The sequence below is a fragment of the Actibacterium sp. genome (assembly GCF_055134745.1).
In genome coordinates, this window is sequence record NZ_JBSRVX010000058.1 from 1 (window position 1) to 41311 (window position 41311).

40 protein-coding genes, 1 tRNA gene and 2 pseudogenes are annotated in these 41311 nt (G+C 63.6%); 19 read left to right on the plus strand and 24 right to left on the minus strand.

The window, feature by feature from the left end:
- Positions 1-33 precede the first annotated feature (33 nt).
- Positions 34-1296: a glycosyltransferase family 4 protein gene (locus ACTCHC_RS12715; protein ID WP_463022874.1), complete on the minus strand. Its 1263-nt coding sequence runs from the start codon at positions 1294-1296 to the stop codon at positions 34-36.
- A gap of 26 nt (positions 1297-1322) precedes the next feature.
- Positions 1323-2780, minus strand: a complete 1458-nt coding sequence (locus tag ACTCHC_RS12720; protein ID WP_463022875.1) for a lipopolysaccharide biosynthesis protein — start codon at positions 2778-2780, stop codon at positions 1323-1325.
- Between the two features lie 193 nt (positions 2781-2973).
- Here ACTCHC_RS12720 and ACTCHC_RS12725 point away from each other — a divergent pair, with 193 nt between their 5' ends.
- From ACTCHC_RS12725 to ACTCHC_RS12770, 10 genes are all read left to right on the plus strand, one after another.
- Positions 2974-4098 carry a glycosyltransferase family 4 protein gene (locus ACTCHC_RS12725; RefSeq protein ID WP_463022876.1) on the plus strand — a complete coding sequence of 375 codons (1125 nt, stop codon included), beginning with the start codon at positions 2974-2976 and terminating at the stop codon, positions 4096-4098.
- Positions 4095-5576 carry a PepSY-associated TM helix domain-containing protein gene (locus ACTCHC_RS12730; protein WP_463022877.1) on the plus strand — a complete coding sequence of 494 codons (1482 nt, stop codon included), beginning with the start codon at positions 4095-4097 and terminating at the stop codon, positions 5574-5576. The genes ACTCHC_RS12725 and ACTCHC_RS12730 overlap by 4 nt, the downstream gene beginning before the upstream one ends.
- A 277-nt stretch (positions 5577-5853) precedes the next feature.
- Positions 5854-6564 (plus strand): methyltransferase domain-containing protein, encoded by a 711-nt coding sequence (locus ACTCHC_RS12735; RefSeq protein ID WP_463022878.1) that lies wholly within the window; start codon positions 5854-5856, stop codon positions 6562-6564.
- 265 nt (positions 6565-6829) lie between these two features.
- Positions 6830-7831, plus strand: a complete 1002-nt coding sequence (locus ACTCHC_RS12740; RefSeq protein ID WP_463022879.1) for a UDP-glucuronic acid decarboxylase family protein — start codon at positions 6830-6832, stop codon at positions 7829-7831.
- The gene (locus ACTCHC_RS12745) at positions 7831-9330 is read left to right on the plus strand and encodes a hypothetical protein (protein WP_463022880.1); all 1500 of its coding nucleotides are present in this window, start codon (positions 7831-7833) and stop codon (positions 9328-9330) included. The genes ACTCHC_RS12740 and ACTCHC_RS12745 overlap by 1 nt, the downstream gene beginning before the upstream one ends.
- On the plus strand, positions 9327-10343 hold the full coding sequence (locus ACTCHC_RS12750; RefSeq protein WP_463022881.1) for a glycosyltransferase family 2 protein: 1017 nt from the start codon (positions 9327-9329) through the stop codon (positions 10341-10343). Before ACTCHC_RS12745 ends, ACTCHC_RS12750 begins: the two co-directional genes overlap by 4 nt.
- 59 nt (positions 10344-10402) lie before the next feature.
- Positions 10403-11314, plus strand: coding sequence for a glycosyltransferase family 2 protein (locus ACTCHC_RS12755; RefSeq protein ID WP_463022882.1), 912 nt, complete (start codon positions 10403-10405; stop codon positions 11312-11314).
- Between the two features lies 1 nt (position 11315).
- Positions 11316-12302 carry a lysylphosphatidylglycerol synthase transmembrane domain-containing protein gene (locus tag ACTCHC_RS12760; protein ID WP_463022883.1) on the plus strand — a complete coding sequence of 329 codons (987 nt, stop codon included), beginning with the start codon at positions 11316-11318 and terminating at the stop codon, positions 12300-12302.
- A gap of 12 nt (positions 12303-12314) precedes the next feature.
- Positions 12315-13760, plus strand: coding sequence for a protoporphyrinogen/coproporphyrinogen oxidase (locus ACTCHC_RS12765; protein WP_463022884.1), 1446 nt, complete (start codon positions 12315-12317; stop codon positions 13758-13760).
- Position 13761: 1 nt separating this feature from the next.
- The gene (locus ACTCHC_RS12770; protein WP_463022885.1) at positions 13762-14529 is read left to right on the plus strand and encodes a polysaccharide deacetylase family protein; all 768 of its coding nucleotides are present in this window, start codon (positions 13762-13764) and stop codon (positions 14527-14529) included.
- Positions 14530-14586: 57 nt separating this feature from the next.
- Here ACTCHC_RS12770 and ACTCHC_RS12775 read toward each other — a convergent pair whose 3' ends face one another.
- The 5 genes from ACTCHC_RS12775 to ACTCHC_RS12795 are packed head-to-tail and all read right to left on the minus strand — an operon-like array spanning position 14587 to position 19354.
- Complete coding sequence (locus tag ACTCHC_RS12775; RefSeq protein WP_463022886.1) at positions 14587-15006, minus strand: PaaI family thioesterase; 420 nt, start codon at positions 15004-15006, stop codon at positions 14587-14589.
- A gap of 12 nt (positions 15007-15018) precedes the next feature.
- Positions 15019-15912, minus strand: coding sequence for a glycosyltransferase family A protein (locus ACTCHC_RS12780; protein ID WP_463022887.1), 894 nt, complete (start codon positions 15910-15912; stop codon positions 15019-15021).
- A 20-nt stretch (positions 15913-15932) separates the two neighbouring features.
- A complete protein-coding gene (locus ACTCHC_RS12785; RefSeq protein WP_463022888.1) occupies positions 15933-17411 on the minus strand; it encodes a carboxypeptidase M32 in 1479 nt (492 codons plus the stop codon).
- The gene (ctaA, locus tag ACTCHC_RS12790; RefSeq protein WP_463022889.1) at positions 17408-18550 is read right to left on the minus strand and encodes a heme A synthase; all 1143 of its coding nucleotides are present in this window, start codon (positions 18548-18550) and stop codon (positions 17408-17410) included. The genes ACTCHC_RS12785 and ctaA overlap by 4 nt, the downstream gene beginning before the upstream one ends.
- Before the next feature lie 57 nt (positions 18551-18607).
- Positions 18608-19354 (minus strand): RNA methyltransferase, encoded by a 747-nt coding sequence (locus tag ACTCHC_RS12795; protein WP_463022890.1) that lies wholly within the window; start codon positions 19352-19354, stop codon positions 18608-18610.
- Between the two features lie 196 nt (positions 19355-19550).
- On the opposite strand from ACTCHC_RS12795, the gene ACTCHC_RS12800 reads away from it, so the two are divergent.
- Entirely contained in the window at positions 19551-20171 is a 621-nt protein-coding gene (locus ACTCHC_RS12800; protein WP_463022891.1) for a thiamine phosphate synthase, read from the plus strand.
- A gap of 24 nt (positions 20172-20195) precedes the next feature.
- On the opposite strand, the gene olsA is transcribed toward ACTCHC_RS12800, so the two are convergent.
- The 3 genes from olsA to ACTCHC_RS12815 form a co-directional block, all read right to left on the minus strand.
- Entirely contained in the window at positions 20196-21020 is an 825-nt protein-coding gene (olsA, locus tag ACTCHC_RS12805) for a lyso-ornithine lipid O-acyltransferase (protein ID WP_463022892.1), read from the minus strand.
- A complete protein-coding gene (gene olsB, locus ACTCHC_RS12810) occupies positions 21017-21799 on the minus strand; it encodes an L-ornithine N(alpha)-acyltransferase (protein WP_463022893.1) in 783 nt (260 codons plus the stop codon). The genes olsA and olsB overlap by 4 nt, the downstream gene beginning before the upstream one ends.
- Before the next feature lie 138 nt (positions 21800-21937).
- Complete coding sequence (locus ACTCHC_RS12815) at positions 21938-22120, minus strand: DUF3553 domain-containing protein (protein WP_463022894.1); 183 nt, start codon at positions 22118-22120, stop codon at positions 21938-21940.
- 27 nt (positions 22121-22147) lie between these two features.
- Here ACTCHC_RS12815 and ACTCHC_RS12820 point away from each other — a divergent pair, with 27 nt between their 5' ends.
- Positions 22148-22747 (plus strand): histidine phosphotransferase family protein, encoded by a 600-nt coding sequence (locus ACTCHC_RS12820; protein ID WP_463022895.1) that lies wholly within the window; start codon positions 22148-22150, stop codon positions 22745-22747.
- Positions 22748-22806: 59 nt separating this feature from the next.
- Here ACTCHC_RS12820 and ACTCHC_RS12825 read toward each other — a convergent pair whose 3' ends face one another.
- From ACTCHC_RS12825 to ACTCHC_RS12860, 8 genes and pseudogenes are all read right to left on the minus strand, one after another.
- Positions 22807-23226 (minus strand): DUF934 domain-containing protein, encoded by a 420-nt coding sequence (locus tag ACTCHC_RS12825; protein WP_463022913.1) that lies wholly within the window; start codon positions 23224-23226, stop codon positions 22807-22809.
- 30 nt (positions 23227-23256) lie between these two features.
- Positions 23257-24000, minus strand: a pseudogene (locus tag ACTCHC_RS12830) (phosphoadenylyl-sulfate reductase); the annotation flags it as partial.
- Positions 23990-25660 carry a nitrite/sulfite reductase gene (locus ACTCHC_RS12835; protein WP_463022896.1) on the minus strand — a complete coding sequence of 557 codons (1671 nt, stop codon included), beginning with the start codon at positions 25658-25660 and terminating at the stop codon, positions 23990-23992. The gene ACTCHC_RS12835 and the pseudogene ACTCHC_RS12830, both read right to left, overlap by 11 nt.
- Positions 25653-25961, minus strand: coding sequence for a DUF2849 domain-containing protein (locus ACTCHC_RS12840; RefSeq protein ID WP_463022897.1), 309 nt, complete (start codon positions 25959-25961; stop codon positions 25653-25655). Before ACTCHC_RS12840 ends, ACTCHC_RS12835 begins: the two co-directional genes overlap by 8 nt.
- Positions 25958-27346: a siroheme synthase CysG gene (gene cysG, locus ACTCHC_RS12845; protein WP_463022898.1), complete on the minus strand. Its 1389-nt coding sequence runs from the start codon at positions 27344-27346 to the stop codon at positions 25958-25960. Before cysG ends, ACTCHC_RS12840 begins: the two co-directional genes overlap by 4 nt.
- A 198-nt stretch (positions 27347-27544) precedes the next feature.
- Positions 27545-28624: a hypothetical protein gene (locus ACTCHC_RS12850; protein ID WP_463022899.1), complete on the minus strand. Its 1080-nt coding sequence runs from the start codon at positions 28622-28624 to the stop codon at positions 27545-27547.
- A gap of 74 nt (positions 28625-28698) precedes the next feature.
- Positions 28699-29421 carry an RlmE family RNA methyltransferase gene (locus tag ACTCHC_RS12855; protein WP_463022900.1) on the minus strand — a complete coding sequence of 241 codons (723 nt, stop codon included), beginning with the start codon at positions 29419-29421 and terminating at the stop codon, positions 28699-28701.
- Positions 29422-29501: 80 nt separating this feature from the next.
- Positions 29502-30614 carry a Ppx/GppA phosphatase family protein gene (locus tag ACTCHC_RS12860; protein ID WP_463022901.1) on the minus strand — a complete coding sequence of 371 codons (1113 nt, stop codon included), beginning with the start codon at positions 30612-30614 and terminating at the stop codon, positions 29502-29504.
- A gap of 167 nt (positions 30615-30781) precedes the next feature.
- Between ACTCHC_RS12860 and ACTCHC_RS12865 the strand changes: the two genes are divergently transcribed.
- The 5 genes from ACTCHC_RS12865 (at position 30782) to ACTCHC_RS12885 (ending at position 34616) form a co-directional block, all read left to right on the plus strand.
- Complete coding sequence (locus ACTCHC_RS12865; RefSeq protein WP_463022902.1) at positions 30782-31078, plus strand: virulence factor; 297 nt, start codon at positions 30782-30784, stop codon at positions 31076-31078.
- Positions 31079-31144: 66 nt separating this feature from the next.
- The gene (locus ACTCHC_RS12870) at positions 31145-32122 is read left to right on the plus strand and encodes a methyltetrahydrofolate cobalamin methyltransferase (protein WP_463022903.1); all 978 of its coding nucleotides are present in this window, start codon (positions 31145-31147) and stop codon (positions 32120-32122) included.
- A gap of 59 nt (positions 32123-32181) precedes the next feature.
- Positions 32182-32388, plus strand: a complete 207-nt coding sequence (locus ACTCHC_RS12875; protein WP_463022904.1) for an N-(5'-phosphoribosyl)anthranilate isomerase — start codon at positions 32182-32184, stop codon at positions 32386-32388.
- A 79-nt stretch (positions 32389-32467) separates the two neighbouring features.
- Complete coding sequence (locus ACTCHC_RS12880; RefSeq protein ID WP_463022905.1) at positions 32468-34498, plus strand: ASKHA domain-containing protein; 2031 nt, start codon at positions 32468-32470, stop codon at positions 34496-34498.
- Positions 34499-34542: 44 nt separating this feature from the next.
- Positions 34543-34616 (plus strand) — tRNA-Gly (locus ACTCHC_RS12885).
- A gap of 106 nt (positions 34617-34722) precedes the next feature.
- Here the strand turns inward: ACTCHC_RS12885 and pgi are convergent.
- The 4 genes from pgi to ACTCHC_RS12905 form a co-directional block, all read right to left on the minus strand.
- On the minus strand, positions 34723-36351 hold the full coding sequence (gene pgi / locus ACTCHC_RS12890; protein WP_463022906.1) for a glucose-6-phosphate isomerase: 1629 nt from the start codon (positions 36349-36351) through the stop codon (positions 34723-34725).
- 1 nt (position 36352) lies between these two features.
- Complete coding sequence (gene pgl / locus ACTCHC_RS12895; RefSeq protein WP_463022907.1) at positions 36353-37027, minus strand: 6-phosphogluconolactonase; 675 nt, start codon at positions 37025-37027, stop codon at positions 36353-36355.
- On the minus strand, positions 37024-38478 hold the full coding sequence (gene zwf / locus ACTCHC_RS12900) for a glucose-6-phosphate dehydrogenase (protein WP_463022908.1): 1455 nt from the start codon (positions 38476-38478) through the stop codon (positions 37024-37026). The genes pgl and zwf overlap by 4 nt, the downstream gene beginning before the upstream one ends.
- A gap of 76 nt (positions 38479-38554) precedes the next feature.
- Positions 38555-39139 carry an HNH endonuclease gene (locus ACTCHC_RS12905; protein ID WP_463022909.1) on the minus strand — a complete coding sequence of 195 codons (585 nt, stop codon included), beginning with the start codon at positions 39137-39139 and terminating at the stop codon, positions 38555-38557.
- Between the two features lie 223 nt (positions 39140-39362).
- Here ACTCHC_RS12905 and ACTCHC_RS12910 point away from each other — a divergent pair, with 223 nt between their 5' ends.
- On the plus strand, positions 39363-39791 hold the full coding sequence (locus ACTCHC_RS12910; protein WP_463022910.1) for a VOC family protein: 429 nt from the start codon (positions 39363-39365) through the stop codon (positions 39789-39791).
- Here the strand turns inward: ACTCHC_RS12910 and ACTCHC_RS12915 are convergent.
- On the minus strand, positions 39788-40456 hold the full coding sequence (locus ACTCHC_RS12915; RefSeq protein ID WP_463022911.1) for an alpha/beta hydrolase: 669 nt from the start codon (positions 40454-40456) through the stop codon (positions 39788-39790). The genes ACTCHC_RS12910 and ACTCHC_RS12915 overlap by 4 nt on opposite strands.
- On the minus strand, positions 40453-41082 hold the full coding sequence (locus ACTCHC_RS12920) for a DNA-3-methyladenine glycosylase family protein (RefSeq protein WP_463022912.1): 630 nt from the start codon (positions 41080-41082) through the stop codon (positions 40453-40455). Before ACTCHC_RS12920 ends, ACTCHC_RS12915 begins: the two co-directional genes overlap by 4 nt.
- 72 nt (positions 41083-41154) lie before the next feature.
- Here ACTCHC_RS12920 and ACTCHC_RS12925 point away from each other — a divergent pair.
- Positions 41155-41311: pseudogene (locus ACTCHC_RS12925) on the plus strand (MFS transporter); the annotation flags it as partial.

Below are 41311 nucleotides of genomic sequence, written 5' to 3' on the forward strand. Positions count from 1 at the left end.
CCTCGGGGGGTGCGGGGGGCAGACAGCCCCCCGTCAGCGCGCACCCCGTTCGAACAGGCCCGCATCAAGGCGGCGCGCCAGGGCGGCATCGCCCTTGCGATGCGCCGCGTGGGCAAGTGCGGCACCAAAGGCCTGCAAGACGCGATCTTCGTGCCAGATATTTTCGAACGCGGCGCGCGCGGCCCTGGCCTGCACGGCGCGGGCGGCGGGGTCCGATTGCAACCGGCGCATGGCGGCGATCAGGTCATCCTCGGTGTCGAACAGCACACCGCCATTGGCGGTCTCTACGATCTCGGGGAAGGGCCCCAGACGGCGCGCGATCACCGGCGTGCCCAGCCGGAAGCTTTCGATCAAGATGATGCCGAAGGTTTCATAGCAGACCGACGGCACGATCAGCCCCAGCGCGCCGCGGTAATAGGCGTTCAGCTCATCCGGCGTCTTGCGCCCCAGGAACCGGATACGGGGATTATGCGCCGCCATCTGGCGCAATTCATTCGCGTAATCGCCATCGCCCAGGATCAGCAGGTCGGCATCGGGATATCGGTCCATCGCCGGGAACACGTCCTGCAACCCCTTGATCTTTTCCAGACGCCCCACGAACAGGAAATAGGGCCGATCATGGCGCGCGACCGATTGATCGCCCGCAGGCAGGTCGGGCAGGAAATAGGGCAGCACCTGCATCGGCTGGCGCAGGCCGAACTCGGCATGTTTGGCGCGGCTGAATTCGGATTTGGCGATCAGCAGGTCGATCTTGTCCAACTGGCGGTCCAGCAGCCCGCTCGCGCGCCACAGTTGGGGCGGGCGGCGATAGCTGGCGACGCAACGCAGGCATTCGCGTTTGTCGCATAATTCCCGATCATAGCGCCACAGAACATGGGTCGGGCAGACCAGCCAGTGTTCATGCGCCTCATAGACCTTCAGCCCGTCACCGAAATCCAGCAGGCCCGGCCCGCCGACCAGCGAAGCATTGTTATACCAGATGATGTCATATTTCTTTTCGCTGGCGATCTGGCGGATATGTCCGCCATGGATCACCGGGCGGCCGGTCTGCTGGGTCAGCAGATTGGTCAGCACGGGGACACGGCTGCGCAGCCCGATGGCGCGCACCCCGTCATCCTCGACCGTGCCATGCACCTTGCCGCCAAGCGAGGCATAGGCGTCCTCGTCATGCACCACGGTCACATCATGCCCCCGCGCCGCCAGCGCGCGCGCCATGCGCTGCACCCCCACCGCGTCCCCGCCAAAGGAATGCGGCGGGTAAAAGGTCGTGAACATCAGAATATTCAGCGGTTCCATCACCTCAGCCCAAACAGTTTTCCCGGTCACGACGCCGGGGGGCCATCCCCGTGCCGGCCGGTCATATAGGTTTTCATCAGCGCCAGCCGGTCGCGCATGAACAGCGCCGACAGCAGGCCATAGATCACAAAGCCTGACAAGATGCCGCCACCAAGGCCAAGAAGCGGCGATATTGCGGTCAGGGGCTTTTGCACGGCGAAAACCGCCGCCGCCATCACCAGCGCCGCCGCCAGCGGGCGGGCATGTATGCCGATCAGGTCGAAAACCGCGATGCCACCGATCCCCGCCACAATGCGAAAACGCAAGATCCACAGCATATAGCGCGCCGCCACAAAGCCCGCGGCCACGGCCACGATGCCCCAGCGTGTCGCGATCCAGATCAGCACCGCCCCCAGGGCAAATTCGGCCCAGGCCAGCCTGGTGATCGGGGCCGCGCGCCCTGCCGCCAGGCAGAACGATTGCTGGACCCGCTCGATACACAGGTAAAAGGCCAGCGCGCATAGCACCGACAGAACCGGCGCGGCCGGTTCCCAGCCCGCCCCGAAAAACACCGCCAGCACCGGGCCCGACAGCACCGCCAGCCCGGCAAAGGCCGGCAGCGCCACCGGCCCTGTCAGCCGCGCGATATCGGCCAGAAGGTCCGCCGCGCGTTCGCCGCCACGGGTCAGGGCCGCAAAGGCCGGCTGGCTGACCAACCGCAACGGTGTGGCGATCAGAAACGAGGCCACCTCGACCAGGCGCCAGGCGATCGAGAAATATCCCAGTTGCACCGCGCCCAGTGTCGCGCCGATGATGACATTGGGGCTTTGCGTTACAGCCAGTTCGGCAGCGCGCAGCCCAACCATCTGGCCGCCAAAGCGCATCACGGCAGCAAAATGCGCGCGCCGCGCATCCAGACCTGGCCGCCAGGGCACCGCGAACCAGGCCATCACGATATTGGTGAAAACCTGGGCCAGCCGCTGTCCGGCCAGCGCCCAGACGCCAAACCCCGCCAGCGCCATGCCGATGCCCACGACCCCGCCCGCGAAGACCCCGGTTATGGCGCGCAGCGACAGCGTCTTGAACCGCATCTGCCGGCGCAGCACCGTCACCGGAACCGCCGTCAGCGCGATCATCAGAATGGTGGGTGACATTGCCCGGATCAGCCCGCGCACCGAATCTTCGCCGAAGAATGTCGCGATCGGGCCTGCGGCAAGGATCAGCACCAGTGTCAGCAACGCCCCAAATCCCGCCAGCAGCCAGAACACCGCGTTGAAATGCCCCGGCTCGGGATCGGGTTCGGCGATCAGGAATTCGGTCAGGGATTCGCGGACCAGAAACTCGGCCAGCACCACAAAGGCCGATGCCATCGCCAGCAATCCGAAGGCCTGCGGATTCAGAAGGCGCGCCAGAATCAGGAAAACCACAAAGTTCACCGCCTGTTCGGCCCAGTTGCCGGCCGCCATCCAGGCCACGCCCTTGGAAAACTGTTTCGCGATTGTCATCAGGCCGTGCCCAGTTCCGGTTTTGTGTCGTCTCCAGTGGCGCAGGGGCGACAATTTAAGGTTTTGGCGCGCCCCGTGGCCGGGGCGCTGGTATGCCGCATCGCGGCGGCCTATCTTTGGCCGCATTCAATGCTTTACAAGGCAAACACACAAGCGGTGATAACCCGCAACGGGACAGGCCAACATGCGCGTGATGCAGATTTGCACGAATTTCCTGCCAGGTGGCATTCAGCGCCATGTGCTCGATCTGACGGTCGATCTGCGCGCGGGCGGCCATAAGGTGGTGCTGGCCGGTGGCGATGGCGACTGGAGCGGCGAGGGCAATGATCCCGATTTTCTGCCGGTGCCCATAACACGGGTGGCTGGCACCGGTGGGTCGGCCGTCAATCGGGTGGCGGCGCTGTTGCCCTGCGCCCGTCTTCTGCGGCGCGCGATCCGTGATCGTGGCATAGAACTGGTCCATGCCCATGAAACCGCCCCCGCCATGGTCGCCCGGCTGGCCACGCTGGGGCTGGGCGTGCCGGTGGTCCTGACCTTTCACGGATCGGCCCCCGAGCGCGAGGCCAGCGCCGCCCGCATTGCCCGCCATTGCGCCGATATCACGATTTCACCCAGCCAGGCCTCGCTTGAGGCCCTGATCGCCAAGGGGTTGCCGCGCGAACGGGGCCGCGTGATCGGGCTGGGCATCAGCCCCCTGCCCGCCATTGACCCGGCCGATGCCCGGGCGCTGCGCGGTGATCTGCTGGCGGGGCGCGCGGGGCCGCTGATCCTGTCGCTGTCGCGCCTGCAGCCCCAAAAGGGGATCGACGTGATGGTTCAGGTCGCCGCCCGCGTCGTGGAGCGCCATCCAGGCGCGGTCTTTGCCATCGCTGGCAAGGGCCCGTTGCTGGAACAGGCGCAGGGCTGGGCGCGCGCGGCAGGTGTGGCCGACAACATCCGCTTTGTCGGGGCCATTTCGACCGTGCCGCTGCATCTGGCCGCTTCGGATATGTTCCTGCTGACCTCGCGCTGGGAAAACCTGCCGATTTCGATCGTCGAGGCCTTTCGCGCCGGCCTTCCGGTGGTGGCCACCGATTGCGGCGGCGTGCGGGAACTGGTGGATGACAGCGTGGGCGCGCTGTTGCCGGTGGGTGATGCCGACGGTATCGCGGCGGCCCTTCTGGCGCTGATCGAACAGCCGGATCTGCGCCGCGCCAAGGGTGAGGCCGCTTTGGCGCTCAGCGCGCAGGATAGATTTGCACCCGCCGCCGTTCATGCCCGCTTTGCCGCGATGTATGAAGACCTGATCACAAACCGAAAAACCCACGTTGGAGCATGAATTTGCGTCGTTTCCGCAGCTTCCTTTTCAAAGTTCACAAATTTCTTGGCCTGTATCTGGCCCTGATGATCGGCTTTATCTTCGTGACCGGCAGCCTTCTGGTCTTTGCCGATGAAATCAGCGTGGCCTTTCACCCCAAGGTCTGGGTTGCGGGCAGCGATCAGCCCGACGCCGGTTTCGGACCCACCTATCAGACCGTGACCACCGCCTTCCCCGAAGCCACCCTGCAGTGGACCGAAAAGCGCCCCACCCCGTTTCTGGCCGACCGCAGCTATATGCGCACCGCCTGGAACGAAGAGATCATCGTCTGGACTGACCCTGTCAGCGGGGCGTTGCTGGATGTGACGCGCGCGGTGGATTTCAAGCGCATCATCCACGGGCTGCATGAAAACCTGCTGACCCCGGTCGAGCAGATGCGCCTGCTGCTGACATCCCTGTCATTCGTCATCCTGATCATGATCGTCAGCGGCCTGATCACCTATCGGCGGTTCTGGAAGGGGCTGTTTCGGATACCGTCGCGCGGCGCGGGGCTGCGCGGCTGGGGCGGCGCGCTGCACAGGCTGGTCGGTTTGTGGTGTCTGCCGTTCCTGGTGGTGCTGTCGCTGTCGACCACATTGTTCTTTCTGGCCTCGGTCGGGGTCAACATGATGCTGCCCCCCGCCAAACCGGCCGCCGAACGCGCCGCGGCGGTGCCCGCCACATTGACCGGGGCGCAGATCGCGCAGATGGAACAAACCGCGCAGGTCGCCATGCCGGGGGTTCACTTTACCAAGCTGACCATGCCGCGCCGCGCCCGCGACGGGGTCTGGTTTGAAGGCGCGCCCGCCGATGCGGCGTTCGTTCATGAAGGATCGCGGGTTGTCGTCGATCCGACCGATGGCGCGGTTCTGGGGGTATTGCCGGCCAGTGCGGCACGCGGGCCCGGCCCGCTGGTGCCGCTGGCCATGGCATTTCATTATGGCACCTGGGGCGGCACGGTGACGCGGGTTCTGTGGGTGTTGTTCGGGCTTGGATCGGCCACGCTTGTATTCGCCGGCGCGGTGGTCTTTGCGGCCCGCCAGACGACATCGCCCCATGGGATGATGCGCCGGTTCTGGCGCGGTCTGGGGCTGGTGCGGTGGGTCTATGTTCTGGCCGTGCTGGGGATGATCGCGATGGCGGTTCTGCGATATGGGACGCCCGCGCAGAAATGGGTGGGCATCGTGCCGCCGTCGCAGGCCGCCGGGCTGGCGCGTCTGGCCGTCAAGGGCGATCTTCGGCAGGGCAAACCGCTGCAGCTGCGCTTGTCGCTGGTCGATGACACGGTCGCCGGCGCCAGTGTTGCCGGGCGCGATGCGGTTCGGCTGACCCCGGACAATCGCACCGCAATCTTCCGTATCACCCCGCAGGCGGCGGACAATGACATCACTGTCACGCTGACGCGGGCCGATGGCAGCACGCAAACCGGCACCTTCCGGCTGGGCCGCGCGATCTGGTAGCCGCGCGGCCCGTCCCGCCGAAACGGGGGAATCGCGACAGGAACATGCCGCCCGATTTGGCGGCAATCGCCCGGCGGTGGCCCGATTGTTTACCGCAAAGGCACGATATCAAGAAAGTTTCGCCTTCCCTTCGGTAAACTTTCGCTGCAGACGCACGATATGTTACACAGAAACGGGCAAGTGATCCCATCGCATCCAAAAGGGTGTCGTCGGGTTGCGGGTATGGCGGGCAGGTATCGGGGTTGAAAGACCTCGGGGTTTGGTAAGGAGATTCGAAATGGGCGTCGGTCAGGAAATTTCGGCACAGAATGCGGGTTGGACCTTTGGCAACAATGTGCCCGACACATTCGTCGATCACATCAAGTTGTCGGTCCCGCTTTATGAACTGGGGCATGATCTGATCTGTCAGGTCTCTGATTTCTTCGTGCATAATGACAGTGTCATCTATGAAATCGGCACCTCGACGGGCGAACTGATCCGCAAGCTGGCCGAACATAACGGCGGCAAGACCGGCGCGCGCTGGATCGGGCTGGATGTCGAACCCGCCATGGTCAAGGCCGCGCAAAAGCATTGCGATGGCGTTCCCAATATCAGCATCCTGCATGACGATGCGCGCCATATGGAAATGGAAAAGGCCGATCTGATCATCAGCTATTACACGATGCAGTTCATTCCGCCGCGCTATCGCCAGGAACTGCTGACCAAGCTGTATGACCGCCTGAACTGGGGCGGCGCGCTGATCATGTTCGAAAAGGTGCGTGCGCCCGATGCCCGCTTTCAGGATCTGGTGATGCAGCTTTATAACGATTTCAAGATCCGCAACGGCTTTTCCGGCGAGGAAATCGTCGAGAAATCGCGCAGCCTGAAAGGCGTGCTGGAGCCGTTCTCGACCCAGGGCAACCTTGACCTGCTGGCGCGTGCCGGTTTCCAGGATGTCACCACGATACAGAAATACCTGTGTTTCGAAGGATTCCTGGCCATCAAGTGACGCTTTGCCCTTTGCGACCGCGTTCGTGATTGCGAAGGGCATCTTTCCGGGGCATCTTGCACATGCAGCAATTTGGGGCATCGCATCGGAAACGGGTCGGGATCGCAGGGCCGATCGGGCATGAAATACCGGATATAAACAGATATTTCGCCACAATTCCGCCAATGGCCTTTGCGATATCCCCGGCGTCGGTGCCAAAGAACATGGCCCCGGGATTAAACGGTGACCACCAGGTGGTGATCAGTATGAACAAGGACGACTGGGCATGAGCGTAACCTCAAAACGTATTCTGGTCACGGGTGGCGCGGGTTTTCTGGGGTCGCATCTGTGCGAGCGACTGCTGAACGAAGGCAACGACGTTCTGTGCGTCGACAACTATTTCACCGGGCGTCGTACCAATGTGGCGCATCTGCTGGACAATCCCCGCTTCGAGATCATGCGCCACGACGTGACCTTCCCGCTGTATGTCGAGGTGGACGAGATCTATAATCTGGCCTGCCCGGCCTCGCCCATCCATTACCAGCACGACCCGGTGCAGACGACCAAGACATCCGTGCATGGCGCGATCAACATGCTGGGTCTGGCCAAGCGGCTGCGCGCCAAGATCCTGCAGGCCTCGACCTCCGAGGTTTACGGCGATCCGCATGTGCATCCGCAGACCGAGGATTACTGGGGCAACGTCAATCCGATCGGCTTTCGGTCCTGCTATGACGAGGGCAAGCGCTGCGCCGAAACGCTGTTCTTCGACTATCACCGCCAGCACAAGCTGAAGATCAAGGTCGCGCGCATCTTCAACACCTATGGTCCGCGCATGCATCCGCAGGACGGGCGCGTGGTGTCGAACTTCATCATGCAGGCCCTGGCGGGTGAACCGATCACGATTTATGGCGAGGGCAACCAGACGCGGTCCTTCTGCTTCGTGTCCGACCTGATCGACGGCCTGATCCGGCTGATGAACACGCCGGATGATTTCACCGGCCCGGTCAATCTGGGCAATCCGGTCGAAATGACGATCCGCGAACTGGCCGAGAACATCATCGCGCTGACCGGATCGAAATCAGAACTGATATTCGAGCCCCTGCCCCATGACGACCCGACCCAGCGCAAGCCCGACATCACCCTTGCCCGCGCCAAACTGGGATGGGAACCCGATGTGCCACTGAAGCATGGTCTGGAAGCCACCATCGCCTATTTCGCGCGCCTGCGGGATGAGATCGCGTCCGGGGCTATCGCCGACCCGCGGATTTTGCGGGAAGGTGCGCGGTAATGACCGTCGAAGCGGGCAGCGGCCTTCCGGGGCAAAGATCCCAGGTGGTCACGATCTTCATGTGGTATCTGGCAGCCCTTGCCGCCTGTCTGTGGGTCTTTGCATTGAACGGGCATCCGCTGTTCTATTTCGACACGGCCGATTACGTGGCGCAGGGCCGGTCCGCCCTGGCGCAGATCGGTCTTTATGACCCCACCCCGGCCGCCGGCCAGGGCGATGCCGCGGCGACAGGTGGCAAGGCGGGCAAGGTGGTGGCGTCGCGATCCATCGCCTATGCGCTGCTGGCGGCGCTGTTATCGCTGGGCGACCGTCTGTCGCTGATGGTTCTGGTGAATGCGGCTGTCGTCATCCTGGCGCTGTGGCTGCTGATGCGGGTGGCCGCGCGCAATGCCGCGACGCGGTTCGATGTGCCGGCACTGGTGGCGCTGCCGCTGATCGTCTGTTCCGTGACCGCGCTGCCCTTCTATGTGGCCTATCTGATGCCGGATATCTATGCGCCGGTGCTGCTGATCATGGTCGCGCTGCTGACGGTTTTCGCGCGCCAGATGCGGGTCTGGGAAATTCTGCTGGCCATGGCGATGGCGGCCTTTGCCGTTGTGGCGCATCTGTCGCATCTGGGCGTTGCGGGCCTGCTGATTCCGGTCGCGCTGATCGTGGCGCTGATCCTTGACCGCCGCCGCTGGTGGCTGCCCCCATTGCTGGTGGCGCTGGTCTTTGGCGCCGGCATCGCCGAGCGCAAGCTGTTCCGCGTCGCCGCCGAACATGTCGCCAGCACCGAGGTTTTCTATAACCCCTTCATCACCGCCCGCCTGATCGAGGATGGCCCCGGCCTGCGCTTTCTGGAAACGCGCTGCCCCGATCCGGCGATCGCCACCTGCGCGCTGGGCGAGGCGCTGAAACTGTCGGATGATCCGTGGCGCCTTACGGCCACGCATATCATTTTCGAAACCTCGCCGCAGTTGGGATCCTTCCGGCTGATGACAGCCGATGACCAGCGCGCCGTGGCGCAGGAACAGGTTGATTTTTTCAAGCGGGTGCTGATCGCGATGCCGGCGCAGACCGTATATGCCTTCGTGCAGAACACGCTGTTGCAAACCTCGATGTTCAGCGTCGAGATGACATTGCCCAGCGACAAGATGATCGCCGAAAATCAGGATGCCGTCGGGCTGGGCGCGGCCGGGTTTACCCATGGTCCGTTCAGCGCCGATCAGGCCTGGCTGCGGTCCACGACCACGGCGCAGGCAGTGCTTTATGCGCTGTCGGTGCTGGTTATTGCCGTCTTGCTGGCATGGCCTGGCCGCGTTCCCGGCCCGGTCAAGGCAACAGCCGTGATGCTGGTCATGGGGGTTCTGGTCAATGCCTTTGTCTGCGGGGGCGTGTCACAGCCCGCATCGCGTTATGGCGCGCGGGTCATCTGGCTGTTGCCTGCCGCGGCCACAATGATGCTGCTGTTTTCGGGTTTCCTGTCCCGCCAATCCAAGCTGGAGAAACGTTCATGACCGCCACACGCCCCACCATAAGCGTGGTGATGCCCGCCTTTCGCGCCGAACATCTGCTGCCCCAGGTGCTGCCGCCGCTGCTGGACATGCTGCGCATGGGCGACGTGGACGAGGTTCTGGTCGTCGATGACCAATCCCCCGACGGCACCGGCGATCTGGCGCGCCGGATGGGCGCAACCGTGATGGTCACGCCGCAAAACGGCGGGCCGGGTGCGGCGCGCAATCTGGCCGCCACCGTCGCCACGGGCGAAATTCTGTGGTTTGTCGATTCCGATGTGATCGCCCATGCGGGCGGGGCAGCGCGCATTCGTGCCGCCTTTGCCGAACCGCAGGTGCAGGCGGTATTCGGGTCTTATGACGAAAAACCGGCCGGAACGCCGTGGTTTTCACGCTATAAGAACCTGATGCACCGGTTTTACCACCAGAATGCCCGGCGCGACGCGACCACTTTCTGGGCGGGCTGCGGCGCGGTGCGGCGCGATTTCTTTCGCCAGATCGGCGGCTTTGACGTCGATACTTACCGCGTGCCCTCGATCGAGGATATCGAACTGGGCTATCGCATCCGCAACGCGGGCGGGCGCATCGTGCTGGACCCCGAATTCCTGGGCAAGCATCTGAAGGTCTGGACCATTCCCAACGGCATCCATACCGACATCTTCCGCCGCGCCCTGCCCTGGTCGCGCCTGATGATCGCGCGCGAAGGCATGACCAATGACCTGAACACCGGCTGGGGCGAACGCATCAAGGCCGGGGTGGCGGGGCTGTTCCTGCTGTCGGTCCTGTGGCTGATCTTTGACCCCGGCATATGGCCGGTCACGCTGGCGCTGCTGGCGCTGATCTTTGCGCTGAACCGGGCCTTTTTCGATTTCATGCGCCTGCATGGTGGTCTGGGCTTTGCCATCATTACGACGCTCTATCACCAGATTTATTTTGTCTACTCGGCCTCGGCCTTTGCGTGGTGCCTGTTCGAATATCACGTTCTGGGCCGCAAGAACCGTCTGCACGTGCCATAGGTCTGGCCATGACGAAACCAGTAATTGACGAGGGCCCCAAGGTGGGAAGGAAAGCTGATATGGAAGGAACGGTCACCAAGGTGGCAGCGCAGGCAGATATTGCCGGCGAACTGGATGGCATGTCGCTGAGCATCGTGATCCCGGCCTATAACGAGGAAGGCGCGGTGCGCCATACCGTCGAGGACGTGCGCGCCGTGATGGACCCGCTGGGCATCCCCTATGAGATCATCGTGATCGACGACGGCTCCAAGGATAACACCCGGGCCGAGGCCATCGCCAGCGGCGCCACGGTCGATTACAATCAGGTCAATTCCGGCTATGGCGCGACGCTGAAACGCGGTGTGAAACGCGCGCAATACGACTATGTCGCGATCATGGATGCCGACGGCACCTATCCCGCGCGCTATCTGCCCGGCATGCTGGCGATGTGCCGCGATCAGGACATGGTCGTGGGCGATCGCGGCGCGGGCATGAAGAACGTGCCGATGATCCGCAAGCCCGCCAAATGGGTGCTGAACAATTTCGCGTCCTTTCTGGCCGAGCGCAAGCTGAACGACCTCAATTCCGGCCTGCGCGTTTTCCGCAAATCCGAACTGATCCCGTTCCTGCCGCTGCTGCCGCAGAACTTTTCCTTTACCACCACGATCACGCTGTGCATGGCATCCAATGGCAAGCGGATGATCTATACGCCGATCGAATACGGCAAGCGGGTAGGCAAATCCAAAATCCGCCCGATCGACTTTCTGAACTTTCTGATCCTGATCCTGCGCATCAGCACCCTGTTCAACCCGCTGCGGGTCTTCATCCCGCTGGGGCTGGGCCTGATGGGGATCGGGGTGATCAAGCTGATCTATGACATCTATATGGACAACCTGTCGGAAACCACGGTTTTCGCCTTTCTGTCGGCGATCATGATCTGGTCCCTGGGCCTGATCGCCGACATGATTTCCCGCCTGCATCTGAGGCCCTGATTTGTCACGTATCCTGATGTCGCCAGCCCTGAGAAAATGGGTGATACGGGCTGCCGGATCGGTCGTGATTCTGGGCATTCTGTTCTGGTTCCTGCCTCTGGACGCCATTATCGCCGGTTTTTCGGCTGTGCCTTTGCCGCTGTTCATCGGGGTGTTCCTGATCTTCCTGCTGGGGCATGTGCTGGCGGGCATGAAATGGTGGCTGCTGATGGATCGCGCCCTGCCCTTCGGGCTGGCGCTGCGGGCGCATTTTGCCGGGCTTGCCGCCAATCTGTGCCTGCCGGGCGCGGCCGGCGGCGATGCGGTGCGCGCGGCGATGGCGCAGGTCAGCGTGCGCGACGGGCCGCGCGTGGCTGCGGCCGCCGTGGCCGACCGGCTGATCGACATGCTGGCGCTGGCCCTTCTGGCGCTGCTGGGCGTGGTGATGCTGCATGGCGATGGTGGTGGCGCGGATGGGCGCGCGGGCATGGTGATGCGCGCCGCCGGGATCGTTCTGGCGCTGCTGATCGTGATCGTCTTTGCCCTGCCCACCGGCATTACCTGGCTGTGGCGGCGGCGCCCATCGCTGCCGGGGCGCGATTTTGCCCTGAAAATGGCGGGCGGTTTTACCGCGCTGGCGCGCAGGCCGCGCCTGCTGGCGGGCACGCTGGCGCTGTCGATGGGTATTCAGGCCACATTCATTCTGCTGACCATGCAATTTGGCAAGGCGATCGGGGTCGAGGTCGCGCTGGGGGCCTGGTTCATCGCCTGGCCGATGGCCAAGATCTCTGCTGTGCTGCCCATTTCGCTGGGCGGTCTTGGTGTGCGCGAGGCGACGATGGCTGCGCTGATGGTGCCCTTCGGCGCGGCAGCGTCCAAGGTCGTGGCCACCGGGCTGGTCTGGCAGGGTGTGCTGTGGCTGACGGGCGGGCTGGGCGCGCTGGTTCTGGCGCTGTCGGGCCTTAAGTTTCGCGCGGGTAAAGCGCCCGCCGCCGATATTGTTGATTAAGGGAATTTGTCGATGACCGTTGCACCCGGCCCTCTCTCGGGCAAACCGAAGATCACCGTGCTGGGCGCGGGCCCGGCCGGGGTTGCCGCCGCTTATGCGCTGACCAAAGACGGAAAAGCGCGGGTCGAGGTGCTGGAACGCGCGCCGATCGCGGGCGGCAATTCATCATCCTTCATGATCGACGGCATCTGGTGCGACTATGGTTCGCACCGCTTTCACCCGGTGGCCGAACCCGCCGTTCTGGACAGCGTCAAGGAATTGCTGGGCGATGATCTGCTGTTGCAGCCGCGCCATGGCCGTATCCGGCTGGGCGGGCGCTGGATTCATTTCCCGCTGAAACCGCATGACGCGCTGCTGCGTCTGCCGCCGAAGTTCGCGGCGTCGCTGTTGTCGGACAGCTTTCTGAAACCGTTTCGCAAGAAATCGACCGGGCCGGTTACGTTTTCCAGCATTCTCTATGATGGGCTGGGGCCGACGATATCGGAAAATTTCTATTTCCCCTATGTGCGCAAACTGTGGGGGCTGGACCCGGACAAGCTGGCCGTAAAACTGGCCGAGCGCCGGATTTCGGGCAATTCGGTCAGCAAGATCCTGTTGAAGATGGCCAAGATGCTGCCGGGACTGAAGGGCAAGACCACGGGACGCTTCTATTACCCGCGCAAGGGGTTCGGTCAGATCACCAATGCGATGGTCGAACAGGCCCAAAGCAACGGCGCCAAATTCCGGTTCGAGGCCGACATCACCCGGATCGAGCATGACGGCAATCACGTCACCGCCGTGTGGACCCGTGACGGCGCGGGCGAGCTGCGCCATGAAAGCGATCAGGTGTTTTCCACCATCCCGCTGACCACGTTGGTGCGGCTGATGGACCCGCCGCCGCCGCCGGAGGTGATAAATGCCGCCAACGCCATCCGTTTTCGCGGGATGATCCTGCTGTATCTGATTCTGGAAACCGATCAGTTCACCGAATTCGATGCACATTATTTCCCTGAAATTCACATCCCGATCAGCCGGATGTCGGAGCCCAAGAACTATAATTCCGCCGCCGGGCCCAAGGGCGTGACGATCCTGTGTGCCGAACTGCCCTGTGATCCGGGCGAAAAATGGTGGGGGATGTCGGATGCCGAACTGGGCGATCACTTCTGCGACTGGCTGAACGAGCTGGGCCTGCCCGTGACCGTGCCGGTGCGCCGCTGCGAAACGCGCCGGCTGGCAAATGCCTATCCGGTTTATGATCTGGATTATGAACAGCATTTCAACACGGTCGATCAGTGGTTGCTGGGGCTGGAAGGGATGCTGGTCTTCGGACGGCAGGGCCTTTTTGCCCATGACAACACCCACCACGCCTTTGCCATGTCTTACGGCGCCGTCGATTGCCTGGATGAACATGGCCATATCGACCATCCCAAATGGGCGGAGTACCGCGAACATTTCGCCCATCACGTTGTCGAAGACTGACATGACCGGGCCGGTCGTCGATATTCTGATGTATCATTCGATCTCGGATACCGGGGGGCCGACCTCGATCGCGCCGGGTATCTTTGCCGAACAGATGCAGGCGATCGCCGATGCGGGGGTGCCGGTGATCCGGATGAATGACTGGCTGGCGGCGCAGCGTGGCGGGCCCGCCCTGCCCGGCTATTCGATCATCATAACCTTCGATGACGGGCTGTGCGACTTTGCCGATGCCGCCATGCCGGTGCTGGAGCGGCACGATTTTGGCGCGATTGTCTATCTGGCAACCGGTTTCATCGGGCGCTTTGAGGGCTGGCAGGGCAGCCATACCCCGCCGCTTCCGATCATGGATTGGTCTACCATCCGCGATCTGGCCCATCGCGGCGTCGATTTTGGCAGCCATACCGTCAGCCATCCCGATCTGAACGCGCTGGACACACCTGCGCTGCAACTGGAACTGGCCACGTCACGCGCCGAGATCGAGACCAACCTTGGCGGTGGCGCCATGCATTTCGCGCCCCCCTATGGCCGGGCCAATGCGCAGGTGCGCGCCACGATCGCCACGCGCTATGACACATCAGTGGGCACGCGGCTGGGCCGCGCGGGGCCGGGTTCGGACCCCTATGATCTGCCGCGGCTGGAGATGTTCTATTTCACCGATCCCGCCCGCTGGCGCGCGCATCTGGCCGGGCGCGGCGCGACCTATCTGGCGCGGCGCAAGGCGTTGCGCACGGTGCGCGATCTGGCATCGCGGCCCTGGGCACGGGTTTAAGCCTGCGCGCATGGCGCGCGGCGCAATGAGTATTTTTGCCAAGAAGATGGGGAAAGGTCAGCCTTTGGGCGGGATCGAATAGGTCAGGCTGGCGCGCGCCACCGGGCCGGGCTGGCCTTCGGACAGGATCAGCGCATCGCCCACCGCCAGCACGCGGCCCAGTTTCAGGATGCGCGCGGTGCAGATCAGATCGGCGCCCATGGCCGGTTTGCGCATGAAATCAATCGAACAATTGGTGGTCACTGTCAGGGCTTTGGGTCCCACCATGGCCAGAACCGCCGCGTAAAAGGCGATATCGGCCAGCGCAAACATCACCGGCCCCGAGACCGTGCCGCCGGGGCGCAGGTGTTGCTGTGTGGGGGTCAGGCGCATGGTCAGCGTCATGTCGGCCACATCGTCGACGACATAGGCGCCGCCGGCCTGTGGAAATTCACGGGCCAGAAAAGCGTTCAGCGCGGCGGCATCCATCACGGGCATGGCGGTTTTCCTTCAGCGTTTGCGCAGGGCCAGTTCGATCCGGTGCAGCGCACGGGTATACCAGCGCGCATTGACCGATTTATAGACGAAGGGGCGGCGCACATCGGCGCGCTCGGGCGTCAAGAAATCTTCGGCAAAGGGCAATTGTGACAGCGGACGGGCCTTGAAGGCCTCGATTTCGATCTGGGTCATGTCGTGAAAGCGGCGGATGTCGCGGCCAAGAATGCGGTCGGCCCAGCGGGTGGCCAGCGTTCGGTCCTTGAATCGAAAGAACGGCACTTCGGGGCAGAAGAACACGAAAGGATCGCCCAGGATCAGCATCGGTGAAAACCCGGCATCGCGGGCAGGCGCGGCATTCGCGCGTTCTGGGGATTTGTACTGCCAGTTGGCCGCGCGCAGGCGGGCGACATGGACGATGGTGATATCGTTGTAATATTTGTCGCCCACGCGTTTTACATCATCTGCATCGACCTGATAGCCGCGCCAGCCCGGCACGGATTTCAGCATCCGGCTGCGGCTGAAGCGGTGCTTGCCCTTGAGGAATACCGGGCTGACGAAGGCGGCCTTGGGATTTTCGTCGAACCATTGGCGCACGGCGGCCAGTTCATCGTCGCTGACCGGGCGCACGACCTGAACATCGTCTTGCAGGAACAGCAGAAATTCAGCCTGCGCCGCCATCAGCGCGGTCTGCATGTTCTGATACAGCCCGCCCAGCGTCAGCGTCTGCGTGGCACCGGGGCGGATCACGATATCGCCCAAGTTTTCCAGATAGGCCATCGTGGCCGGATCGGTCGATCCGTCGTCATAGACGCGCACCGGCACGCCGGGCAGGTTGCGCCGCACCGAGGTCAGGCAGTTTTCCAGATATTGCCCGCGATTATAGGAAAACAGCGCGATTTCCAGCATGATAGGCCTTTCCCGGGGCATCAAAGCCCGTAAAGCGCGCCGAACTTGGCGTCGAGATAATCCAGCAGCGGGCCTTCGTGCGGGGCAAAACCACAGGCGTTTTCAATGGTTTGTGCCGGTACGTTCAACCGGCCATGGCGTTGCAGCGCCCCGCGCAGCCATGCCGTGGCCCCCGACGGATCACCCGCCGCCAGCCCTGCGTCCACATCGGGCACCGCCGCGCGCAGCGCCTGCATCAGGCACCCGGCATAGACATTGCCCAGCGTATAGGTCGGGAAATAGCCAAACAGCCCCACCGACCAATGCACATCCTGCAACACCCCGTTCGATGGCTTGTCGACCTGCACGCCGAAATCGCGGGCGAAACGGGCATTCCAGGCCTGTTCCAGATCGGCGGCGTGCAGGCGTCCCGCGATTAGGTCACGCTCCAGGTCGAAGCGCATCATGATATGCAGGTTGTAATGCACCTCGTCGGCCTCGGTGCGGATAAAGCCGGAATGAACACGGTTGACGGCGGCATAGAACGCATCGGCATTGGGCGCCCCGGCATCGCCGAACAGGTGTTGCATGTGGGTGAACAGCCAGTTGGTAAAGGCGTGGCTGCGGCCCAGCTGGTTTTCATAGATGCGGCTTTGGCTTTCGTGCACGCCCATCGACGCGCCCTGCCCCAGCGGCGTCAGCCCATAGGCCGGATCGACCGCCTGTTCATAGCAGCCATGGCCGACCTCGTGTATCGTTGAATAGAGACAATTGAACGGATCGTTTTCCACCACCCGCGTGGTGATGCGCACATCGGCCCCGGACCCCGATGAAAACGGGTGCACCGCCTTGTCGATGCGCCCGTGACGAAAGTCATAGCCAAAGCGTTCGGCCACATCGCGTGACAGTTGCAACTGGTGATCGGCGGCAAAATGGCCGGTGATGCCGGCAGGCGCGCGCCCCGATCCCATGATGCGTTCGCGCAAGTTGACCAGACGCGGGCGCATCCGATCGAACATCGCCGCCAGGCTGGCCGCCGTGGCGCCGGGTTCGTAATCGTCCAGCAGCGCGTCATAGGGTTCGCCGCCTTGCGACAGGGCGGCGGCCTCTTGGCGTTTCAGCGCCAGAACCTGTTCCAGCGCGGGCAGGAAATGGGCGACATCATTATCGGCGCGGGCCTCGGCCCAGATGCCCTGTGCGCGGCTGGTCACGCGGGCCAGTTCAGCCGACAGGCTGTCTGGCAACCGCATGGCGCGCGCGTAAGAACGCCGGATTTCGCGCAGCTTGGCGCGGGTCACATGATCCTGCGCGCCGTCGTCAATGGCCGCCAGCCAATCGCCCAGACGCGGGTCGGTGCGGCGGGCGTGCAACACCTGTTCCAGCGCGCCGATTTCTTCGGCCCTTTGGGCGGCGGCGCCGCGCGGCATCACGGTTTCCTGATCCCAGCCCAGGCGGCCTGCGATCTGGGCCAGGGCCTCGGTCTGGTGCTGATGGGCCAGCAAGTGTTCCAGCGCAGTCATGCGCCGCCCCTGACAGATTGCGCCACCGGATATTGCGCCGCAAAACGGGCGCGCAGGATCAGCACCCACAGGATGATCGCGCCAGCCTGATGGAAGATCGCGATATGCAGCGGCGCGGCATACAGCACCGTGACAATGCCCAACACCACCTGACCGAACAGCAGCGCCGCCATCCAGTCAAACGCGCGCCGCGTGGCCGTGGTGCCGCTGCGCCGGGCGCGGTTCCAGACCACCAGCCCGAAGATGAACAGCAGATAGGCCGCAATCCGGTGCATGAACTGCACCAGCCCCGGATTTTCGAACAGGTTGCGCCAGACCGGCGACAGGCTGAACGGATCGGGCGGCAGAAACCCGCCCGCCATCAGCGGCCAGTCGGTAAAGGTGCGGCCTGCATCGATGCCCGCCACCAGCGCCCCCAGCAGGATCTGCACAAAGGCCAGATGCATCAGCCCGGTGGCCATCGAAAACAGCTTGGCCTGGCGCGCGCGGCGGGCCTGCATCAGATCGGGTTCCGTGCGGCCCAGTTTCAGGATGAACCATGCCAGCAGGCCCAGAATGGCAAAGGCCAGCCCCAGATGCACCGCCAGCCGGTAAGACGCCACATCCAGCCGGCTGCCCGCCAGCCCCGATGACACCATCCACCAGCCCACAGCGCCCTGCGCCCCGCCCAGCACGCCGATGCCGAACAACCGGCCCGTCCAGCCGGTGGGGATGCGCCGCAGCGCCAGAAATCCGATAAACCCGATCGCCCAGACCAGCCCGATCATCCGGCCCAACTGGCGATGGCCCCATTCCCACCAATAAATGCCCTTGAATTCCGACAAGGTCATGCCCTTGTTTTGCAACTGATATTCCGGGATCGCCTGGTATTTTTCAAACTCGGCCTGCCATCCGGCGGCATCCATCGGTGGCAGCGCACCGGTAACGGGGCGCCATTCGGTGATCGACAGGCCCGAATCCGTCAGCCGGGTCAGACCCCCGACCAGTATCATCGCCGCGACCATCACAAACAGGATCACCAGCCAGATGCGGATCGCGCCGCGCGCGCCGCGCCTTGTGCGGTCGATCATGCCCGGCTGGGCGGCGGGTTTCGTCTGCCCCTGCCCGACCTCTTCGAAAATGCTGCGTTTGGTGTTCATCTGATGCCCCCACTGGCCGCCGCGCGGACCATAGGCGCGCGGCGGGCGGCCTTCAAGTCAGTCGCCATGCTCTTTCCAGCGGACCATCTGCCGCAGCATCCCATGCAACATCTGCACATCGGCCCGTGTCAGCGGCATGCGCGACCACATGTTGCGCAGGTTCAGCTTCATCCCCGGCGCCTTGTGATCGGGGAAAAAGAACCCGGCGGTGTCCAGCCGGTCTTCGTAATGTTCGGCCAGCTTGTCCAATTCAATCTGGCTGGCCCATTCAGATCCGGCCATTTCGGTGGTTTCGGGGGCGATGGTCACACCTTGGCGCCGCCATTCATAGGCTGTCAGCAACACGCATTGCGCCAGATTGAGCGAGGCAAAATCAGGGTTCACCGGCACCGAGATGATCGCATTGGCCCGCGCCACATCGTCGTTTTCCAGCCCGGCCCGTTCAGGCCCGAACAGCACGGCCACCCGCCGCCCCTGCCCGATCAGATCCCGCGCCTTGTCCATGGCGGCCTGCGGCGTCATCACCGGCTTGGTCAGGCCCCGCCCCCGCGCCGTGGTGGCAAAGACGAAATCGCAATCGCCGATGGCGGCGGCGGTATCGTCGAACAGCCCGGCATTGTCCAGCAACCGCCCCGCCCCGCTGGCCATGGCCACGGCGCGCGGATTGGGCCAGCCATCGCGCGGGGCCACTATCCGCATCCGGTCCAGCCCGAAATTCCACATCGCGCGGGCGGCCCCGCCGATGTTTTCGCCCATCTGCGGACGCACAAGCACGAATGCGGGCTGGGGGGCAGGATCGGTCATGAACTCTCTTCGCAACGGATTGGCCCGCGTGATACGCCGCCCGTGCGCCCGTGACAAGAAGGCAGCCCCTGGGATGATGCAGCGCGACTGCCGGACGGGCAAACCTGATCTGCCTCACCCCCTTGGATCGCCTGCGACATAGCCAAGCGCGCGAATCCCCGCTATAGCGGCGCGAACACCGTCCAGGAGCCCGCAAATGGCCGATATCGAACACCCGCAAATTTACCTGATCACACCGCCGGATTTCGAATTGTCCAGCTTTCCCGATCGGCTGGCGGCCGTGCTGGATATCAATACCGTGGCCTGTGTGCGTCTGGCGCTGGCCAGCATGGACGAAGACCGCGTCGCCCGCGCCGCCGATGCGCTGCGCGAAGTGACCCATGCCCGTGACATCGCCCTGACGGTAACATCGCATGTGCAGCTGGTTGAACGGCTGGGGCTGGACGGGGTGCATCTGCTGGATGGCGCGCGCGCGGTCCGAAAGACACGCAAGACGCTGGGCGCCGATGCCATCGTGGGGGCCTATTGCGGCAACTCGCGCCATGACGGCATGACCGCGGGCGAGGCTGGCGCCGATTATGTCAGCTTTGGTCCCGTCGGGATATCCGGCCTTGGCAGCGGCGCCATCGCCGAAGCAGACCTGTTCAGCTGGTGGTCCGAAATGATCGAACTGCCCGTGGTGGCCGAAGGTGCGCTGAATGCCGATCTGATCCGCAGCCTGACACCTGTGACCGATTTTTTTGGCATCGGCGAGGAAATCTGGGCAGCGGACGATCCCGCGGCGGCACTGAAACAGTTGATCGCGGCGATGGCCTAGCAACGCCTGTCGCTGGAAATCCGGCTAACCGGTCACATCCAGCCCGCTGCGCACCGCGGAGGCACAGGCCTGGGCCAGCGCCTTGCGGCTGTCGAAATCCGCAACCCGAAGCGGCGGATGATAAACCAGTTCGACCCCGCCCTGATGCGGGGCGGCCAGCACTTTCAACAGATGCGGCCCAAACCCCATATCCGCCCACCAGCCGTAAAACCGGGATTCCTGCCCCCTCGGGGCATAGTAATTGATCGTAACGGGCTGAATATACAGAAATTCACGCAGATCAGGCGCGAAGAACGATTCGAAAAGCGTTGATTTAAAAGGAAGAACCCGCTTTCCATCGGTCGATGTGCCTTCGGGAAAGAACAACAGCCGATGCCCGGCCTTCAGCCGTGCGGCAAACATATCGTTCTGGGATTTCGCCTCGGCGGCGCGGCGGGTGATGAAAACCGTACCGGTCGATCGCGCCAGCCAGCCGATGCCCGGCCAGCGCGCGACCTCAGCCTTGGCCACGAAATAGACCCGCTTGCGGGCGTTCAACACGAAGATATCCAGCCAGCTTGCATGATTTGCCACCACCGCCCCGTGATGGGTCATTCGCCGACCGCGCACAGAATATTGCAGCCCCAGGATCAGAACCGCCAGACGGCAGACCATGATCGTGATGCCCGGCGTCACAGGGCGGCGCAGGCCGAAAACGGGGCGTTCGATCAGACGCAGGGCCAGCAGCAGGACCAGCCCGCCGAACACGACCACCGCCAATGCGCCCCCCCGCAGGATCACCCGCAGCCAGCCGCCAAAGGTGATCGGCGGCGCGACGGGCAGATCGCCTTCGTTCCAGGCCGGACTCATGCGTTTTCCCGGCCCTGGGCGTAAAAGGCGCGGCTTTTGGCGTTCATCTTGTCGGTATCCATGATAAGACAGACGTCTATCGTATTGAAATCATGATCTATCCACGCACCTTCGCCCACATATCCACCCAACCGCAGATAGGCCTTGATCAGGGCCGGCGTCGCCAGCATGGCCGCCTTGCGGTCGATCCGATCTGCCGGGATCATGTCCATCGGCTGATACTGTTCCGCCCGCGCCCGCACCCGCAACGCGGTTGGCGCCAGGTGATGGTGATAGAGATAGGATAACGGCGCGGCCAGGGATGCCGCATCGGTGCCGTGAAAGCTGGCCGTGCCGAACAGGATTTCGATACGGTGCGTGAACACATAATCGGCCAGACCGCTCCACAGGAAATACATCGCGCTGCCGCCGCGATAATCGGGGTGCACACAGGATCGGCCCAGTTCCAGCAACCGCCGGCCACTGTTCTTCAGCGCGGTCAGGTCGTATTCGGCCTCGGAATAATACCGCCCCAGCGCCGCGGCCTGATCGCTGCGCAGCAGCCTGTAAACCCCCACCACATGCGCCAATGCCGCCGGATCGCGGGTCTTGTCGACAAGGATCAGGTGGTCGTAATGATCGTCGAACGCATCGCGTTCCAGCCGCGCGGCATGATCGACCATCGGTCCGTCGCCGCCAAGCTCCTCTACGAAAACCTCATAACGCAAACGCTGTGCGGCCATCAGATCCTGCGGACCTGAGGCGAGACGCAACGTAAACTGATCGGATGTGGCAAGCATGCGCGGGCGTGATGATCCATTCCGTCACGGGTGGGCCGCTTCTAAGCAGCCTTTGGTCCAATTGCAACATCACGGCGGCCGTGTTTGTTAACCTTCCGTTAATCCCTGTATGCCAGCCTGCGGCCAATCCCGGCCCGATCAGGACTCGAACACTGGCATGAGAGCAACCCGCGACCCGTCGATCACGACCTTGCCGGTGTCCGGAAAATTCACGGTTATGCGTCCGCCGATATTCGACTGCACCTGGCCGATGCCCCAGTCGGGCCGGTCCGGATGGCGCACCCGCATGCCCGGTTCCAGCATCGCATTCAGATCGTCCATCACGTGCTCCTGTCCGGGGCCAAGGAAATGAGCCGGCCCTTGCAACCCGATCTGGCCGCGCTGCTGGGCTCGCGCATCTGTCATGATCTTATCAACCCTTTGGGCGCCATCGGCAATGGGTTGGAACTGCTGGAGCTGACAGGCGCCGAAGGGCCAGAACTGACGCTGATCGCGCAAAGCGTGCAGAACGCCACCGCCCGCATTCGCCTGTTTCGCATTGCGTTCGGCGCGGCCGATCCGGCGCAGCAAATGACCGGAACCGAACTGACCACCGTGCTTGAGGGCAGCTTTCCACGTGGGCGGCTTGTTCTGAGCCATGACCTGGATCCCTGGGTGGCGCGCGACGATGCCAAACTGGCCTTGCTGGCGACATTATGCCTGGAAACCGCCCTGCCGATGGGGGGAAACCTGCATATCGCCGCCCGACGCGGCCGCTGGCATCTGCGTGCGGACGGGCCGCGACTGCGCCTGCAGCCAGAGTTGTGGGAGGCGCTCAGCGAACCGTTGCGCCCCGATCTGTTCAGCGCCGCCAATATCCAGTTCGCCCTGTTGCCCGACGCGGCCACACGCGCCAGCCGGGTGCTGGCTGTCGATCTGAGCGATGGGGCGATCACGATCAGGTTCTGACAATGACGGGGAAAAGCCGTCCTGAAACTTTTCCCCGTAAAATTCTTCGTGAAGAATTTTCAGGCCTGCCCGCGCAGACGGTTCTGGTAGTCGCCCGCGCGCCAGTCGGCCCGCGCCTGCCATTGTTCCCAGGGCTGACGCCGTGCCAGATCGGCGGATATTTCCACCTCGTCAAAGCCCGACCGGCGGGCCATCGCATATTGATCGGCGATCACATGGCCATGCGCGCGCAGACGCCCGCCATAGCCCATCAGCCGCAACCGCCGCGCCAGCGTGAAACCGCGCCCATCGCTGAAGGCGGCAAAGGCGATGCGGATCATCTCGACCCCGTCCAGACGCCCGGCCAGCAGGGCGGCATCCGTATCCGACGCCAGATCCAGCGCCGTTACCCCGGCGCCAAGATCTTCAACGCTTGTGAAATCGCGTTCCTGGCTGTCGCGGGCAAAGCCCTGATCGGTGACGATGACATTGCCTGGCATGGCGTCCTCCTTTTTTACCTCTTCCACCGGCAGCGGGCCGCGCACGATCTTGCCATTGATGAAATGGATGCCGCATTCTTCCTTGTCCTGGCCGCGCCAGCGCCCGGCGCGCGGGTCTTCACCCGGCGCGACGCGGCTGGTGCAGGGCGCGCAGCCGATTGACGGATAGCCGCGCGCGATCAGCGGGTGACGCGGCAGGCGGTTGTTGATCATGTATTCCTGCACATCCTTGGGCCGCCAATGCGCCAGCGGATTGACCTTGATGCGCTGATCGCCCTCGTTTTCAAAGAAATCGAGCGTGGCGCGCGACGCCCCCTGGAACCGTTTGCGCCCGGTGATCCAGGCGTCAAACCCGCCCAGGGCGCGTTCCAGAGGCTCGGTCTTGCGCAGATCGCAGCAGGCATCGGTGCTGGCCAGATGCAACAGCCCGTCAGGATCGCGCGCCGCCAGCGATTCCGGGCGCGCACGGATCGTGCGGATATCGGTCAGGCCCAACGCGGCCGAGACCTCGGCCTGATAGGTCAGCGTTTCGGGGAACAGCATCTGCGTGTCGATGAACAGGATCGGCGTGGCCCGGTCCAGCACCGACAGCATATGCAACAGCACCACCGATTCCGCGCCAAAGGACGACACCAGCGCGATGCGCCCGACCGCCGGGTCGTTCAGCGCATAGCGCAGCACGTCCAATGCGGCGTGGTTGCGATAGCGTTCGTTCAGATGCGCGACCCGTTCGGCCACAGGGGCCAGCGGGGCCGTCACGGCATCAGGCAGCATTGCGTTTCCCTTCGTCGCCATAAAGTGCGGCCTTGAACGGCTCCATCCCCAGACGGCGATAGGCCATCAGGAAGGTTTCCGCCGGGCCGTCGCGCAGGTCCAGATAGGTCAGGACCAGCTTTTCGACCGCGCCGGTGATCTCATCGGCCGGAAAGCCCGGCCCGGTGCGCTCACCAATCGCCGCATCCTGCGTGCCATCGCCGCCCAGCGTGATCTGATAATTTTCCACGCCCGCGCGGTCCAGCCCCAGAATGCCGATATGGCCGACATGGTGATGCCCGCAGGCATTGATGCAGCCCGAGATTTTCAGCTTCAGCGGCCCGATTTCATGTTCCAGCTTCAACGCGTCGAACCGCTGCGCAATCTCCTGGGCAATGGGGATCGAGCGCGCCGTGGCCAGCGCGCAATAATCCATGCCCGGGCAGGCGATGATATCGGACACCAGCCCGATATTGGCCGTGGCCAGACCCGCGCCCGACAGGGCGGCATGCAGTTCGGGCAGGTGCGATTTATGCACATGCGGCAGCACGATATTTTGTTCATGGCTGACGCGCAGCTCGTCATGGCCCAGACGTTCCGCCAGATCGGCCATCAGGCGCATCTGGTCGGATGTCGCATCGCCCGGCGTCGCCCCATGCGCCTTCAGCGAAATGGTGACGATGGCGTAATCGGGGTTGCGATGCAGCGCCAGATTGGTATCGGCCCAGGCGCGGAACACCGGATCGGCATCGCGTGCGGCGTGATAGCCGTCGATGGGGGCCTTGAGATAAGCAGGCGTCGGAAACGCCTCGGCAATTTCGGCCAGCAGCGCCTGATCGGCGCCGTGGAAGGTGGCGCGGCGGGTGGCAAACTCGGCCTCGACCAGATCGCGGATGGTGTCGATACCGTTCTCATGCACCGTGATCTTGATGCGCGCCTTGTATTTATTGTCGCGCCGTCCCAGCAGGTTATAGACCGCGACGATTGCCTCGAGATAAGGCAGCAGATCGGCGCGCGGCAGAAATTCGCGGATGACCTTGCCGATCATCGGTGTGCGGCCCAGGCCGCCACCCACGATCACCTCGAACCCCGGCACGCCATCGGATGAGCGCACCATGCGCAGCCCGATATCATGGGCCTTGACCACGGCACGGTCATTGGGGCTGCCGGTGATGGCGATCTTGAACTTGCGTGGCAGGAACTGAAACTCGGGATGGTCGGTGGACCATTGGCGGATCAGCTCGGCATAGGGGCGCGGGTCTTCGATTTCGTCAGCGGCGGCCCCGGCGAACTGGTCGGATGTGACGTTGCGGATCGTGTTGCCGCTGGTCTGGATCGCGTGCATTTCCACAGCGGCCAGCGCGTCCATGATATCGGGCACATCGGCCAGCTTGGGCCAGTTATACTGGATGTTCTGGCGCGTGGTGAAATGGCCATAGCCCTTGTCCCAGCGATCGGCGATCATCGCCAATTGCCGCATCTGGCGCGACGACAGCACGCCATAAGGCACCGCAACCCGCAGCATATAGGCATGAAGTTGCAGATAGAGACCGTTCATCAGGCGCAGCGGGCGAAATTCGTCCTCGGTCAGATCACCGGCGATGCGGCGTTCGACCTGGGCGCGGAACTGGGTGGTGCGGGCGCGGATAAAGGCCGCGTCAAAGTCGTTATACTTATACATCGGCGTTCTCCACCTGCTTGCCATGGGCATAGTTGGACGGGCCGCGCGTGCGGAACGCCTCGCGGAAATGGGTGGGCTCGGGTCCGTTCGGCCCCATCTTCGCATCGGCCAGATAGGCCCCGACCACCACATGCGACTGGCTTGTCGCCATCAGCAGGCGGATCTGGGCATGGGCCTCGTCCTCGATCAGTTCGGCGCGGGCCATATCCCGCACCCAGGTATCATCCTCGGCCAGCCAGACGGCATCGCCCAGCAACAGTGCATTGGCGGTCACGACCTTGGGGGTGAATGTGCGGCTCATATCGCGCCCTCTTTGATGTCTTGAAGAATGGATTGCGCCTGTGCGCCGCGCGGCGACAGGCCGTAAAGAATGACGGCGGGGCCGGTCAGCCCGTCCAGTGCCTGCGGCAAGGTCGCCAGCGTGGCGGCCACGACCCGGGTTTCGGGACGCCCGGCATCGGCGACGATGGTAACGGGCGTGGCCGCATCGGCCCCGTGCATGATCAGCCGCCCCTGCACAAACCGCGCCGCGCGCTTGCCCATATAGATCGCCGCGACCTCGCCCGCCCGCGCCAGCGCGCGCCAGTCGTGATCGGCAAAGCCCGCAACGTCATGCCCCGTCAGCATCCGGAACGACGAATTGCGCCCGCGCCGGGTGAAGGATTGCCCGATCTGTGCCACCGCCGCCGTGGCCGCGGTGATGCCGGGCGTGATCGCCCAGGCGATACCGGCCGCATCCAGCGCATCGGTTTCATCATCAAGCCGCCCGAACACGCCCGGATCGCCGGATTTCAGCCGCACGACATGGGCACCCCGGCCCGCATGGTCGATCATCAGCGCGTTGATATCGGCCTGCGCCATCGACGGGCCAAAGCCGCGCTTGCCGGCCTCGATCACCAATGCCTCGCGCCGGGCCAGGTCCAGCACCGGCTGCGGCACAAGCTGGTCGTGGATCACCACATCGGCGCGGTCCAGCAAGGTGCGGGCGCGCAGGGTCAGCAATTCAGGATCGCCCGGCCCCGCGCCCACCAGATCGACGCGGCCCTTTTGCGGGGCGGCTGACAGGTGGCGCGCCAGCAGATCGTCCAGCGCCGGGGTCAGCGCGTCCTGCCCCTGTGCCAGCGCCTGCGGTCCGGTGCGGAAATAGTAATCCCCCCAGAAATCGCGCCGCTTGCGCCCCATCGGCAAGCGGTCGGCCAGCGGGCGAAACGCCTTGCCGATCCGGGCCAGCAGGCCCAGCGTGGCGGGCAGGCGCGCCTCAAGATCGGCCTTGATCGCGCGGGCCAGCACGGGGGCCGCACCCTCGGTGCCGATGGCAACCGTTACCGGGTCACGATCCACGATGGCGGGGGTGATGAAATCAGAGGACAGATCATCGACGATATTGACCAGCGCGCCCGCCGCCCGGCCAATTGCGGCCACGCGTGCATCTTCGGCGGCGTCTTCATTGGCGCCGTAAACCAGCGCCGCCCCATCGGCATCGCCAGCCGCCAGCGCGCGGGCGATCAGCGTCAAACGCCCCTGCCCGGCCCAATCGGCGATCTGCGCATCGGCACCCGGCGCATAGACCACAATCGCTGCCTGCGTTTTCAGCAGCAGCCGCAGCTTGGCCACGGCCGCCGCACTACCGCCCGAAACGACGATGCGGCGGCCCTTGGTGGCCAGGAAGATTGGGAAATGGTTCATGGTTCGGGCTTTCTGCTTCCCCACCAATATAGGACATTATCCCACATCATGACTATAATGTGCGCCCAATAAGAACATTTTACCGCGATGCGGCATGCCATACGACATGGTTTCAATATCGGCGAAAACTCGGGACAATGCTCTGCCCCAGACCACTGGAATGGAAAACCGTTTGGCGAACCGGCCTGCCGCCAAGGGTTATTTTCGGGCGGAAGGAATGAAAAACCGTGGATCGAACGGGATTTCCAGGCTTTCGCCGGCTTCTTCCGTCAGCACCAGACGCGGCCCTTTCTGGGCAATCGCGACGATAGACCGCCAGCCCGCAGGGCGCGGGATGCAACCGATGGCATGGCGGATGACATGGGACTGCCCCGATCGAAGCGCCAGCCCCGTCGGCACCCCCAGACGATCCAGAACCGCGGCCTCACCCTGACCCGACCCAGCGGTGCAGCCATCTTCGATGCCCAGCACGCCGATATGGCGGCCCTTCCAGGGCGAATAATCACGGCCACCATTGGAATACCACAGCATCGTGACAGGCAACACCCTGGGATCTTTCAGGAAAAACACGATGTCATTGCTTTCCCGGCGGATGACCGCAGTCCAGCCAAGGCTGTTGCCCGCTGCCTCGACCAGGGTCACGAAATCCTCGTGCCGGCCTTGTTTGGGATACTGCCCCAGATCGACCGCCCCCTCTGCACCGGGAAAGCGGCGCAGATCGGTGCCCGCCGCCGGATAGCGCAGCCAGTTTCGCCCCGGCTCGGGCGGCGTATCGCCGGTCAGGGCCATCTGCTTGGGTGAAAAGGTGATCGCATCGCCGCCCGAAAGCCGCAGCATCGGATGATGCGCGACAGGCAACGCTCCTTCGCCGCCGGTGATGATATGCGACTGATACAGGATCGGCTCGTCCGGGCGCAGGCGCAGTTCCTTTTCGACACAGGCACCCCGAACGCTGCGCTGCAATTCCAGCCGCGCCACCGCCGCCCTGCCCGAATGCACCATTTCCGCAGCGGTCCATGCGCTGTTGGCGGTCCAGCCATGAATGGGGCCATCATCCGACGCCCCGAAAGGCGCGCAAAAGAAATCTCCTGACAGGCGGCGCTCGACCGGCGGGATCGTCAGATCGGCCTGAATCGCGGGCTCGTCAAGCCAGGGCGCGCTGTGCAAGGGCGACAGCACACGCTGGCCCCCGGCGAAAGTCAATCCACGCAGGGACCCCAGCCAGGGATCCAGTTCAACATTCGCCCCGGCAACCGCAAGTTTAAGCGTTTCGGTCACCCCAGTCTCTTTCGCGTCATCCTGCGGGCACTTTAGGCAAGTGCGCCCGTGGCGATAACCCCCCGGTCCGGAAACTAAGTGTTGCTTTCGGTTTGGCCGCGAAACCCCGATGCCACAACGAATTTTTCCGAACTGTCCGACCGGCTGGCCCCTGGTTTGACATTGGCGACCGACCGGAACCGCTGTTTCAGCAGCTTTTGCAATTCGCCTTCGGCCCCGCCGGCCAGAACCTTGGCGACAAAGGTGCCGCCCTCCTCCAACACGTCAAAGGCGAAATAGGCGGCCGCCTCGCACAAGGCGATGATGCGCAGGTGGTCTGTCTGCTTGTGACCTGAACTGGCGGCGGCCATGTCCGACATTACCACATCGGCCTTGCCGCCCAGCCACAGCTTGACCTGTTCATCGGCATCGTCGGCCATGAAATCAAGCTGATGCAGCTCGGCCCCCGCGATGGGTTCGACCGCTTGCAGATCAACACCCAGCACCCGGCCGACCTTCTTGCCGGATTTGTCGCCAAGCGCATTCACGCGCTTGACGGCAATCTGGCACCAGCCGCCTGGCGCACAGCCCAGATCGACGACTCGTGCGCCGGGCACCAGAAACCGGTATTTGTCGTCAAGTTCGCTGATCTTGAAGGCCGCACGCCCGCGAAAGCCTTCAGCCTTGGCGCGTTTGACATAGGGATCGTTCAACTGGCGCTGCAGCCACAGCGTCGAAGACAGCTTGCGCCCGCGCGCAGTCTTGACCTTGACTGTCAGATCGCGTTGCCCGCGCCCACTGGAATTCTTTTCCGCCATGGTTCCCGTTTCTTTCGCCCCCGCATCCACTGCCACTGCCGCAATTCGGCACAGCCCGCAACCCCGGCGCGCGGGGCCGATCAGAACAGCCCGTCTTCCAGAACGCCATCCGCGCTCATCTGCGCGTAAAGCAGCCCTTCGCGCAGGCCACGATCGGCGACCGACAGCTGATCGGTGGGCCAGACCCGCATCAGCGCCTGCAAGATCGCGGCCCCCGACATGATCAGCGAATGCCGGTCACGCCCGATGCGCGGATCGCTGCGCCGCCCTTCGGGCCCAAGCGCCAGATAATCGCGGATCACGCGGTCGATCTGGTCAGAGGTCATGCGCAAACCGTCAACCTTGGTCCGGTCATAGCGTTTGAGGCCCAGAAACGACGCGGCCACCGTGGTGACCGTGCCGCTTGTGCCGATGATCTGAAACCCCTCGCGCTTCTGTTCTGACGCATAGGGCGAGAAATCGGCCAGGTTTTCTTCGAAAAACCAGCTCATCAGGGCAAATCTGGCCGCGTCATCATCCACGTCGATGAACTGATCCTTCAGCGTGGCCACCCCCAGCGGCACCGAAATCCAGTCGACCACCTTGGCGGCGTTGAAGGGGCTGTCGATCGAATGAAACCCTGCATGCAGGCGCATGATGGCCCGCGCGCGCTCGGCGCGCGGCACCGATGACAGATCAATCCAGACCAGTTCCGTCGAACCGCCGCCGATATCGACCACCAGCAACTGTTCGGTCCGGCTCGAGACCAGCGGCGCACAGGAAATCACCGCCATGCGGGCTTCTTCCTCGGTCTGGATCACCTCAAGCCGCAGCCCGGTTTCGCGTTCGACCAGCCCGATCAGATCATGCGAATTGCTGGCGCGCCGGCAGGCTTCGGTCGCCACCAGGCGCATGCGCTGCACCTCGTGGCGGTCCAGTTTGCCCCGACAGATGCGAAGGGCCTGCACCGTGCGGTTGATCGAGGCCCGCGACAACCGCCCCGAGGCCTCTAGCCCCAGACCAAGCTGCACCGATTTGGAAAAACTGTCCACGACATGAAATTGACTGCCCTTGGGCTGGGCAATCAGCATGCGACAACTGTTTGTGCCTAAATCCAGCGCGGCATAAAGCTGTGCCGGATCGGGCATGACCGGCGCAGGTGGTTCAACCGCTTTGGGGAACGCGCCGACACCGTTGGGACGCTTGGGCGCCATCTGATCGCCCTCCGGTTTGGTTATCGCTAACCTAATCCGCCCCCGCGCCATGCGCAAGCATCGCATGCGCGCTTCATAATGATCTTGAGGATTTTTCCGGCCACGGGCAGTGGCGGCGCGCGCCTGCACAGGCTAGATTCCCTTAGAAGCCGCCAAAAGGAAATTCCATGCCGGATGTAGTCATCGTTTACTGGCGCGATATTCCCGCGCAGGTCATTGTCGGCAAGGGCCGCGCGGCCGCCAAACGGGTGCTGGATGAACGGTTCGAACAGGCCATCGACCGCTGCGCCATGAAGGTGGGCGCGCACGAGTCCGATGCCTATCTGGCCGAATGGCGCCGTGGCGCGCCCTATGCAATGGATGGCATCCCCGCCGAGATCGCCGAGGCCGAGGCCACCCGGCTGGAGACCAGCCTTGACCGTGCCGCCCTGAAGGCGCTGATTGACAAGGACGGCTGGGCCTGAGCGCGCGGCTTGCCGCAGCCCGGCTTTGCAGACATAACGCTTGCAACCCATTCCAAGGACAGACCCATGACCCGCACCGTAATCGAATCCGCCACCAAGACCGTGACCATCGGCTTTGACGAACCCTTCTGCGTGATCGGCGAGCGGATCAACCCCACAGGCCGCAAGAAGCTGGCCGCCGAGCTGGAGGCAGGCGATTTTTCCACCGTCGAGCGTGACGCGCTGGAACAGGTCGCTTGCGGCGCGATGGTGCTGGATGTGAATTCGGGCGCGGTCTTTACCAACAAGATGGCCGAAGACCCGCGCTATGCCGATAACAACTTTGTCGAACCGCCCCTGATGCGCGATCTGATCGCCCGTGTTCAGGCGCTGGTCGATGTGCCACTGTGTATCGACAGCTCGGTCCCCGATGCGCTGAAGGCGGGGCTTGAGGCCGCAAACGGGCGCCCCTTGCTGAATTCCGTGACAGGCGAGGAAGAGCGGCTGGAACTGGTGCTGCCGCTGGTCAAGAAATACAACGTGCCGGTGGTGGCCATTTCCAATGACGACACCGGCATTTCCGAAGACCCCGACGTGCGCTTTGCCGTGGCGAAAAAGATCGTGGAACGCGCCGCCGATTTCGGCATTCCCGCCCATGACATCGTGGTCGACCCGCTGGTGATGCCGATCGGGGCGATGGCCACGGCGGGGCAACAGGTGTTTGCGCTGGTGCGCCGGTTGCGCGATGAGCTGGGCGTGAACACCACCTGCGGCGCGTCGAATGTCAGTTTTGGCCTGCCGCAGCGGCACGGGATCAATGCGGCCTTCCTGCCGATGGCAATCGGCGCGGGCATGACCAGCGCCATCATGAACCCGGTTCGCGCCGTCGAGATGGAGGCGATCCGGGCCGCGAATTTCCTGATGAACCATGACGACAACGGCTATGAATGGATCAAGTTCAGCCGCATCCTGGATGCGGTGGCCGAAGGGGCCAGCTTTGCCGAGGCGTCCAAGGCCTCTGCCAATGCGGGCGGCAGCCGGGGCGGCAGACGGCGGCGGCGGTAAGAAGGTGTTAACCATGGGCGTGGCACAAACGGCGCATGAGCTTTGTGCAGACAATCCACATGAACGACATCTGGCTGGACCAGATATTCGCCGCCAAGTCAGCTGGGCGCGGCGGCGTCGTGCGGCGCAACATCCTGGATGTGGACCGCAAGATCGGCCGGCGGCGGCTGGAACTGGAAGTGCGGCGCCGTGGTTTTCACTTGATCCATTGCGGCACCCAATATGTGATCATTTGCGACCCCGCGGCGCTGAAGGTCATCTGTTAGAAAAATTTTCACGAAAATTTTTCGCGTCGAAGATTTTTCGTGAAAAATCTTTGTGCCGTCGCGCGCGCGCGGTCGTGGCATGACCGATCCGCTGGTCATCTTCACCCCTTCGGGCAAACGCGGGCATTTCCCTGCCGGCACCCCTGTGCTGACCGCCGCGCGAAAACTGGGCGTCGATCTGGATTCGGTCTGCGGCGGGCGCGGCATCTGCTCGCGCTGTCAGGTCGCCCCCTCTTTTGGCGCGCATTCCAAACACGGATTGACCTGCGATGAAAACGCGCTGTCGCCCGTCAACGCGGTTGAAGAGCGTTACGATCGTGTGCGCGGGCTGAAACCGGGCCGCCGTCTGGGCTGTCAGGCCACGATTCAAGCCGATATCGTGATCGACGTGCCCCCAGAAAGCCAGGTCCATAAACAGGTCATCCGCAAACAGGCCGATACCCGTCCCATCACGATGGACCCCGCGACCCGGCTTTATCTGGTGGATGTGGCCCAGCCGGACATGCATGAACCCTCGGGCGATTTCGAGCGCCTGCGCGCAGCGCTGGCCGATCAGTGGGGGATCGAGGAGTTGACCGCCCCTCTGCCCGTTCTGGCCCGGCTGCAACCCATCTTGCGCGAAGGCAACTGGCAGATCACGCTGGCGGTGCATCGCGACCATACCGGCGCGCCGCCGCGCCTGATCGACCTGTGGCCAGGCTTTTACGATGGCGGGCTTTTCGGGCTGGCCATCGACCTTGGATCGACCACCATCGCCGCCCATCTGTGCGATCTGACCGATGGCAGCGTTCTGGCCTCGGCAGGGGTCATGAACCCGCAGATCCGCTTTGGCGAAGATCTGATGAGCCGGGTATCCTATGTGATGATGAACCCGGGCGGCGACGCCGAAATGACAGCCGCAGTGCGGGCCGCCCTGAACGACCTGGCGACGCAGCTTTGCGCGCAGGCGCAGATAGATCCGCGTGCCATTGTCGAGGCAACGGTGGTCTGCAACCCTGTCATGCACCATCTTTTGCTGGGCATTGATCCTGTCGAACTGGGTCAGGCGCCTTTTGCGCTGGCCCTGTCCGAGGCGCTGACGCTGGATGCCGGCCAGTTGCACCTGAATGCCATCAACCCCATGGCGCGCGCCTATATCCTGCCTTGCATCGCCGGGCATGTGGGTGCGGACGCCGCCGCGGTGGCGCTGGCCGAAGAACCGCAGAAATCCGACGATCTGATGCTGATCGTCGATGTCGGCACTAATGCCGAGATCATTCTGGGCGACAAGACCCGCGTGCTGGCCTGTTCCTCGCCCACCGGGCCGGCATTCGAGGGCGCGCAGATCAGTTCGGGCCAGCGCGCCGCCCCCGGTGCGATCGAACGGGTGCGGATCGACCCGGTGACCAAGGAACCCCGCTTCAGCGTCATCGGCTGCGATCTGTGGTCGGACGATCCCGGCTTTGCCGCCGCCACGACAACCACCGGCGTGACCGGCATCTGCGGATCGGGCATCATTGAGGCCGTGGCCGAAATGCGCATGGCGGGCCTTCTGGATGCCTCGGGCCTGATCGGATCGGCCGAACAGACCGGCACGCCGCTGTGCCAGGCCGAAGGCCGCACCCATGCCTATCTGATCCATGATGGCAGCGCGGATGGCGGTCCGCGCATCACCGTCACGCAGAACGATATCCGCGCAATTCAACTGGCGAAATCAGCGCTTTACGCGGGGGCGCGCCTGTTGATGGACGAATTCGGCGTCGACCGAGTGGACCGCGTCGTGCTGGCCGGGGCCTTTGGTGCCCATATCAGCCCGCTGCACGCGATGGTGCTGGGAATGATCCCCGATGCGCCGCTGAACCGCGTCACATCGGCAGGCAATGCCGCCGGCACCGGGGCGCGGATCGCGCTGTGCAGCATCGCCGCGCGCTCTGAGGTCGAGGCGCTGGTGCGTCAGATCCACAAGATCGAAACCGCGATCGAGCCGCGCTTTCAGGAGCATTTCATCGCCGCCAACGCCATCCCGCATGCCAGCGATCCCTTCCCGGAACTGGGCCGGGTCGTGACGTTGCCGGACCCACGGTTCAACAGCGGCGAGGGTGGCAACCGGCGCAGACGCAGGCGCGAGTGACGGCTTGACCGTCCGTGCGGCATTGACTATTTCAGGGGCCTGCGGCGGGTGTAGCTCAATGGCAGAGCAGAAGCTTCCCAAGCTTACGACGAGGGTTCGATTCCCTTCACCCGCTCCAATGTCATGAAACGGTTTGAAATGGCCGCGCAAGCGCGGCGCATTGCCTTCGGCGAGAGTATTTTCACCAAGAAGATGGACAGACCAGACAGAGCATTCGCCCGGATCTAGCGGCCGAATTCTGGCAAACCATCGCCGTAATGGGTCTGAATGAACTCGACCAGTTGCCGGGTCGATCCGTCGCCGGCCACAGCCGGGTTGCCGGTCAGGACCGGCTCCAGCGATTTGGCGAGTTCCTTGCCCAGTTCCACCCCCCATTGATCGAAGCTGTTGATGCCAAGGATCACACCTTCGACAAAGACCCGGTGTTCGTAAAGCGCCAGAATGCGGCCCAGCATATCGGGTGTCAGGCGCGGATAGATCAGGGTGGTCGACGGCCGGTTGCCGGGGAAGACCCGGTGGCGGGCCTGGCGTTCCAGATCTGTCCCGCGCAGCCCGGCCTGTGCCATCATTGCGCGCGCCTGATCCAGGCTGCGCCCCAGCATCAGGGCCTGCGCCTGGGCCAGGCAATTGGCGACCAGAAGCCGGTGATGGCGGCTGCGGCCCAGTTCATTGCCCTCGGCGGCGACCAGAAATTCGCAGGGCACGATCTGGGTGCCCTGATGGATCAGCTGATAGAACGCATGCTGGCCATTGGTGCCCGGCTCGCCCCAGACAACCGGCCCCGAAGGCCGTTGCAGATCGTCGCCATCCATCGCCACGCGCTTGCCGTTGCTTTCCATTTCCAGCTGCTGAAGATAGGCTGGCAGCCGCGCAAGCTGCTGGTCATAGGGCAGCACGGCGCGTGTGGGATAGCCGCAGAATTGATGGTGCCACAGACCCACCAGCGCCAGCAGCACCGGCAGGTTCCGGTCAAAGGGCGCGGTGCAAAAATGGGTGTCCATGGCTTCGGCCCCGCGCAGCAGGGCGCGGAAATTGTCGGGCCCGATCGCGATCATGACCGACAGACCGATCGGGCCCCAGACCGAATAGCGCCCGCCGACCCAGTCTTCGAAACCGAAGACCCGTTCCGGCGGAATGCCGAAGGCGGCGGTCTTGTCCAGGGCGCTGGACAGGGCCACGAACTGTGCCGCCGGATCGGCGACCCGGGCCGCCATCATCTTGCGCGCGGTATCGGCATTGGTCATGGTTTCGATCGTCGTGAAGGTTTTCGACGCCACGATGACCAGGGTGCGGGTCAGATCCAGCCCACGCATGGCCTGCGCAATATGCGAGCCATCCACATTCGAGACGAAATGCACCCGCGGCCCGTCGGCATAAGAGGCCAGCGCCTGCATCGCCATCACCGGCCCCAGATCAGAGCCGCCAATGCCGATATTGACCACATCGGTGATACTGCCGCCCTGCCCGGTGATCCGGCCCGCACGCAGGTCATCGGCGAAGACCGACATGCGACCCAGCGTGGCATGGACATCGGGCATGACATCGCGCCCGTCGACCATGACCGTCCCGCCGCTGCGGCGCAGGGCAGTGTGCAAGACGGCACGGTTTTCGGTTTCGTTGATCTTCTGCCCGGCGAACATGGCATCGCGCCGGGCCGCGACCTGTGTGGAATTTGCCAGGGCAATCAGCTTGTCCAGCGTGGCGCGGTCAAGGTTGGTCTTGGAGAAATCGAACAGCATATCGTCCAGGCGGGACGAGAACGCGGCGGCACGCTTGTCATCTTCGAACAAATCGCTGATCCGGCGGGATTGTGCGGCCTGTGCAGCCGTCTGAAGGTCAGTCCAGAGTTTCATGTCATTCAGCCCAGTGAACAGTCGCTGTTTTCAGGATGGCGGCGATGGGCGCCTGCTGCGGGTCGCCAAGTGCCGCCGCCCGTTCCAGCGCGGCGCGCTTGTCCTTGCCAGTGATCACCACATGGATATTCAGCGCACCCGACAGGGCCGGCGCGGTCAGCGTCACGCGCGGTTCCGTTTCGCCGGAAACATGCAGGGCCATCAATGCCGGCGCATCTTCGGCCAGCGCCGCCTGAAGGCCGGGATTGCCCGCAAACAACGAGGCAGTATGCATATCGACCCCCATCCCCAGCAACAATACGTCGATGGGCAATGCCGCCCGCAAGGCCGGTTCCAAGTCGGCAACGGCATCATCGGGCGTGGTCGCGCTGCGGTAATAGGGCTGAAAATCGGCAGCCGCGGCCCGGTCGGCCAGCAGGTGCCGGCGCACCAGCGCGGCGTTCGATCTGGGATGGTCTTCGGGCACCCAGCGTTCATCGGTCAGCACGATCCGCACCCGTGCCCAATCCAGATCGACGCCGCAAAGCGCGTCGAAAACCGGGCCGGGCGTTGTGCCGCCGGGCACGGCCAGAAGCGCCTGATTTTTGCTGCGCAGCGCCACGCCCAGTTCACCGGCCAGTTGCTGGGCCAGGTCGATCATCATCATTTCGCGATCGGCATAGGTCTGAAATTTCATGGCCTGACCTCGCGCCAGCGCCGCCCGTCGCGATGCATCAGCATCAGCGCCTCTTCGGGGCCGGCACTGCCCGCATCATAGGGGCGCGGCGCGCCGCCCCGCGCCTGCCAGCCGGCAATGGCGGTATCGGTCCAGGCCCAGGCGGCCTCGACCTCGTCGCCGCGCATGAACAGGGTCTGGTTGCCCCGGATCACATCCATGATCAGGCGCTCATAAGCATCGGGAATATCTTCGGCATCGGGGCCCAGGGCCTCTTTGAACGACATGTCCAGCGGCACCTGGATCAGGCGTATGCCACCGGGGCCGGGCTCCTTGATGGTTACTTTCAGGTCGATGCCCTCGTTGGGTTGCAGGCGGATCACCAGAACATTGGCCTTTTGCCCGTCGGATTCGCCAAAGATCGAATGCGGCGGCTCCTTGAACACGATGGCGATTTCCGAGCAGCGCGCCCGCAGCCGCTTGCCGGTGCGCAGATAGAAGGGTGTGCCCTTCCAGCGCCAGTTCGATACGTTCAGCTTCAACGCGATGAAACTTTCCGTATCGCTGGCCTTTACCCCTGCATCGGCGGCATAGCCGGGCATGTCGGAGGTGCCCAGATACTGGCCGCGCACGATGTCGTCAGGCTGCACCGGGTCCAGCGCGCGGATCACCTTGAGCTTTTCGTCACGCACCGCATCGGGATCAAAGGCATAGGGTGGCTCCATCGCGATCAGGCACAAAAGCTGCATCAAGTGGTTCTGCACCATATCGCGCATCGCGCCGGCGCGATCGTAATAATCGCCCCGCCCGGCCACGCCAACGGTTTCGGCCACAGTGATCTGCACGTGATCGATGGTGCGCGCATTCCACAGCGGTTCGAACAGCATATTGGCGAAACGCACCGCCATAAGGTTCTGCACGGTTTCCTTGCCCAGATAATGGTCGATGCGGTAAATCTGCGCCTCGTCGAAATGCTGCGCCAGCGTGGCATTCAGGGCTGTGGCGCTTTGCAGATCATGGCCGAAGGGTTTTTCGACCACGATGCGCGTCTGCGGCCCGGCGATGCCATGATCGTGCAACCGTTCCGCCAGCGCCCCGAACAGGCCAGGCCCCACCGAGAAATAGAACACCTGAACCACGTCATGACGCATCAATGCCGCCAGTTCGGCCCAGCCCCCATCGCCCGTGCCATCAACCGGCAGATAGCTGACATGGCGCAAGAACGCGCCGATCGACAGCGCGTCGCGCCGGTCGCCGGGCACGAAACGAAACAGCGCATCCTGCACCAGTTCGCGAAAGGCCGCATCGTCCATTTCGCTGCGCGCCACCCCGATGATACGCGCGGCGGGCGGCATCTGCCCGGCGCAGAACCGCCGGTAAAGGCCCGGAAATATCTTGCGCTGCGCCAGATCGCCGGTGCCACCGAACACGATCAGGTCAAAGGGATCCACCGGGATGATACGAGAGGCCATGGCGTCTTTCTGCGGTTCTGCTGGCTGCGCCGGGTCAGACTAACACCCCCTGACGCCAGCGAAAACGGCTTTCGTGTCAGGCTTCCAGTTCGGCATCCCAGTACAGGAAATCCAGCCAGCTGTCATGCAGATGATTGGGCGGAAACCTGCGCCCCATGTTGCGCATTTCCTCGGCGCCGGGCTGGCGCGGGGTCTTGCGCAGGGTCATGCCCGACTGGCGCAGGCTGCGTGATCCCTTGCGCAGATTGCAGGGCGAACAGGCCGCCACCACGTTTTCCCAGCTTGTTATTCCGCCGCGGGCGCGCGGCACGACATGATCAAAGGTCAGATCGCCCCTGGCCCCGCAATACTGGCAGGAAAATTCGTCCCGCAAGAATAAATTAAAGCGCGTGAAGGCCACGCGCTTTTGGGGTTTCACATAATCTTTGAGAACGACGACCGACGGTATCCTGATCGTGGTCGTCGGACTTCGCACGAACTGATCATATTCGGCAACGATATCGACCCGGTCCAGATAGGCCGCCTTGACCGCCTCTTGCCAGGGCCAAAGCGACAGCGGGTAATAGGACAGCGGGCGATAGTCGGCATTCAGCACCAGCGCGGGATAATGGCGCGTATATTGTGGTTCGCGCACAAAGCTTGTCCTGAAATCGCCATCCATATGCTGAGACCTCGTCGTTCTGGCGTGCCCTTGTCCTGCACCCGCGTCTGGATGCACATTGCTGTTGCGTAAGACTATATATTGCCTTCTGCCCTTGGCAAGCCCCGCAATATGCTGTGTTTGACCGATGTGTTAGGCTGACTCGGTAACAACAGCGTGACGTTATCCACAACCTTCGCGCGCGGGGCGTGACCCATGGGGGGCAATATGCAATGATGGCCTCATGACATCCGCACCGCCCCCGCCCTTATCCGGCATCCTGGAAGCAGCCCTTTACGCCCGCGACCTGGACGCCGCCGAGGGTTTTTACAGCAGCGTTATGGGGCTGGAACGGATCACCCGCCTGCATGATCGGCATGTCTTCTTTCGGGTCGGAAACAGCATCTTGCTGATCTTCAACCCGGACCTGACCGTCGAGCCGCCCCACAACCCCGATATGCCCGTGCCTCCCCACGGGGCGCAGGGGCCGGGCCATGTCTGCCTGTCCGCCAGTGCCGGCCAGATTGACCAGTGGCGCGACCGCCTTGTCGCGGCGGGCCACCCCATCGAGGCCGATTTTCGCTGGCCCAACGGCGCCCGGTCGATCTATTTCCGTGATCCGGCCGGCAATTCCGTCGAAATCGCCGAACCCCGGCTGTGGTTTGAAACCTAGTCGTCCATCCCCAGCCGGTCACGCATGAAGGCCAGTGCGACCGACAAGCCATCCACCGCGATGCCATGCCCGGTGCCCTTCATCACATGGCCATAAACCTGGAAGCCGGCCTGGGTCAGCGCCTCGCCAGCCTCGGGCATGGCGGCGATCGGCACCATTTCGTCGGAATCCCCATGCACCAGCAGAACCGGCGGGCGGCTGCGCACGTCATCCTCCAGCAATTCGGGGCGCAAAACGCGGCCCGAAAAGGCCACGATACCCGCCACCGGATCGGCCCGGCGCGGCGCCACATGCAGGCTCATCATCGTGCCCTGCGAAAAGCCGAACAGGATCAGCCGGTCCGGTGTCAGGCCTTCTTCCGACAGGGCTGCATCCAGAAAGGCGTTTATATCATCCACCGCGCGGGCCATCCCGGCATCGGCGGCCTCTTGCGATGATCCGTCCAGCCATGGGATGGGAAACCACTGAAACCCGAAGGGCGCACCGGGAACGGATTCGGGCGCGTCAGGCGCGACAAAGGCCGTGCCGGGCATATGCGGCCCCAGCGTATCGGCCAGCCCAAGCAGATCGGCCCCGTTCGCGCCATAGCCATGCAAAAACACCACCAGCGATGTTGCACTGCCTTTGGCAGGCCCGCGCCGGTCGCTTGTCAGAACTCGCGTCATCTGATCCCTTCCCTGTCCTTTGCGACATGGTAATAGGCCCAAAGCGCACGCGCCGCAACGCCGCGCCACGGCGACCATGGCAGCGCCATTTCGCGCAAGATCCGCTCGCCGGGGCGGCTTTCCAGTCCGAACAACAGCCGCGCCGATTCCTGCAAGGCCAGGTCGCCGGGCGCGAAGACATCGGCCCGGCCCAACGAGAACATCGCGTAAATCTCGGCCGTCCAGTGCCCGATGCCGGGCACCTGCACCAATGTCGCGATCACCTCTTCGGTCGGCTGGCCGCGCAACGCGGCATAATCAATGCCGGCCCCGGCCAGCGCGCGGGCATATCGGATTTTCTGGCGGCTCAGCCCGCAGGCGCGCAGATCATCGTCGCTGGCCCACAGAATCTTGCGCGGGCCAGTCAGGCGGGCAAGCTTCATCCGCCCCCAGATCGCATCTGCCGCCGCCACCGAAACCTGCTGGCTGACAATCGCATCCAGAAGCGCCTCGAACCCGTCGCGCCGCCGTCGCAGCGGCAACGGCCCGGTCAGCGACAGCGCATGGGCAAAGCGCGGCTCGACCCGGGCCAGATGCGCGCAACCTTCTTCCAGGCATTCCGGCGAGTGAATAATCCGCCCGACCATACGGCCCCCTTTGCCCGATATGCGACGAAAATGCCGCTTCCTTCAGCAGAACTGAAACGCTATTGCAGATGAATGACAGATATCGCCGCCCCTGTGCAAGACGACAGCCGCGCCCGCCGGAACGTGACCGTTCTGGTGATGGCCCAGGCGTTTCTTGGCGCGCAGATGCCGATGATCTTTACCATTGGCGGGCTGGCGGGGCAGTCTTTGGCGAAAAACCCCTGTTTCG

Coding starts and splice junctions, on each gene's coding strand:
- ACTCHC_RS12715 (WP_463022874.1), bottom strand. CDS start 1,296: ATGGAACCGCTGAATATTCTGATGTTCACGACCTTTTACCCGCCGCAT.
- ACTCHC_RS12720 (WP_463022875.1), bottom strand. CDS start 2,780: ATGACAATCGCGAAACAGTTTTCCAAGGGCGTGGCCTGGATGGCGGCC.
- ACTCHC_RS12725 (WP_463022876.1), top strand. CDS start 2,974: ATGCAGATTTGCACGAATTTCCTGCCAGGTGGCATTCAGCGCCATGTG.
- ACTCHC_RS12730 (WP_463022877.1), top strand. CDS start 4,095: ATGAATTTGCGTCGTTTCCGCAGCTTCCTTTTCAAAGTTCACAAATTT.
- ACTCHC_RS12735 (WP_463022878.1), top strand. CDS start 5,854: ATGGGCGTCGGTCAGGAAATTTCGGCACAGAATGCGGGTTGGACCTTT.
- ACTCHC_RS12740 (WP_463022879.1), top strand. CDS start 6,830: ATGAGCGTAACCTCAAAACGTATTCTGGTCACGGGTGGCGCGGGTTTT.
- ACTCHC_RS12745 (WP_463022880.1), top strand. CDS start 7,831: ATGACCGTCGAAGCGGGCAGCGGCCTTCCGGGGCAAAGATCCCAGGTG.
- ACTCHC_RS12750 (WP_463022881.1), top strand. CDS start 9,327: ATGACCGCCACACGCCCCACCATAAGCGTGGTGATGCCCGCCTTTCGC.
- ACTCHC_RS12755 (WP_463022882.1), top strand. CDS start 10,403: ATGGAAGGAACGGTCACCAAGGTGGCAGCGCAGGCAGATATTGCCGGC.
- ACTCHC_RS12765 (WP_463022884.1), top strand. CDS start 12,315: ATGACCGTTGCACCCGGCCCTCTCTCGGGCAAACCGAAGATCACCGTG.
- ACTCHC_RS12770 (WP_463022885.1), top strand. CDS start 13,762: ATGACCGGGCCGGTCGTCGATATTCTGATGTATCATTCGATCTCGGAT.
- ACTCHC_RS12775 (WP_463022886.1), bottom strand. CDS start 15,006: ATGCCCGTGATGGATGCCGCCGCGCTGAACGCTTTTCTGGCCCGTGAA.
- ACTCHC_RS12780 (WP_463022887.1), bottom strand. CDS start 15,912: ATGCTGGAAATCGCGCTGTTTTCCTATAATCGCGGGCAATATCTGGAA.
- ACTCHC_RS12785 (WP_463022888.1), bottom strand. CDS start 17,411: ATGACTGCGCTGGAACACTTGCTGGCCCATCAGCACCAGACCGAGGCC.
- ctaA (WP_463022889.1), bottom strand. CDS start 18,550: ATGAACACCAAACGCAGCATTTTCGAAGAGGTCGGGCAGGGGCAGACG.
- ACTCHC_RS12795 (WP_463022890.1), bottom strand. CDS start 19,354: ATGACCGATCCTGCCCCCCAGCCCGCATTCGTGCTTGTGCGTCCGCAG.
- ACTCHC_RS12800 (WP_463022891.1), top strand. CDS start 19,551: ATGGCCGATATCGAACACCCGCAAATTTACCTGATCACACCGCCGGAT.
- olsA (WP_463022892.1), bottom strand. CDS start 21,020: ATGAGTCCGGCCTGGAACGAAGGCGATCTGCCCGTCGCGCCGCCGATC.
- olsB (WP_463022893.1), bottom strand. CDS start 21,799: ATGCTTGCCACATCCGATCAGTTTACGTTGCGTCTCGCCTCAGGTCCG.
- ACTCHC_RS12815 (WP_463022894.1), bottom strand. CDS start 22,120: ATGGACGATCTGAATGCGATGCTGGAACCGGGCATGCGGGTGCGCCAT.
- ACTCHC_RS12820 (WP_463022895.1), top strand. CDS start 22,148: ATGAGCCGGCCCTTGCAACCCGATCTGGCCGCGCTGCTGGGCTCGCGC.
- ACTCHC_RS12825 (WP_463022913.1), bottom strand. CDS start 23,226: ATGCCAGGCAATGTCATCGTCACCGATCAGGGCTTTGCCCGCGACAGC.
- ACTCHC_RS12835 (WP_463022896.1), bottom strand. CDS start 25,660: ATGTATAAGTATAACGACTTTGACGCGGCCTTTATCCGCGCCCGCACC.
- ACTCHC_RS12840 (WP_463022897.1), bottom strand. CDS start 25,961: ATGAGCCGCACATTCACCCCCAAGGTCGTGACCGCCAATGCACTGTTG.
- cysG (WP_463022898.1), bottom strand. CDS start 27,346: ATGAACCATTTCCCAATCTTCCTGGCCACCAAGGGCCGCCGCATCGTC.
- ACTCHC_RS12855 (WP_463022900.1), bottom strand. CDS start 29,421: ATGGCGGAAAAGAATTCCAGTGGGCGCGGGCAACGCGATCTGACAGTC.
- ACTCHC_RS12860 (WP_463022901.1), bottom strand. CDS start 30,614: ATGGCGCCCAAGCGTCCCAACGGTGTCGGCGCGTTCCCCAAAGCGGTT.
- ACTCHC_RS12865 (WP_463022902.1), top strand. CDS start 30,782: ATGCCGGATGTAGTCATCGTTTACTGGCGCGATATTCCCGCGCAGGTC.
- ACTCHC_RS12870 (WP_463022903.1), top strand. CDS start 31,145: ATGACCCGCACCGTAATCGAATCCGCCACCAAGACCGTGACCATCGGC.
- ACTCHC_RS12875 (WP_463022904.1), top strand. CDS start 32,182: ATGAACGACATCTGGCTGGACCAGATATTCGCCGCCAAGTCAGCTGGG.
- ACTCHC_RS12880 (WP_463022905.1), top strand. CDS start 32,468: ATGACCGATCCGCTGGTCATCTTCACCCCTTCGGGCAAACGCGGGCAT.
- pgi (WP_463022906.1), bottom strand. CDS start 36,351: ATGAAACTCTGGACTGACCTTCAGACGGCTGCACAGGCCGCACAATCC.
- pgl (WP_463022907.1), bottom strand. CDS start 37,027: ATGAAATTTCAGACCTATGCCGATCGCGAAATGATGATGATCGACCTG.
- zwf (WP_463022908.1), bottom strand. CDS start 38,478: ATGGCCTCTCGTATCATCCCGGTGGATCCCTTTGACCTGATCGTGTTC.
- ACTCHC_RS12905 (WP_463022909.1), bottom strand. CDS start 39,139: ATGGATGGCGATTTCAGGACAAGCTTTGTGCGCGAACCACAATATACG.
- ACTCHC_RS12910 (WP_463022910.1), top strand. CDS start 39,363: ATGACATCCGCACCGCCCCCGCCCTTATCCGGCATCCTGGAAGCAGCC.
- ACTCHC_RS12915 (WP_463022911.1), bottom strand. CDS start 40,456: ATGACGCGAGTTCTGACAAGCGACCGGCGCGGGCCTGCCAAAGGCAGT.
- ACTCHC_RS12920 (WP_463022912.1), bottom strand. CDS start 41,082: ATGGTCGGGCGGATTATTCACTCGCCGGAATGCCTGGAAGAAGGTTGC.